This is a genomic window from Hymenobacter amundsenii (assembly GCF_002204745.1).
Classification (GTDB): domain Bacteria; phylum Bacteroidota; class Bacteroidia; order Cytophagales; family Hymenobacteraceae; genus Hymenobacter; species Hymenobacter amundsenii.
In genome coordinates this window covers 1-48,181 of the sequence record NZ_NIRR01000031.1, presented here as the reverse complement: position 1 = coordinate 48,181, position 48,181 = coordinate 1, and the positions used below count along the sequence as shown (strand labels likewise).

Annotated in this window: 48 protein-coding genes; 7 read left to right on the top strand and 41 right to left on the bottom strand. The window is 60.0% G+C overall.

The genetic code is table 11. The annotated features are described in order from the left end of the window. Nucleotides 1–167: 167 nt before the first annotated feature. From CDA63_RS15740 to CDA63_RS15715, 6 genes are all read right to left on the bottom strand, one after another. Nucleotides 168–665, bottom strand: a complete 498-nt coding sequence (locus CDA63_RS15740; protein ID WP_088465416.1) for an FKBP-type peptidyl-prolyl cis-trans isomerase — start codon at nucleotides 663–665, stop codon at nucleotides 168–170. A gap of 5 nt (nucleotides 666–670) precedes the next feature. Next, nucleotides 671–1,018: an FKBP-type peptidyl-prolyl cis-trans isomerase gene (locus CDA63_RS15735; protein ID WP_088465415.1), complete on the bottom strand. Its 348-nt coding sequence runs from the start codon at nucleotides 1,016–1,018 to the stop codon at nucleotides 671–673. Between the two features lie 229 nt (nucleotides 1,019–1,247). Further along, entirely contained in the window at nucleotides 1,248–1,730 is a 483-nt protein-coding gene (locus CDA63_RS15730; protein ID WP_088465414.1) for an FKBP-type peptidyl-prolyl cis-trans isomerase, read from the bottom strand. A gap of 23 nt (nucleotides 1,731–1,753) precedes the next feature. Beyond that, nucleotides 1,754–2,263 carry an FKBP-type peptidyl-prolyl cis-trans isomerase gene (locus CDA63_RS15725; RefSeq protein WP_165768333.1) on the bottom strand — a complete coding sequence of 170 codons (510 nt, stop codon included), beginning with the start codon at nucleotides 2,261–2,263 and terminating at the stop codon, nucleotides 1,754–1,756. Between the two features lie 112 nt (nucleotides 2,264–2,375). Beyond that, nucleotides 2,376–3,434, bottom strand: coding sequence for an FKBP-type peptidyl-prolyl cis-trans isomerase (locus CDA63_RS15720; RefSeq protein ID WP_088465413.1), 1,059 nt, complete (start codon nucleotides 3,432–3,434; stop codon nucleotides 2,376–2,378). A 146-nt stretch (nucleotides 3,435–3,580) separates the two neighbouring features. Then, nucleotides 3,581–4,624 carry a DHH family phosphoesterase gene (locus CDA63_RS15715; protein WP_088465412.1) on the bottom strand — a complete coding sequence of 348 codons (1,044 nt, stop codon included), beginning with the start codon at nucleotides 4,622–4,624 and terminating at the stop codon, nucleotides 3,581–3,583. A 373-nt stretch (nucleotides 4,625–4,997) separates the two neighbouring features. Between CDA63_RS15715 and CDA63_RS15710 the strand changes: the two genes are divergently transcribed. Next, a complete protein-coding gene (locus CDA63_RS15710; RefSeq protein ID WP_088465411.1) occupies nucleotides 4,998–5,402 on the top strand; it encodes a nucleoside-diphosphate kinase in 405 nt (134 codons plus the stop codon). 154 nt (nucleotides 5,403–5,556) lie between these two features. Here the strand turns inward: CDA63_RS15710 and CDA63_RS15705 are convergent, their stop codons facing one another. The 16 genes from CDA63_RS15705 to CDA63_RS15635 all read right to left on the bottom strand — a co-directional run bounded on the left by CDA63_RS15705 (nucleotide 5,557) and on the right by CDA63_RS15635 (nucleotide 22,691). Beyond that, nucleotides 5,557–6,852 carry a nucleoside permease gene (locus CDA63_RS15705; RefSeq protein WP_088465410.1) on the bottom strand — a complete coding sequence of 432 codons (1,296 nt, stop codon included), beginning with the start codon at nucleotides 6,850–6,852 and terminating at the stop codon, nucleotides 5,557–5,559. Nucleotides 6,853–7,109: 257 nt separating this feature from the next. Beyond that, entirely contained in the window at nucleotides 7,110–8,219 is a 1,110-nt protein-coding gene (locus CDA63_RS15700; protein ID WP_088465409.1) for an alkene reductase, read from the bottom strand. A 171-nt stretch (nucleotides 8,220–8,390) separates the two neighbouring features. After that, entirely contained in the window at nucleotides 8,391–8,996 is a 606-nt protein-coding gene (locus tag CDA63_RS15695) for a superoxide dismutase (RefSeq protein ID WP_088465408.1), read from the bottom strand. 119 nt (nucleotides 8,997–9,115) lie between these two features. Continuing rightward, nucleotides 9,116–9,562, bottom strand: a complete 447-nt coding sequence (locus tag CDA63_RS15690; RefSeq protein WP_199797544.1) for a nucleoside deaminase — start codon at nucleotides 9,560–9,562, stop codon at nucleotides 9,116–9,118. A gap of 53 nt (nucleotides 9,563–9,615) precedes the next feature. Then, entirely contained in the window at nucleotides 9,616–10,182 is a 567-nt protein-coding gene (locus tag CDA63_RS15685; protein WP_088465407.1) for a hypothetical protein, read from the bottom strand. Between the two features lie 140 nt (nucleotides 10,183–10,322). After that, a complete protein-coding gene (locus tag CDA63_RS15680; protein ID WP_088465406.1) occupies nucleotides 10,323–10,781 on the bottom strand; it encodes a T9SS type A sorting domain-containing protein in 459 nt (152 codons plus the stop codon). Between the two features lie 221 nt (nucleotides 10,782–11,002). Beyond that, nucleotides 11,003–12,079: a hypothetical protein gene (locus CDA63_RS15675; protein ID WP_088465405.1), complete on the bottom strand. Its 1,077-nt coding sequence runs from the start codon at nucleotides 12,077–12,079 to the stop codon at nucleotides 11,003–11,005. 38 nt (nucleotides 12,080–12,117) lie between these two features. After that, nucleotides 12,118–13,773 carry an NAD(P)-binding protein gene (locus CDA63_RS15670; RefSeq protein ID WP_088465404.1) on the bottom strand — a complete coding sequence of 552 codons (1,656 nt, stop codon included), beginning with the start codon at nucleotides 13,771–13,773 and terminating at the stop codon, nucleotides 12,118–12,120. Between the two features lie 117 nt (nucleotides 13,774–13,890). Further along, the gene (locus CDA63_RS15665; protein ID WP_088465403.1) at nucleotides 13,891–15,468 is read right to left on the bottom strand and encodes a polyamine aminopropyltransferase; all 1,578 of its coding nucleotides are present in this window, start codon (nucleotides 15,466–15,468) and stop codon (nucleotides 13,891–13,893) included. After that, a complete protein-coding gene (locus CDA63_RS15660; RefSeq protein ID WP_088465402.1) occupies nucleotides 15,461–15,676 on the bottom strand; it encodes a DUF350 domain-containing protein in 216 nt (71 codons plus the stop codon). Before CDA63_RS15660 ends, CDA63_RS15665 begins: the two co-directional genes overlap by 8 nt. 142 nt (nucleotides 15,677–15,818) lie before the next feature. After that, the gene (locus CDA63_RS15655; RefSeq protein ID WP_088465401.1) at nucleotides 15,819–16,010 is read right to left on the bottom strand and encodes a hypothetical protein; all 192 of its coding nucleotides are present in this window, start codon (nucleotides 16,008–16,010) and stop codon (nucleotides 15,819–15,821) included. Between the two features lie 16 nt (nucleotides 16,011–16,026). After that, on the bottom strand, nucleotides 16,027–17,355 hold the full coding sequence (locus CDA63_RS15650; protein WP_088465400.1) for a DUF4178 domain-containing protein: 1,329 nt from the start codon (nucleotides 17,353–17,355) through the stop codon (nucleotides 16,027–16,029). Further along, the gene (locus tag CDA63_RS15645; RefSeq protein ID WP_088465399.1) at nucleotides 17,352–17,705 is read right to left on the bottom strand and encodes an S-adenosylmethionine decarboxylase family protein; all 354 of its coding nucleotides are present in this window, start codon (nucleotides 17,703–17,705) and stop codon (nucleotides 17,352–17,354) included. The genes CDA63_RS15650 and CDA63_RS15645 overlap by 4 nt, the downstream gene beginning before the upstream one ends. A gap of 273 nt (nucleotides 17,706–17,978) precedes the next feature. Next, on the bottom strand, nucleotides 17,979–18,443 hold the full coding sequence (locus CDA63_RS21430; protein WP_242434704.1) for a hypothetical protein: 465 nt from the start codon (nucleotides 18,441–18,443) through the stop codon (nucleotides 17,979–17,981). A 5-nt stretch (nucleotides 18,444–18,448) separates the two neighbouring features. Beyond that, complete coding sequence (locus CDA63_RS15640; RefSeq protein WP_242434703.1) at nucleotides 18,449–21,598, bottom strand: ABC transporter permease/M1 family aminopeptidase; 3,150 nt, start codon at nucleotides 21,596–21,598, stop codon at nucleotides 18,449–18,451. Nucleotides 21,599–21,791: 193 nt separating this feature from the next. Beyond that, nucleotides 21,792–22,691, bottom strand: coding sequence for an ABC transporter ATP-binding protein (locus tag CDA63_RS15635; RefSeq protein WP_088465398.1), 900 nt, complete (start codon nucleotides 22,689–22,691; stop codon nucleotides 21,792–21,794). Nucleotides 22,692–23,024: 333 nt separating this feature from the next. Here CDA63_RS15635 and aspS point away from each other — a divergent pair, with 333 nt between their 5' ends. Further along, complete coding sequence (gene aspS / locus CDA63_RS15630; protein ID WP_088465397.1) at nucleotides 23,025–24,788, top strand: aspartate--tRNA ligase; 1,764 nt, start codon at nucleotides 23,025–23,027, stop codon at nucleotides 24,786–24,788. 63 nt (nucleotides 24,789–24,851) lie between these two features. On the opposite strand, the gene CDA63_RS15625 is transcribed toward aspS, so the two are convergent. Further along, a complete protein-coding gene (locus tag CDA63_RS15625; RefSeq protein WP_088465396.1) occupies nucleotides 24,852–25,373 on the bottom strand; it encodes a YegJ family protein in 522 nt (173 codons plus the stop codon). A 248-nt stretch (nucleotides 25,374–25,621) separates the two neighbouring features. On the opposite strand from CDA63_RS15625, the gene CDA63_RS15620 reads away from it, so the two are divergent. Together CDA63_RS15620 and CDA63_RS15615 are read left to right on the top strand one after the other, a co-directional pair. Further along, entirely contained in the window at nucleotides 25,622–26,413 is a 792-nt protein-coding gene (locus tag CDA63_RS15620) for a 3'-5' exonuclease (protein ID WP_088465417.1), read from the top strand. 152 nt (nucleotides 26,414–26,565) lie between these two features. Beyond that, the gene (locus tag CDA63_RS15615) at nucleotides 26,566–27,906 is read left to right on the top strand and encodes an OmpA family protein (protein WP_088465395.1); all 1,341 of its coding nucleotides are present in this window, start codon (nucleotides 26,566–26,568) and stop codon (nucleotides 27,904–27,906) included. Between the two features lie 48 nt (nucleotides 27,907–27,954). Here CDA63_RS15615 and CDA63_RS15610 read toward each other — a convergent pair whose 3' ends face one another. From CDA63_RS15610 to nuoK, 6 genes are all read right to left on the bottom strand, one after another. Continuing rightward, nucleotides 27,955–28,455, bottom strand: a complete 501-nt coding sequence (locus CDA63_RS15610; protein ID WP_165768332.1) for a S41 family peptidase — start codon at nucleotides 28,453–28,455, stop codon at nucleotides 27,955–27,957. Between the two features lie 178 nt (nucleotides 28,456–28,633). Beyond that, on the bottom strand, nucleotides 28,634–30,046 hold the full coding sequence (locus CDA63_RS15605; RefSeq protein ID WP_088465393.1) for an NADH-quinone oxidoreductase subunit N: 1,413 nt from the start codon (nucleotides 30,044–30,046) through the stop codon (nucleotides 28,634–28,636). A gap of 162 nt (nucleotides 30,047–30,208) precedes the next feature. After that, nucleotides 30,209–31,678, bottom strand: coding sequence for a complex I subunit 4 family protein (locus CDA63_RS15600; RefSeq protein ID WP_088465392.1), 1,470 nt, complete (start codon nucleotides 31,676–31,678; stop codon nucleotides 30,209–30,211). A gap of 34 nt (nucleotides 31,679–31,712) precedes the next feature. Continuing rightward, entirely contained in the window at nucleotides 31,713–31,877 is a 165-nt protein-coding gene (locus CDA63_RS21905) for a superinfection immunity protein (protein WP_394335390.1), read from the bottom strand. Nucleotides 31,878–31,955: 78 nt separating this feature from the next. Then, entirely contained in the window at nucleotides 31,956–33,953 is a 1,998-nt protein-coding gene (gene nuoL, locus CDA63_RS15590; protein ID WP_088465390.1) for an NADH-quinone oxidoreductase subunit L, read from the bottom strand. 77 nt (nucleotides 33,954–34,030) lie between these two features. Further along, entirely contained in the window at nucleotides 34,031–34,363 is a 333-nt protein-coding gene (nuoK, locus tag CDA63_RS15585) for an NADH-quinone oxidoreductase subunit NuoK (protein WP_088465389.1), read from the bottom strand. A 365-nt stretch (nucleotides 34,364–34,728) separates the two neighbouring features. On the opposite strand from nuoK, the gene CDA63_RS15580 reads away from it, so the two are divergent. The 3 genes from CDA63_RS15580 (at nucleotide 34,729) to CDA63_RS15570 (ending at nucleotide 36,429) form a co-directional block, all read left to right on the top strand. Beyond that, nucleotides 34,729–35,190, top strand: a complete 462-nt coding sequence (locus CDA63_RS15580; protein WP_088465388.1) for a MaoC family dehydratase — start codon at nucleotides 34,729–34,731, stop codon at nucleotides 35,188–35,190. Nucleotides 35,191–35,355: 165 nt separating this feature from the next. Beyond that, nucleotides 35,356–35,964, top strand: coding sequence for an RNA polymerase sigma factor (locus CDA63_RS15575; RefSeq protein ID WP_242434702.1), 609 nt, complete (start codon nucleotides 35,356–35,358; stop codon nucleotides 35,962–35,964). 81 nt (nucleotides 35,965–36,045) lie between these two features. Next, on the top strand, nucleotides 36,046–36,429 hold the full coding sequence (locus CDA63_RS15570) for a hypothetical protein (protein ID WP_126546899.1): 384 nt from the start codon (nucleotides 36,046–36,048) through the stop codon (nucleotides 36,427–36,429). Between the two features lie 47 nt (nucleotides 36,430–36,476). On the opposite strand, the gene CDA63_RS15565 is transcribed toward CDA63_RS15570, so the two are convergent. The 12 genes from CDA63_RS15565 to pruA form a co-directional block, all read right to left on the bottom strand. Continuing rightward, nucleotides 36,477–37,040, bottom strand: a complete 564-nt coding sequence (locus CDA63_RS15565) for a suppressor of fused domain protein (RefSeq protein ID WP_088465385.1) — start codon at nucleotides 37,038–37,040, stop codon at nucleotides 36,477–36,479. Nucleotides 37,041–37,118: 78 nt separating this feature from the next. Further along, entirely contained in the window at nucleotides 37,119–37,631 is a 513-nt protein-coding gene (locus CDA63_RS15560; RefSeq protein WP_088465384.1) for an NADH-quinone oxidoreductase subunit J family protein, read from the bottom strand. A 92-nt stretch (nucleotides 37,632–37,723) separates the two neighbouring features. Beyond that, entirely contained in the window at nucleotides 37,724–38,287 is a 564-nt protein-coding gene (locus tag CDA63_RS15555; RefSeq protein ID WP_088465383.1) for a NuoI/complex I 23 kDa subunit family protein, read from the bottom strand. A gap of 131 nt (nucleotides 38,288–38,418) precedes the next feature. Continuing rightward, entirely contained in the window at nucleotides 38,419–39,498 is a 1,080-nt protein-coding gene (nuoH, locus tag CDA63_RS15550; RefSeq protein WP_088465382.1) for an NADH-quinone oxidoreductase subunit NuoH, read from the bottom strand. 98 nt (nucleotides 39,499–39,596) lie between these two features. Further along, the gene (locus CDA63_RS15545; RefSeq protein WP_088465381.1) at nucleotides 39,597–40,601 is read right to left on the bottom strand and encodes a 2Fe-2S iron-sulfur cluster-binding protein; all 1,005 of its coding nucleotides are present in this window, start codon (nucleotides 40,599–40,601) and stop codon (nucleotides 39,597–39,599) included. A gap of 154 nt (nucleotides 40,602–40,755) precedes the next feature. After that, nucleotides 40,756–42,096, bottom strand: a complete 1,341-nt coding sequence (gene nuoF, locus CDA63_RS15540; protein WP_088465380.1) for an NADH-quinone oxidoreductase subunit NuoF — start codon at nucleotides 42,094–42,096, stop codon at nucleotides 40,756–40,758. A 124-nt stretch (nucleotides 42,097–42,220) separates the two neighbouring features. Next, nucleotides 42,221–42,796, bottom strand: coding sequence for an NADH-quinone oxidoreductase subunit NuoE family protein (locus CDA63_RS15535; protein WP_088465379.1), 576 nt, complete (start codon nucleotides 42,794–42,796; stop codon nucleotides 42,221–42,223). Between the two features lie 22 nt (nucleotides 42,797–42,818). Then, nucleotides 42,819–44,087 (bottom strand): NADH dehydrogenase (quinone) subunit D, encoded by a 1,269-nt coding sequence (locus CDA63_RS15530; RefSeq protein WP_088465378.1) that lies wholly within the window; start codon nucleotides 44,085–44,087, stop codon nucleotides 42,819–42,821. A 115-nt stretch (nucleotides 44,088–44,202) separates the two neighbouring features. Continuing rightward, nucleotides 44,203–44,766 carry an NADH-quinone oxidoreductase subunit C gene (locus tag CDA63_RS15525; protein WP_088465377.1) on the bottom strand — a complete coding sequence of 188 codons (564 nt, stop codon included), beginning with the start codon at nucleotides 44,764–44,766 and terminating at the stop codon, nucleotides 44,203–44,205. A 92-nt stretch (nucleotides 44,767–44,858) separates the two neighbouring features. Then, nucleotides 44,859–45,413 carry an NADH-quinone oxidoreductase subunit B gene (locus CDA63_RS15520; RefSeq protein ID WP_088465376.1) on the bottom strand — a complete coding sequence of 185 codons (555 nt, stop codon included), beginning with the start codon at nucleotides 45,411–45,413 and terminating at the stop codon, nucleotides 44,859–44,861. Nucleotides 45,414–45,490: 77 nt separating this feature from the next. Beyond that, nucleotides 45,491–45,883 (bottom strand): NADH-quinone oxidoreductase subunit A, encoded by a 393-nt coding sequence (locus tag CDA63_RS15515; protein ID WP_088465375.1) that lies wholly within the window; start codon nucleotides 45,881–45,883, stop codon nucleotides 45,491–45,493. A 225-nt stretch (nucleotides 45,884–46,108) separates the two neighbouring features. Then, on the bottom strand, nucleotides 46,109–47,773 hold the full coding sequence (gene pruA, locus CDA63_RS15510) for an L-glutamate gamma-semialdehyde dehydrogenase (RefSeq protein ID WP_088465374.1): 1,665 nt from the start codon (nucleotides 47,771–47,773) through the stop codon (nucleotides 46,109–46,111). Nucleotides 47,774–48,181: the final 408 nt, after the last annotated feature.

Here is a 48,181-nt window from a genome sequence, read left to right as displayed (position 1 = left end):
CTCTACCTCGCCGTTGGACGAATGCAACGGCGCGGTAGAGATGCTTCGGCAAGCTCAGCATGACGTTCATTTTGGCTTTCTGAATAGCTTTAATACAAAGAAGAAATAAAAAACGGTCATCCTCCTGAAGAAGAATAACCGTCGTTCTATTTCTCATTGTACATGGCTCACCGCACCTTCACTATCTCCAACTCGAAAATCAAATCGGAGTTGGGTGGGATGAGGTAACGCCGGCCGGTTTCGTCGTCGGGGTCGGGTTGGCCTTTGGCTCCGTAGGCCAGGGCGGCCGGAATCCAGACCCTGGCCCGGCTGCCCTCGGGTAGTAGCAACAGGGCCTCATCGAAGCCGGCAATGACTTGCTGGCGGCCGGCGCGCACTTTCAGCGGCCCGCCTTGCTGCACCGAAGTGTCGAAAAGACGCCCGTCGGTGGCCAGGAAGCCGGTGTAGTGTACCACTACCCGGCTGCCGGGCACTGCCGGCCGGCCCGGCCCGGGCTGGCGTATCACGTAGCGCAGCCCCGAGGCCGTGGTGGTGGCGCGGTTCAGCAGGCTATCGGCGGTGGCAATGGGGGGAACCGTGCTGAGCGTGCGCTGGGCTCGGGCAGCAAGCGGCGCCAGGCTGCTCAGCACGATAAACGTTCCTCCAAATAGTACCCGCCACTTCATAAGGCTTATTCTACGTTGAGAATTTCGATGTCGAAGAGTAGCGGCGTATTGGCCGGAATGGACCCCGAAGTGCCCATGCCGTAGGCTAGGTACGAAGGGATGATGATCAGCTTTCGGTCGCCCTTACGCATCTCTACTGTCGCCTGGCTCCAGCCCGGTATCACCCCCGTGCTGCCATTGATGAAGCTAAAACAGCCGCAGTCGGTGCGGTTGGTGTTCGAAGCATCGAACACTTGGCTTTCGTTGGTGGCTCCAATAAAGCGACCCACGTAGTTAACGGTGACCTTCTGGCCGGCTTGATGAACGGGTTGGTTGCCGGGCCATCCGTAATGGGAACCAGATAAATGCCCGATTCGAGCCGCTGGAAGTTGGTTTTGGCGTTGCGGGTGAGATAGGCCTGAATGGCCTCGTCGTCTACCTTCTTCTGGGCATCAACGGCTTCCCGGCTCACGGTGATGAAGTCGGGTTCTTTGCTGCAACCGGTGAGCACGGGCGTGGAGGCTACCAACAGGCCCAACAACGACAGGAGTAAAGGGAATTTTTTCATCATGACTTAAAAAGCAGGACGGGTTGCCCGCAAAATTACTGGATATCTACTACCTCCACATCGAAGCGCAGCACCGCGTGGGCGGGAATTGAAGCACTGGGGCTGGTGCCTTTATAAGCCAGTTCCGACGGAATCAGCAGGATGGCCTTGCTGCCCTTGTTGAGCAGGGCAAAGGCAACGTCCCAACCCTCAATAACATTGCCGGCACCCAGTACAAACGGAAAACCGATGGAAGCCGGGTTGCTCTGGTCGAACATATTACCGTCGAGGGTGGTGCCTTTGTACTTCACTTTCACCGTTTTGCCCGCGGTGGCTACCGGGCCGGTGCCGGGCTGGGTAACGGCCAGGTACAAGCCTTTTTCTTTGCGCTCAAAACCCGTCAGGTTATTGGCCTGGATATAGGCCGTAATCAGGGCCTCGTCGCGGGCGGCATAGTCGGTGGTGTCTTTTTCTTCCTTTTTGCAGGCGCTCAGCAACGCAAGCAGCAACAGCAAAAAGAGGGGCAATTGACGTTTCATCACAGAAAAGCAAAAGAGAAAAACTATTTAATGTTGGTCACTTCCACATCGAAGCGCAGCACGGCGTGGGCGGGAATGGAGCTGCTGGGGCTGGCGCCTTTGTACGCCAGTTCCGACGGAATCAGCAGGATGGCTTTGCTGCCCTTATTGAGCAGGGCGAACCCCTGGTCCCAGCCCGCAATTACCTGGCCCTGGCCCAGCACGAAGGAAATAGGCGTGTTGTTGTTGTTGCTGCTCGAGTCGAACACTTTGCCGTCGAAGGTCTGACCCGTGTACAGGGCCGATACCGCTTGCCCGGTTTGAGCATTGGCACCGGTACCGGGCTGCGTGATGGCCACGTACAGGCCCGAGGGCTGGCGCTGGAAGCCCGTCAGGTTGTTGTCTTTGATGTAAGCCGTAATCAGGGCTTCATCACGCTCAGTATAATCGGTGGTGTCTTCCTTCTGGCAGGCCGAAAGCAGGGCCGTAACCATCAGGAAGCAGAGCGTGGCCAGCCACGTAGGCTGCCGGAAACGAGAAAGGAAAGAACGCATACAGGAAAAAAAAGCCAACAATAAAACGTGGAATACCCCGAAGATACAAAAGCCCCCGGCTAGGTTGCACCAGACCGGGGGCTTTGCTTGTTGCGCGAGGCCGCCGCAGGGGTTACTTGCCCTGCTGCTGCTGCATAGCTTCAATCTGACGACGCATTTCAGCTTCGTCCATCTGGCCACCAGCGGCGGGCTGGGCGGCCGGGGCATTCTTCACGTCTACCAGCTCCACGTCGAAACGCAGGATGGCATCGGCCGGAATGTCGGCGCCGGCGCCGCGCTGCCCGTAGGCCAGCGACGATGGCACCAGCAGAATGCCTTTCGAGCCCTTCGTGAAGTGGGAAATACCCGCATCCCAACCCGGAATTACCTGGCCTTGGCCCAAAGCGAAATCAAACGGCTTATTGCCCATCTTCTCCGACGAGTCGAACACCTTGCCGTTTTCCAGCAACGAGCCTTTGTAAAGCACCGATACAATCTGGCCCGCCTTGGGTTTGAGGCTCGAACCGGCGCTGGTGATGGCGTAGTACACGCCCGAGGTGTCTTTCTGCACCTTCAGGTTGTTTTTCTGCACGTAGGCCTGCAGGGCAGCATCATCTTTCTGCAGCTGATCTTTGGCGTGAGCCGCCATTTTGCTCTGCTGCTCCACCTGCATCTTCTGCACATCGGCCATGGCCTCCTCGCGGGTCTGGATCTTGTCCACCTTCACGAACATGGTCATGGTTTTGCCGGCCTTGCTCATGAATGGCGGCACCGGCTGGCGGAACGACTTGGCGAAAATGGTATCCACGTTAAAGCGGAACACGGCCGAGTCGCCGGGCTGAAGCAGGCTGATGGCTTCTTCGAGGCCACCGCGCTGGGCTTTACGCACCGTATCGAGCGGTACGCGCACCGGGAAGCCCATCTGCTGCTTGCGCGAGTTGAAAAGCACCGAGTCCTTGCCGGTCCGGTACTCCACGTGCAGGGCCATGATTTTGCCGAGGCGGTCCTTGTAAGTTGCGTCGCCGTCGGCACTTACGTCGCGGGCGTCGTACTTACCAGCGCCAGTGCTCTTGAATACCTTATACTCAATCCCCGATGGCGTCTTGCTGAATTCGCCGCTTTTGTTGCAGGAGGCCAGGCTCAGGATGCCGGCCACCAGGGCCAGGCTCAGAAAGTTGCGTTTGAGAAACATGAAGGGGTTGAATGGTTTTGGAAATGGAAAATGTGGAGCAATGCGGGAGTGTGGGTCATGCGAGCAGCTTAGGTTATAAACTCAACACATTTTCACATCAGGCACGTGTCTCACATTGGTTGAAAACGGGGCAAGTTACACTCAAATCAGGCTGCCGGGTGCGCGGCCGCCAGCGGGGCCGCCACGAGCTGCGACTGGTACTCGGGCAGGAGCTCCAAAAACCGCGTAACCGTCTTGTCCAGCGGCTCGTGGCTGATGCCACCGGCGGCATTGTGGTGGCCGCCGCCGCTGAAATGACGGCGCGAGAACTCGCTCACCGAAAAGCCGCCCACCGAGCGGAAGGAGATTTTAATAGCCTGTTTGCGGTCGATGAGAATAGCGGCAAACACGATACCCTCGATGCTGAGCGCAAAATTTACCAAGCCTTCGGTATCGCCCGTTTTAGAGTGGTACTGGCGCAGCTCATCGGCCGTAATGGCAATGTAAGCCGTGTTGTATTCGCGCAGCACCGTGAGCTTATCCTTCAGCACGAAGCCCAGGAAGCGCAGGCGTTCCTCCGAATGCGAGTCGTAGATGCGGCGGTGCACATCGGAGAGGTTGATGCCGGCGCTGAGCAGCTCGGCTATAATAAGATGGACGTTGCGTGAGGTGCTGGGGTGGCGGAACGAGCCCGTATCGGTCATGATGCCCGCGTAGAGGCACTCGCCGATACCGGTGTCGATCAGGTCCTGGTCGCCCAAATCGCGGATGATTTCGAAAATCAGCTCGGCAGTAGCAGCGGCCTTGGGGTTCGAGAAATCGAGCTGGGCAAAGTCCTCGGGCTCCTGGTGGTGGTCGACCAGCACTTTGGTGCCGGCCGCGGCCCGCACGTACTCGCCCAGCTCGCTGATGCGGTTAAGGCAGGAGAAATCGAGGCAGAAAAGTACCTCGGCCTCGTTGATGATGGCGCGGACCTGGGCGTCGTTGCGGCGCGGGTCGTACACCACGACCCCCTCGTTGCCCGGCATCCAGGCCAGAAAATCGGGGTAGTCGGACGGCGTAACCACCGTGACGTGGTGGCCCTTCTTGCGCAGGTAGCCCGCCAGGCCCAGCGACGAGCCCAGTGCGTCGGCGTCGGGCTTGTGATGGGTGGTAATAAAAATCTGCCGGGGCTGCGCCAGCAGCTCCTTTAGCTCAGCTATTGTGGACATTGCCTACGGGGTAGGTGACTGAAAGTGGGCCGGTTGAACCGGGTACAAGGGCGGCAAAATTCGGAAATATTCCGCTCTCCAACAAAACGCCTTCTGGAAAGGTGCGCAAGTACGGCAATGTAGCGTTATGAGTTGCCAGTTGCCAATAGGAACGTCATGCAGAGCGGAGCGAAGCATCTCGCGTGCTGACGTTGTTAAGGTTGTGCAACGATAACACGCGAGATGCTTCGCTCCGCTCTGCATGACGTTCCTACTAGCAACTGGCAACTCATAACTGGCACCGACAGTCAGCCACCAACACCTACTTCCCGCAATTACCCGTACTTTTGCGCCCGCAAACCCGCATTTCATTTCAACCAAAACATATTGCCTTATGGCCACGAACCGCACGTTTACGATGATTAAGCCCGACGCCGTTCAGGAAAACCACATTGGTGGTATTCTGAGCATGATTGAAGAGGCTGGCTTCCGCATTGTAGAGATGAAGAAAGTGCTGCTGACCCCCGAGCGGGCTGGCCAGTTCTACGAAGTACACAAGGAGCGTCCCTTCTACCAGGATCTGGTGAAGTACATGTCGTCGGGCCCGATCGTAGCCGCTATCCTGGAGAAAGACAACGCCGTGGCCGACTTCCGCACCCTGATTGGCGCTACCAACCCGGCCCAGGCCGCCGAAGGTACCATCCGGAAGAAATACGCCAAGAGCATTGAAGCCAATGCCGTTCATGGCTCCGACTCCAACGAAAACGCCCAGCTCGAAGGTGAGTTCTACTTCGCCTAAGCACTGATTTCAGCGGATTAAACGGCTGTTGAAAACGGAGCAGGTATACTGCCACTCCGCCTTCCCAACCGCTGAAACCCTGGTACCTCAAGCACAAAAAAACGCCCGGCGCAATGCCGGGCGTTTTTTTTGTGCCCTGAGGTACCAGGGCGCGCTAGACTTCGCCAGCGGCTACCAGGGGAGCAGGGTGGCCATGGCCGTGGGCGTCACCGATAACCTCGGGGTTGTGCTTGTGCTTGAAAAGTACCATGAACAGCAGCGCGATAACCAGGGCATAGAGGGCAAAGGTTAGCCAGATGTTGTGCCAGTCTTTGGTACCGTTGGCGTTGGTGAAGAACTCCTGGATGATGATGCCGCTGAGCGAGCTGCCGAGCACAGCCCCAAAGCCGTTGGTCATCATCATAAACAGGCCCTGGGCACTGGCCCGGATGGCGGGCGCGGTCTGGGTTTCGACGAACAGCGAGCCCGAGATGTTGAAGAAGTCGAAGGCCATGCCATACACGATGCACGAGAGTACAATCATCCAGAGCCCCGCCCCTGGGTCGCCGTAGGCAAACAGGCCGAAGCGCAGCACCCAGGCAATCATGCTGATAACCATCACCTGCTTGATGCCGAAGCGACGCAGGAAGAACGGAATGGCCAAAATAAAGAGGGTTTCCGAAATCTGGGAAATCGACATGATGATGGCCGGGTACTTCACGGCAATCGAGTCTTTGAACACTTCCACAGTAGCAAAATCGTGCAGGAAGGTGTCGCCGTAGGCGTTGGTGAGCTGCAAGGCGGCCCCGAGCAACATGGCGAATACGAAGAAGATGGCCATTTTACGATCTTTCAGCAGGGCGAAAGACTGCAGGCCCAGCGCGTCGGAGAGGCTCTTTTCTTTGGCCCGGCCGAGCTGGGGCGGGCAGGGAGGGAGCGTGAACGAGTAGAAACCCAGCACGAAGGCCGCGGAGGCCGCCACGTAGAACTGGCTGGCCGACGTTTCGATGTGCAGCAAACTCACTACCCACAGCGCCACGATAAAGCCAATGGTACCCCATACCCGGATGGGCGGGTAGTCCTTCACCACGTCGCCGCCGCCGTTTTTGAGGGCCGAATACGATACGGCAATCGAGAGGGCCAGCGTGGGCATATAGAACACCATATTCAGCAGAATCACCCAGAAGAAGGTGCTCGGGTCGTTGACCAGCGGGATGGTGCAGAGTACGATGCCGCCCAGCAGGTGCAGGACGCCGTAGAGCTTTTCGGCGTTGATGTACTTATCGGCCACGATGCCCATGAGGGAGGGCATGAAGATGGAGGCAATGCCCATCGTGGAGAAAATGGCCCCAAACTCGGCCCCCGACCATTGTTTAGTTTGAAACCAGTAGGCGCCAATCGTTATCAGCCAGGAGCCCCAGATAAAAAACTGAAGGAAACTCATCAGGATGAGACGCAGCTTGATACTCATGGGACCGGGAGTTGAAAGGGGGTGGGAAAAGGCCGAAAGAAGAAGCAGAAACTACCGGAACGGGGCGTTGGGGAGCCCGGAGCCGGGTTGGGCCTTCAAAGATAACTAAAATCGGGTACGGCCAACCGCCACTGTATCTCGCCGGGCGAAGGCGGAAAAAGGGGATGTATAAAGTCGGAAAGCGGCTTGCCCCAAACATCGAAGCCCCCCGACCGGTAGGCCAGGGGGCTTCAAAAGTAGATGAGCGCGTACTCGGGTTAAGCCTGCGTCGTGGCTTCGGCTAGGGCTGGGTAGTCGGTGTAGCCCTGGTGGAAACCCTCGGGACCGGGCGCGTAGAACGTGCTTTCGTCGCCTTTGGCCAGCGGGGCCTGCTGCTCGAAACGAGCCGCTAAGTCGGGGTTGCTGATGTAGTCGCGGCCGAACGCTACGAGGTCGGCGCGGCCGCTCTGCAACTCGGCCTGGGCCTGCTCGGCGTCGTATTCGCCGCACAGTATAAGCGTGTTGGTGAACTTGGTGCGCAGGCGGTCGATAGTAGCGACGCACTTGGCGGCTACTTCCGGGCTTTGCTGATTGATGAGGTGCAGGTACACCAGATCGAGCTTTTGTAGTTCAGTGGCCAAGTGCTCGTACAGCGCGTCGATATCGCCATAGAGGGCCATGTCGTTGAACGTGCTCCAGGGCGAGAGGCGGATACCGGTGCGCTCGGCCCCGATGGCAGCGGCCGTGGCTTCGGCTACTTCCAGCACGAAGCGGGCGCGGTTTTCGAGGCTGCCCCCGTACTCGTCGGTGCGTTGGTTGGTGTGAGGATTCAGGAACTGCTCCAGCAGGTAGCCATTGGCAGCGTGCAACTCCACGCCATCAAAGCCAGCCTCGATGGCCAGCTTGGCAGCCTGCACGAAATCCTGGACCAGCGCCTTTACTTCAGCGGTGGTCAGGGCCCGGGGCGTGGGCTGGGGCTGCATTTGCTGCTGGTCGGTCCACATGTCGCCGGCGGCGGCAATGGCCGAGGGGGCCACCATTTCGGTGCCTTCGGGCATATTCAGGGGGTGCGATACCCGGCCGGTGTGCATAAACTGCACGAAAATCCGGCCTTCCTGGGCGTGCACGGCGTCGGTTACCAGCTTCCAACCAGCCACCTGTTCCTCATTAAACAGGCCAGGAATGCGGGCGTAGCCCAGGCCGTTGGCCGAGGGCGAAGTGCCTTCGGTGATAATGAGACCAGCCGTGGCCCGCTGAGCATAGTACTCGGCCACCAAGGGGCCGGGCACGTTGGCCAGCGAGCGGGCGCGCGTCATGGGCGCCATGGCGAGGTGGTTGCGGAGGGTAAGGGAGCCCAGTTGGGCGGGCGAAAGCAGCTTATCAGCCATGAGTCGGATTTAGTTTAATTCAGTGTAGATACACGAATGGGGTTAAACTCTCCATCCCGGCGAAAGGTTTTAATTCGTGTATCCACACACAGCTACTGGGTAAAGGCCGAAAAGTAAAAAAGCCTCCACCTGATTCAGGTGGAGGCTTTTTGGCGCTGGCTGGGCGGCGGGTTAGGCGGCCTGGAAGCGCTTATTTACTTCATCCCAGTTGATGAGGTTATAGAAGGCCGCGATGTAGTCGGGGCGCTTGTTCTGGTACTTAAGGTAGTAGGCGTGCTCCCACACGTCGAGGCCCAGTACGGGGGTGCCTTTGCAGCCAGAATCGGGCATTAGTGGGTTGTCCTGGTTGGGCGTGGAGCAAATCTGCACCGAGCCATCGGCGTGCTTGCACAGCCAAGCCCAGCCCGAACCAAAGCGGGTGCTGGCGGCCTTCGTGAATTCTTCCTTGAACTTCTCGTAGCTGCCGAAAGCCTTGGTAATAGCTTCGCCCACGGCCCCGGTGGGCTCCCCGCCGCCCTTGGGGCCGAGTACCGTCCAGAACAGGGAGTGGTTGAAGTGGCCGCCGCCGTTGTTGCGCACTGCGGCCGGAGCCGCGGCAATGTTCTGCATCAGGTCTTCGAGGCTCTTGCCTTCCAGCTCGGTGCCGGCTACGGCATTATTGAGGTTGGTAACGTAGGCCTGATGGTGTTTGCTATGGTGAATCTCCATGGTCTGGGCATCGATGTGCGGTTCCAGGGCGGAGTAGTCGTAGGGTAGTTTGGGCAGTTCGAAAGCCATAGTAGCAGGGGTTAGTGGTGGATGAGGGAGAGAGAAAGGGCGTCGGTAAGCCTCAGGCCTCCCGACTATATACAACCGCCGCAACCGGTGCAGGGTTACGGTAGCTGGCCAAAAGTAGCCTATTTCCGCTTCTGGGCGAAGAATTCCCGCATCAGCTCCTCACTCTCGGGGGCCAGAATCCCGCTCACTACCTCGGCCTTGGGGTGGAGCAGCCGGCCGTGGCGGCGATAGCCGAATTTCGGCTCGGCGGCCCCATACACCACCCGTCGCACCTGGGCCCAGGCGCTGGCTCCGGCGCACATCACGCAGGGCTCCACGGTTACATAAAGGGTGCAGTCGTGCAGGTATTTGTTGCCGAGGTGGTTGGCGGCAGCCGTGAGGGCCAGCATCTCGGCGTGGGCCGTCACGTCCTGGAGCTTCTCGGTCTGGTTGTAGGCCCGGGCGATAATGCGCTTGTCCAGCACGACTACGGCCCCAATCGGAATTTCGTCTTCCTCAAACGCGTACCGTGCCTGCTTAAGCGCCTCCTGCATATACTGCTCGTCGGAATACAGGGAAAGAGTCATTGGTAGTGTGATTATAGGTAGGGGCGGAGGCAAGCCCCGCCCCTACAAGTTTGTTACTTCATCACTACACTGCTCATGATATCCCGCGCAACGGGTTGCCACTGAGCCTGCTCCTGGGCGGGGGCGTCGAAGGTGAACACGTAAAGCTGGTCGCCCTCGATGGCGTATTGCACTAGCTGGTACTTGCGGATAGGCGCCAGCGTGCCGGTACGGCGGGTATCGGCCACCGTCGAAACAAATTCCAGCAGCACGAAGTCGCGCTTGTTCACCGTGCGGATGTCTTCCTGCAGAAACTGCACCTTGCCGTACATGTTCTGGATGCTGGCCTTGTAAATCTTTAGCAGCAGGGCATAGTCGCGGTTGCTGAACGTGGTCGGGTTCTGGGCCACGCTCATGCCCACCCGGCCGTTGGGGCTGCTGAAGACGGCCAGCGGCCGGCGCTGGGCGGGGTACTTGGCCGCAATTCCGTCGTCGGGCAGGGCCGCGAAGTCGGTTGGCACGCCAATCGTCAGGTTTTTGGTGATGGTAGTTTTTTTGAGTTTAGGGCCGGCGAAGGCAACCAACCCGGCCAGCAACAGCAGGAGCGGGGCGAAGCGGAACAGGCGAAAAGTAGCGGACATGGCAGGGAAAACAGGAAACGACGCCGGCCCGAAAAGCAGCCGGCGGAAAACACAAAGCTCCGAAGTCAGGACGACTTCGGAGCCGAAAGCCGGACCACCGGCCCGAAAAGCCGCGCCGAAGCGCCGGGTGAGTGGCTGGGTTAGCGCCGTCTTTTGCGGGTGGTGGTAGCTACCGGAGGGTATTTGATCATCACTTTCTTCCAGTACACGTAGTTGCCGGTTTTGGCCTCTACCAAGTAGGTGCCGGCCGGAATGCGGCCAAGGTCTACCGGCTCACCGGTGTTGCTCTGTGGGTCCAGCTCGGTGCTGTACACCGCCTGCTTTTTATAGTTGGTAACGGTGAGCGTGCCGGGCTTGGTGAACTGCTGGGTGAAGCTGAGCAGGATGCTCTTGCCCCCCGAAGCCGGAAATACATCAATGCCTGATAGCGTTTCCACGCGCTTGATGGGGCCGTTGAGTACGATAGGCTCCACGTCGGCTTTGGTTTTTACCGCGGTGCCATCGGCGGCTTTGGTCTTGGTCTTGATTTTGGTCTGGGCCTGGGCGGCCGAGAAAGTAAGCAGCGTGGCGGAAAGGGCGAGTAGAATGGAGCGTTTCATATCGAAAAGAGAAGGCAGAAAGTCAGGGAAAAGGCAGTGCTGACCTTCCCTTTACAGAAGTCAGGCCAAATATGTTGACCGGCCCGAAAAAGGCGAGTCCGGCGCAATGTGGCTGGTAAATATGAAGAAACAGGTCACTCAGTGCGAAGTCGGCCCCCATCTCGTGCGAGTAGATCAATGATTTGAGTGCCAGGAATTTATTATTACTCTTATGTGACTACTCAGGCCCCACGCCGCCAGATGAAGCCGTCGAGGACATAGTGGGTGGCCTGAGGCAGGGCCAGTAGGGGCACGAGCAGCGTCAGTAGGGCCGAATCGGATACGGCGGGCAGTTGCTGGAACCAGCCGAATACGGCCGAGTGCTCCCGCCACACCAGCCCGTCCCAGAGGCCTTCTTCCAGCAGCGCCAGCCCAAACAGCACCCCCAGAAACAGCAGTACCCCGTAGCGCCCTTGCCACCAAGCCCGGGCCGTTGGGGCAGAAGTTGCCGACGCCGGCTGGCTGGTAGTCCAGATCAGGGCCAGGTAAGGGATGCCGTGGGCCACCACGTTGAGCAGGGTGAAGGTTAGGTCGCCGTTAAGCAGCACGATGCCCACGTACCAAGAGGCGGCCGTGCCCAGCAGCAGTAGGTTGCGCGGCCAGTTTAGCCGGCCCGTGCGCCGGACCTGCCGGATTTCTTTCACCAGGTAGCCCAGCAGCAGCCCGCCGTATAGCACTGTGAGCCCAAGCCGGCCCGCCGGCCAGTCGCGCTGCACAAAGTCGCCCTCGATGAACCAGTTGAAGTGCCGGGGCGGGGAGAGGTGCCACCAGAGCAGGGGATAGAGGGTGGCGGCGTAAATCAGGACCATATCGAGGCGGCGGCTGAATGGAGGGGCCATTTCTTGGCGGCTGTAGAGGCGCAGGAAACCGTATTGCTGGCGGATAAAGTGGAATACGGCCGCGTAGGCTAGTACCCGCCAGAACCAGAGCCCGCCGCCCAGTCCGTGCAGGGCAACCCCGGCCGCGTAGCAGGCTAGGGGCACGGCCCAGAGCAGGGTCCGGAACCGCCGCCGCCGGGCGCGGTCGAAGTAGGTGCGGAACAGGGTACTGTAGACATGGGCCACGTCGATGAGGACTATCAGGCATACCCAGGCCCACAGAGGCATTTGGGGGCCGGTGCGCATGGCTGGGGGCAGGGCCGCTACGGCCAGTAGGGCCAGAAACGGCGGGGCCAGAATCCAGAGCCCATCGAAGCCGGCCGAACGAATCCAGGGCTGGCGGTCTGGGGCTAGATGGGGCGGCGGGGCAGGAGGGAGCATAGTGGCTGAAGTTACTGCTGAATCCAAAAGCTAACCGGTTATGAAGCAGCAGGCTTCCGGGCTGCCAGTACCTGCTGGGCGGCCCGCAGGCCCTGGTAGAAGCCTTCCTCGAAGATGGAGATGCCGCTCAGGTCAGTGTGAGCCAGGAATAGCTTCTGCTGCCAGGGCCGGGCGGCGGCGGCCCGGGCCGCGCCCCACACGAAGCCGGGAGTGGGAGCCACCATGCCGTGCCCCCAGACCCACACGTCGGCGCGCTGGACCAGGGGGGTGAGCCCGGGGTGGGCGGTTTCCAGCTCGGCCAGGGCCTGGCGCACCCACTCGTCGTAGCTGGTTTGGTAGGCCTGGCGGCGGGCGGCGATGGGGTCGGGGGCGGCTAGGGGGCGGTACCAGGTGATAACCCGGGAGCCGATATCGGAGAGGCTCAGACGCTGGTGCCCGGCATCCACGTAGCCCACCGACTCGGCCCCGTAGAGCACGTTGTCCCAGCTCAGGGGCTGGCCGGGGCCCTGGGGCAGGCCCTGTACGGTGAGGTTGACCACCACCCAGGGGGCGCGGCGGCAGGGCAGGGCACGGTGGGCGTCGGGGGGCAGGGTGGCCAGAAGCCGCTCGGTAATGAAGAGAGGCGTGGCCATAATCACCCGGCGGGCCTCAACGCGGGTGGTCAGCCGGGTGCGCACGTCGTAGCAGTCCACGGCCAGGCCGGTGGGCGTGTCGTGGAGGGCGAAGGCCACCGTGTCGGGGCGGAGGGCGGAGCGGGCTTGGTGGCGCAGGGCTTCGGCCAGGAAGCCGTTGCCCTGGGGCCAGGTGAGCACGTCGGAGCTGTCGGCGTTGTGGGCGTGGCCCTTGCGGCTGGCGAAGTAATGCAGCCCCGCCCAGGCCGACACTTGGGCGGCGGACGCACCGTAATCGTCGCGGCAGCTATAGTCGAGGTACCAGCGTAGGTAGGGGCTGGTGAAGCCCTGCTCATCAAGGTAGGCCGCGAAAGTCACGTCATCGAGGCGGCGGAACTGCGCGTCGCGGGATGATTCCCGGACCGGGATGCGGAAGGCGTCGCGGCCGTCCTGGCCCACGGCTTGGCGCAGCTCGTCAATCAGGCGGAAGAAGCGGGCAATCTGGGCCTTTTCTTCGGGGGGCACGCCCAGCTCCGGTACCAGCCCGGTCTGCCAGTAACCCTGGATGAAAAGTCGTTCCTCGGGGTCGTGGCAGAGGTGGTACTCGTTGTAGACGGGCAGACCCGAGGCGGCGTCGAAGCCGGTAATGACGCCCGCTTCGCGCAGAAAATCCAGCAGGGCGCGGTTGCGCACGTCGGGCACGGGCAGGTAGTGGGCACCCCAGGGGTAGGCCGAAACGCCGTTGCGGCCGGCCCGGGAGTTTCCGCCGGGCTGCTCATCGAGCTCCACCAGCAGAATCTGGGCCGGGTCCAGTCCCTGCCGCTCCAGCTCCCGCCGGGCCGCGAGGCCGGCCACGCCCCCGCCCACAATCAGCACCTCCACCTGCTCGGTGCGAGTGGGCGCGGGCATCCGGGCCGGGGCGCGCAGCAGGTGGCCAGTGGCATGGTTGGCCCCGTGCAGACTCCCGCGAATGTGGCCGCGCCCGGTGCCTGGCGCACAAGAATGCAGCCCCGCCAGCGGCGCCAGCAGTAGCCCCGCGCCCCCCAGGGCAGTTCGTTGCAAAAAATGACGGCGGGAGGGCATGGTGGGTGGACTGTTGAATGGGTGAACTGCTGGATTGTTGAATGGGTGCATGGGTGAACGGCTGAAAAGAACTGTCATCCTGAGTACTCAATAATCCAACCATCCACCCATTCAACCCTAATGCACATATGGCCCCCAGTCTTCTTCGAAGTAGCGCACGAGGGCCTGGTTGTTGAGTTGGTTGATGTCGGTGGGGATTTCGCTCATGTCGGGGGGGAAGAAGCGCATATCGCGGATGGTGGCGGGCGTGACATAGCGCAGGCCGGCGGGTAGGGGGCCGGCATCGGGGCGCCAGTGGCGGTTGCGGCCGGCCAGCACGAAACCCCACTCCCCGAACGAGGGCACGTAGCAGTGGTAGGGTAGGGTGGTGAAACCGGCCGCCTCTAGGGTGTGGGCCACGCACCAGAACGTGCGGCGGGCCACGTAGGGCGAGGTGCTCTGGACTACCACCCAGCCGCCGGGCGCCAGCCGCCGCTCCAGCTCCCGGTAAAATGCGGCCGAGTAGAGCTTACCGATGGAGTAGTTGCCGGGGTCGGGAAAATCGACGATGATGCAGTCGTAGCGGGTGGTATCCTGGCGCACCCATTGGTAGGCGTCGCCGTTGATGACCTGGACTTTGGGGTGGAGCAGGGCGCGGTGGTTGAGTTCCAGTAGCATCTGGTTGTGCTGAAACAGGTGGGTCATGCCCGCGTCGAGGTCCACGAGGCGAATGCTTTCCAGCTGCGGATACTTGAGCAGCTCGCGCACCGCCAGCCCGTCGCCGCCGCCCAGCACCAGCACCCGGCGGGCCCGGGGCAGCGCCTGCATGGCGGGGTGCACTAGGGCCTCGTGGTAGCGGTACTCATCGGCGGAGCTGAACTGCAGGTTGCCGTTGAGGAACAGGCGCAATTCCCGCTGGTTCTTGGTGAGCACCAGCCGCTGGTAGGGGGTGGTTTTGGAGTAGATAACCTGGTCCTGAAATGCCAGGCCCTCGGTGTAGGTCTGCAACCGCTCGGCGTAGCCGAAACCCACGGCCAGGGCCAGCAGGGACGCCACCAGCGCCCCGGTGAGGGAGCGGCGGAAGGGGCGGGTTTCGGGGAAGCGGTAGAGGGCCACCCCGGCCACCACCACGTTCAGGGCCCCGCACAGCAGCGACGTGCGAATCAGCCCCAGCTGGGGCACCAGCACCAGCGGAAACACCAGCGAAGCCAGCAGCGCCCCGATGTAATCGAAGGTGAACACCCGCGAAACGAGGTCCTTGAACTCGAAGCGGTTTTCCAGAATCCGCATCAGCAGCGGAATTTCCAGGCCCACCAGCACGCCCGTGAGGCCTACCAGGGCGTAGAGCATCAGCCGGAACGAGCTCACGTACTCAAACAGCACGAACAGCAAGGGCGCCGAGAAGCCGCCCACCAGCCCCACCAGAATTTCGAGGCGGATAAACCAGCGTAGCAACGAGCCGCCCAGGTAGCGCGAGAGCCAGGAACCGATGCCCATCGAGAATAGGTAGGCCCCGATGATGGTGGAAAACTGCATCACCGAGTCGCCGAGCAGGTAGCTGGCCAGGGTGCCCGCAATCAGCTCGTAAATCAGTCCGCAGGTGGCAATAACAAACACGGAGCCCAGCAGGAGGGCCGGGCGGTAATCGGGCCTGGCGGCGGCCAGGGCGTCCTCGGAGGCCACCCGCCGCGCCCGGCGCACGGGCACTTTATCCATGAATGGCAGAGCTGATAATCAGGGCCACGGCAATCATGAAAGCGGCCCCCATGATGGCCAGGGCCGTATTGTGCTCCTCAATAATTTCCTTCCAGAGCATGCGCGGCGTGAGCTTTTCAATCACGATAAAGCTGCCCACCAGTATCACGATGCCCAGCACCGAGTACACCACCGACGAAATAATAAGCTTGAAGTTGAGGTATTCCATGAGGAGGAGTTAGGAGCTAGAAGAAAGGAGTTAGGAGCTAGGAGACAGAAGGTTGTGTTGAAGGGGATAAGAAAGCGAAAACGCTAATCAGCAACGAGCAGAATAAACGAATTCTGTCTCCTAGCTCCTCATTCCTAGCTCCTCATTTATGAAAATACAAAGCGCGGCCGCCGGAGCCGTGGGCGCGGCCGGTGCCGTTGAGGTTGGGTTCGGCCTCGTTATCGTCGCCGAGCAGGCGCAGGCCCGAGAGGCCGGCCCACACGAAGCCGCCATACACCAGCACGGCAAACAGGGCGTAAAAGCGGATTTTCCAGAGGGAGCGGAGCCAGTCCATAGCGGGGGGCAGAAGGTCAGGAATAGGGGCTGAAGTCACTGTTTTCCCAGCGCGAGGATTCGTGGGAGGCCCGCAGTGCGTACAGGATGCCCGGGTAGAGCAGCAGCAGCACCAGGGCCAGCACGGCGTTGGAGCCGGCCGTGGCCCGGGCCTGCACGGTGGCCCGAAACTGAATAGCTTCCGGCTTGCCGAGGTCGGCTACGGGGTAGAAGTTAAGGTGATAGGGCCCGGCTGGTACCTGGCTGAGCAGGGCTTCCGCGTCTTGGTTGCCCTCGTGCCAACTCTCGCCGTCTTCCACGCCCGAATACGACTCCAGATTGCCGGTAGCCGCGAACTGCTGGCCGGTTTGCTCGTTCACCAGCGCGTAGGGCAGCTCCACCCAGTTGTTGTTGAGGCTGGCCCATAGCTTCACCGTAAGGGCCCCGGTGCCGGGCACCGTGAACGACGGCGACACCAAAACCTGCCGCTCGGAGCCGTTAGGCGTTACCAACTGGCCCAGCGAATCTGTGATGGGCTGCGGGGGCAGAGGGACGGTCACAAACTCGCGGTTAAACACGGTTTCGTTGCCCCAAAGCATCAGAAAAACGTGCGTCAAAACCACGGCCAGGACCATGAGCAGGGAAAACGTGAACAGCTGGGGCCAATTGGCGTGGCCCGGGGCGGGCTGGGCCGCCCCGGTGCCGCTGCGGTAGGGCAACCGGCTCATGGTCACCCCAAAAGCTGCGGCTACTTCCCGGGGCTCCAAGTAGCGGGCCAGAAACCAGTGGTCATTGTTTTTGTTCTGCCGTTCACGCACCAGCATTTGGGGCGGACTGATGAACTCCGAAACGGTCAGGCTCTCATCACTTAGCACGTTCCAATCGAACTCGCCCTCGGCGTACAGCACCCGGGGCGAGTAGCGGTTGTAGAGCTGAAAATCAGCGTCATCCGTTACTACGGTGCCGCCCGTGGAGGAGCGGTATTGCTCGTTGGTGGGCTCAATCAGCAGCCAGTGGCCCTGGAATACGGCCAACTGGCGGTTGGCCCCGGTGGTTTCGTGGCGGAGCTGGAACTCCTCCCAGCGGTAGTTCGGCCCCTTGGCCTCGCAACGCCACTGGTAGCCTGTGATGCGGTAGGTTTCGCCGTCCAGCTGGCCCGTGGTGCCCAGCGCCAGCGGCCGGGCGTGGGGCGGTTGCTCCTTGAAGCGGCGTAGCTGCTTAGGCTTGCCCACCTCGGGGTACTCAAAAAACGTCCCGCATTCGGGGCACCCGAAAAAGGCGCTTTGGAGGGCATCGTAGTAACAGACCTCGTGGGCGCAGTGCGGGCAATGGATGGCGGCCGGGGCAAACGAAACGGACGGATTCATCGGCGCACTTCGGTTTTGCTCTGCTCAACGGCCCCGAAGAAGTCCAGGGTGGCCGCGTACAGGCTGCGGGCCCGGTCGGCATTGTCGCGGCGGAAGTTGCTCAGAAACACGTCGAACGTGGCCAGGCCGTGCTCGGGCCAGGTATGAATGCTCAGGTGCGACTCGGTGAGGGCCACCACGGCCGTAAAGCCGCCGTCCTCGAAGGCATGGTAGGCACTGCCTACGGCCGTCAGGCCCTGCCCGGCAATCTGGCCCTCAAAGAAAGCCCGGCAGGCAGCCATATCCCGCAGGGCCGGCGTCGGTGCCGTAAACGTGGCCAGAATATGCAGGCCGGGAGCGTAAGAATCCATTCAGTTATCCTAATCACCCGCCCCGAACTATTGGGCCAGACCCCGGCAAGATAGTGAAATGGGCGGATGAGTGAAACCGGTTGTTTCGAGTTGGGAAGCTGGAGAATCCGTCTACTACATACCCTGAAGTCTGACCCAATGCCGCCCCTGATACTTGTATATCAAGGGAGCAAGGGTAAACTCATGCCATGAACATGCAGGTAAATATTCGTTTTTCACGATGCTCTGCATGAAGGTCTTTTTACCGCTTACAGATTCCTGTTCGCCTCCCCGCTACTTCTCCATCGTTACCGTTTTCAGGTTATCGTCCGGGGTGCGGTCGATGAGCAGGTTGTAGGGGTCGATGCCTGCTTTTTCGGGCTTTTCGGGCACGATGACGCTCAGGCGGGTAACACCAGGTCGGAAGCGGCGCTTCTGGCGATACAACGGCACATCCTGCCACTGGCCGTTGATTTTCCGGCGGGCCAGTACGGCCACGTCAATCAGGTCGTTCATTCGCCGGGCCGGGGTTTCGTTGCCCAGGCTGTCGGCGTATACCTTTTTAGCGTTGAGCACCATGTCCACGCGGTAGCGGCCGTCGGGCAGCTTGCGGGCCGTTACGGAATCGGCCTTGTTCTCATACAGCGCGATGCGCTCGAACATATCCGTGAGCAGGTATTGCAACGAGTCGGGCGTTACCTGGCGGAACTCGCGCAGCAGGTCCAGCGAGGTCGTGTAGGGCGGCTGCTGGAACTTCACCTTGTTCAGGTAAGCCGAAAGCGCTGGTTCACCTTGTCTTCGCCGAGGTAGTCGGCCAGGGCGTACATCACCACCGAGCCCTTGCGGTAATGGATGTACTGTTGGTTTTCGACGCGGTAGAGGGGCTGTTCGGCCACGCGCTCGGTGCTGCGGCCGCGCAGGTAAGTGTCGAGCTCGTACTTGAGGAACTTGCGCATGCGCTCGGGTCCGTACTTCTGCTTCATCACCATCAGGGCCGAGTACTGCGAGAGGGTTTCCGACAACAGCGTACCGCCCTGGGCCGCCGCCCCGATAACCTGGTGGGCCCACCACTGGTGCGCCACCTCATGGGCCGTCACGTAGTAGGGGTAGTCCACGTCCTTGGGGTTGGCGGTGTCCACTTTGGCAATGAAGCCGATGTTCTCCGAAAACGGAATGGTGTTCGGGAACGACTGGGCGAAGGCCGAGTAGCCCGGAAACTCCACGATGCGTACCTGCCGGTGCTGGTAGGGGCCGAAGTTTTTGGTGTAGTAGGCAAGGGCGTCCTGCACGCCGCGCACCATGCGGTCCAGGTTGTACTCGTGGCCGGGCTGGTAGTAAATCGTGATGTCCACGTCGCGCCATTTGGCGTGGCGTTCGGCGTAGCGGGCCGACTGGAACGAGTAGAAATCCAAGATGGGCGCGTCCATGGTGTAGCGGAAGTAGCGGCGGCCGTTGGCGGTCCACTCCTTTTGCAGGTAGCCGGGAGCCAGGGCCAGCTGGTCGGGCACGGTGCTCACGGTGGCGGCAAAGCGCACCCAGTCGGCGTCGGAGGCAATGTAGGTGTTGGCGCGGGCGGCGGTGTCTTCGAGGCGGGCCATGCGCAGCTTGGGCTTGAGGCCGAACTTCTTGCGGGCGCTTTCCTCGCCTATTTCCGCATCAGCGTTGTAGCCGATGTGGGGCAGGGTGCCGTTGTTGACGAACGTGCCGTTGGCCACAATGCCCGTGCGCTGGGTTTGCTGCTCGAAGCCGGGGGAATCGTAGTACAAATCGAAGGTGAGGGCCAGCGAGTCGCCGGGAGCCAGGGGCCGGGGCAGGCGTTGCACGTAGAAGCCTAGCACGGAATCGGCCACCACGGCGGTGGCCCCGCCCGCCCCAAGCTGCATCTTGCGGATGCGCACGTCTTCGGGCAGGTTCAGAATCACGGTGTCGAGGGCGGCGGCGGTTTTGTTGCGCAGCCAGTACTGGCCCTGCACCCGGGCTTCCTGCCGCTCCGGAAACAGGTCTACCTGCACATCCACGGCCACAATGCGGGGCTGGGGCGTGCGGCGGTAGCGGCCGTACTGCTGCTCGTACTTCACGGTGAGCTGCTGGCGGGCCTTGCTGCCGCGGTAGGTATTGAGCACGTTGGTGTTGTAGAAAATCCAGCTGCCCACGGCCACGAAGCCCAGCAGCGCCAAGGCCAGCGCCGCCCGGGCCGGGCCGGTAAAACGGCGGGCGGCCAGCTCGCGGCGGGTATCCCAGTCGGTTTCGGAGCCGCGCACCCATAGCAGGTTGGCCACGATGGCCAGGGCCACGGCCAGCAGGCCCCAATAGAGTTTGAACCACAGGTAGGGTCCCACGAAGTGGCCGAACCCGTTCATGTCGGAGTAGCGGATACCCGAGTCGGCGCCAAAGAGCAGCAGGTTGTGCTCCAGCCCCATTTGCCCGGCAAAAATCGTGAACACGTAGTAGAGCACCATCACGAAGTGGCCCAGGTACTTGTTGTTCACCACCACGTGCACCACCACGGCCAGCACCACCACCAGCCAGTAATCCACCAGCTTCAGCCCGAACAGCCAGCGCAGGTACAGCCCGATTTCGAGGTGGGTGTAGCCCGACACTAGCTGAGTGCCGATGCCGAACACCATGACAATGAGCAGCAGCACTACCGGCACCAGCAGCAGGGCCGTGAGCTTGCTGGCAAACGGCACCCAGTTGGGAATGGGCAGCGCGTCGTGCATCTGGTTGAGGCGGGCGTCGCGCTCCTTCCACACCAGCTCGCCGGCGTAAAACGTGACGATGGCCAGCACGAACAGCGAGAACGAGCCCGACAAAATCTCAATCACCTGGGCCGTAACGGGGTAGGTAGTGGTGTCGAAAATCTTCCCGATTTGCAACGCCGCCGCCAGCAAAAACGCCAGGCCGGCCGCCACAATGGCAATAAAGTAAGGGCTGCGTAACACGTCGCGCAGGCCCAGCCAGGTCAGGCGCAGGTACTGGCGGAAGTACTGGGCGAAGCCGAAATGCTGCTCCACGGGCGGCAGCAGCACCGGGGCGGTCGGGGCCACCACCACGCCGGGCGCGGTCTGGGGCCGGCTGCGCTTAGCGCTGCCGGTAGCGCCCTGCTCGAAGCGGAAGCGCAGGTAGCAGAAGGCGAACAATAACAGCCCCACAAGCAGCCACAGCAACCGGTTGAGGCCCAGTAGCCCGGTGGGTAGAATCAGGCGGGCGTTTTTCTCAACGGGCGTCCAGTACTTGGTCAGCAAAGCCATGGCCCCGCTGCCCATGGGGTCGAGCAGGGAAGCTACGGTCTGGTTATCGAGGTCGGAGAGCTGGGCCTGGGCCACGAAGTAGAGCACCAGAAACACGATGCTGCCCACGTAGGTGCTCAAAGCCTGACGCGTGAGGGTGGCCAGGGCAAAGAAAATGGCCCCCGTCAGCAGTACGTTTGGCAGCACGAAGGTCAAGTAAGGAACCAGGTAGTAGCTGAGGTGGAACTCCCCCAGTCGGTCGGCCGGAATGCCCGGAAACAGCGCCCCGATTAGCAGCCCCAGCCCGATACCGCCCATCATGAGCACGGTAATCACGAGGGTGCCAAAAAACCGCCCGCCCAGGTAGCCCCACTTGCTGATGGGCGTGGTGAAGAGCAGCGGGTGCATCTGGGAGTCGAAGTCGCGCAATACCGCCGGCCCGAACATGGCCGACACCAGCAGAATCCCCGGCACCAGTGTCAGGGCGCTGGTCAGGCCGTTGATGGTAAAGGGCGAGTTCAAGTGCACCTTACCGCTGCCCACCACCGCCGTCAGGCTCTCAAAGAAGCCCCCCGTCACGAGGGCCATCAGCAAGGAGAGCACCAGCAGAATGCCGAAATAAATGTACGTAGCCGGCCGCCGCAGCCGGTACCAAAGCTCAAATTTGAATATCTGTAGAAACATGGGAGCAGGAGTGAGGAGCTGAGGGAGTTAGGAGGGGGAGGAAAGAAGAGCATAGCTCCCCTCCTTGGAAAGGAGGGGTTGAGGGTGGTTGATGACGCTTGAACTTCGGCTAAAAACTAGCTTTAGAGCGAAGAATCGTTCTGAGGAAATCAACCACCCCCAGCCCCTCCTTTCCAAGGAGGGGAGCTAGTTTCTAGCTTTCTACCGCTACTGCATTCACCATTTCCGCCTGCTTGATGCGGGCGAAGTACACGTCTTCCAGCGTTGGCTCCACGCCGTCGTACTCCGGGCCGGGCTGGCTGCCGGCTACCACGTGCACGATGGTGCGGCCGGCAAACAGGCGGGTGGAAATTACCTGCTGCTCCTGCTGGAGCGCGGGTAGCTGCTCCTTGTCAATTTCGCGCCGCCACACCTGGCCCCGCAGCTCCTGCATCACCACCAGCGGGTCGCCGGTGAGCAGCACCTGGCCCTTATTTATGATGGCCATGTTGCGGCACAAGTCACTCACGTCGCCCACGATGTGGGTGCTCAGAATCACGATGATGTTCTCCCCGATTTCGGCCAGCAGGTTGTGGAAACGGTTGCGCTCGGCCGGGTCGAGGCCGGCGGTGGGCTCATCCACGATAATCAGGCGGGGGTTGCCCAGCAGGGCCTGGGCGATGCCGAAGCGCTGCTTCATGCCGCCCGAGTAGCCGCCCAAATTCTTCTTGCGCACTTCGTAGAGATTGGTTCGGTGCAGCAGCCCCGATACAATGTCGCGGCGCTGCTTGCTGTCGCTGATGCCCTTGAGCACGGCGAAATGGTCGAGCAGCTCCTCGGCCGAAATTTTGGGGTACACCCCAAACTCCTGGGGCAGGTAGCCCAGCACCCGGCGCACGGCGTCCTTGTTTTGCAGCACGTCCAGGTCGCCCAACTGAATGCTGCCGCTGTCGGCCTCCTGCAAGGTGGCAATGGTGCGCATCAAGCTCGATTTACCAGCCCCGTTGGGTCCCAGCAGCCCGAACATGCCAGTCGGGATAGTAAGCGTAACGTCGCGCAGGGCCTGGGTGCCGTTGGCGTAGGTTTTCGAGAGGTGCTCAATGCGAAGTTCCATACAAGAAGGATGAGAGGCAGATGATTGGTGCGAGTAGAAAGGGTGCCAACAAACATAGGAAAACCTGCATAGGCCGCCGACGCTTTTCAACCAACCGGCCCTGGCTGGGGGCCAACGCGCCGACGAAGGGTGTATCGTTGGTTGGGCATTCGTATTACACGAGGAGGAAAGTTTTTCCGCAAAGAAATGCGCGACGGTAGGAGAGAGGGGTTCTTTTCAACCTGCACTCACTTCTTCGCGAACCTCCGCGAGAAAACCCATCAGAAAATATCTCGCCTCTTCCTTCTCCCTACTCATATCTCAATAAAGTATCTTCGCTCAAAATATAGACCTATGCTCCGAACCCACACCTGCGGCGAACTGCGCCCCGAACATATTGGCCAAACCGTTACGCTCTGCGGCTGGGTGCAGCGCACCCGCGACAAGGGCGGCATTCTGTGGGTGGATCTGCGCGACCGGTACGGCCTGACGCAGCTGGCCCTGGAAGAAGGCGTGGAAACCGCCGAAGTGCGCGAACAGGCCCGCCAGCTGGGCCGCGAGTTCGTGCTCTGCGTGACCGGCACCGTGGCCGAGCGCCACTCCAAAAACGACAAAATGCCCACCGGCGGCATAGAAATCCGGGTGGAGAAACTCGACGTGCTCAACCCCGCCAAGCTGCCGCCCTTTCTGATTGAGGACGACACCGACGGCGGCGACGACCTGCGGATGAAGTACCGCTACCTCGATTTGCGCCGCAACCCGGTGCGCCAGAACCTGATGCTGCGCCACCGCGTGGCCCAGGCCACCCGCCGGTTCCTCGACGGCCAGGAGTTCATCGAAGTCGAAACGCCGGTGCTCATCAAGAGCACGCCCGAAGGGGCCCGCGACTTCGTGGTGCCCTCCCGCATGAACCCCGGTGAGTTCTACGCCCTGCCCCAGAGCCCCCAAACCTTCAAGCAGCTGCTGATGGTGTCGGGCTTCGACCGCTACTTCCAGATCGTGAAGTGCTTTCGCGACGAAGACCTGCGCGCCGACCGCCAGCCCGAATTCACCCAGATCGACTGCGAAATGTCGTTTGTGGAGCAGGAGGACATCCTTAACACCTTCGAGGGGCTGGTGCAGTACCTATTCCGGGAGGTGAAGAACCTGGAAATCGGGACGCTGCCCCGCATGACCTACCAGGATGCCATGCGCTTCTACGGCAACGACAAGCCCGATACGCGCTTCGAAATGAAGTTCACCGAACTGAATGATGTGGCAAAAGGCCACAACTTCCCGGTATTCGAAGCTGCCGAGCTGGTGGTGGGCATCTGTGCTACGGGCGCGGCCAGCTACACCCGCAAGCAGCTCGACGAGCTGACCGACTACGTGAAGCGCCCTCAGATCGGGGCCACCGGCCTCGTGTACGCCCGCGTGGAGGCCGACGGCTCGGTGAAGTCGTCGGTCGATAAGTTCTACGACCAGAAGGCCCTGCAACAGTGGAAAGCCGCCTTCAACGCCCAGCCCGGCGACTTGCTGCTGGTGCTGGCCGGTCCGGCCGACAAAACCCGCAAGGCCCTCTCGGAACTGCGCCTGGAAATGGGCCAGCTCCTCGGCCTGCGCGACAAGGACACCTTCTCGGCGCTGTGGGTGGTCGATTTTCCGCTGCTCGAATACCTGGAAGAGGAAGGTCGCTACTTTGCCATGCACCACCCTTTCACCTCGCCCAAACCCGAGGACATGGCCCTGCTCGACAACCCCGACACCATCGGCCAGGCTCGCGCTAACGCCTACGATATGGTGATTAACGGCGTGGAAGTGGGCGGCGGGTCCATCCGTATCCACGACCGCACGGTGCAGGCCCGCATGTTCAGTCTGCTCGGCTTTAGTGATGAAGAAGCCAAAGCCCAGTTCGGCTTCCTGCTCGATGCCTTCGAGTACGGCGCGCCTCCCCACGGCGGCATTGCCTTCGGTTTCGACCGCCTCTGCAGCCTCTTCGGCGGCGCCGACTCCATCCGCGACTTCATCGCCTTCCCCAAAAACAACTCTGGCCGCGACGTGATGATTGACTCGCCCTCGCAGATTTCGGGTGCGCAGCTGAAGGAACTGAGTATTAAAACGGATGTAGTGACGAAATAAGTAGCACTTCCTTTCTTGAAATACAACGGCGGCCTCTGAAGAATCAGGGGCCGCCGTTGCGGTTTATTGGCCAAAGTCCCAGCCGGTGCTTTCGTCAAAGTCTGCCCGCTCCTCGGCCGACATGCGGTTGCGTAGCAGCTTCACCGTGTAGCCACCAATGAGCCGATTGTGCTGGACATAGTTCCAGTCGGCCATCAGGGTCGTATCGATGACTACTTTGTCGCCTTCCTTGACTTGATTCGTGTATTCCGGCTTGTTGCCTATAATGCCGTAGAGGGTACCATGCTCGATGGTCGGGTCGGTGAGCCACAAAAACTCAGTTTGCCCGTCCTGCTCGTATGGAACTTTGATGGCGGGATTGGTAATGGTGGAATCAGGTTGGGCAATGGCGGCCATGAACTGCGGGAAGGTCGCCTTGCCCTGCTTCATGGCCATTTGCATTTCGGGGTCTTCCGCTTCCACGTTGTAGATGGTCGGCTCACCGGCCCGCTCTACCTTATCATCGGGAGCAGAAGAACAGTTGCTCAGCAACAGTGAACCGGCCAACAAGACGCGCGGCAGGAGCGAAGTAGTTTTCAGAAACATGTGATACAGGCTGCTTAAGGAAGCTGGAATAGAGGATTAACGGCGCAAATAAACGGATTCCGGCAGATGCTTCACCAGTGAAGTAGGCTGCCTTCTTTGCCGGAACCACCGGGAGAAGGCCTTTCCGGTAGCCTGGCAGCAACTGGCCTGCTAACCCTGTTGAGCGGATACTTACAGAAGTAATGCTTCGCCTATCGCCCGTAAAACCCCTATATTCCACTATCCGCCCCATTTTAATGCTGCCCGTTATGCGCCTGCTCCGCGACCTGAAACTCGACGAGATATTCGTGCTCGACATCGAAACCGTGCCCTGCGTGGGCTGCCACGACGACCTGCACGAGATGCTCAAGGAGCTTTGGGAGCATAAGTGCCACGCGCTGCGCCGCGAGAAAGGCTGGATTTCGCACCACGGTCACATCGCGCCCCTGCCCGATACCCTGCACGCCTCGGCCCTGTTCGAGCAGGCCGGCATCTACGCCGAGTTCGGGCGGGTGGTGTGTATTTCGGTGGGGCGGTTCCGGTACGCCGCCGACGGGGCGCTACGCTTCAGCGTGAAGTCGTTTTTCGGGCACGACGAACGGGAACTGCTGCGCGAATTCAGCGCCGTCATCAGCCACCGGCCGCAGTTTCGGCTCTGCGGGCACAACGGCAAGGAGTTCGACTTTCCCTACCTCTCGCGCCGCCTGCTCATCAACGGCCTGCCCCTGCCGCCTCACCTCGATACGGCTGGCAAAAAGCCCTGGGAAGTGCCCCACCTCGATACGATGGAACTCTGGAAGTTCGGCGACCGGAAGTCGTTCACGTCCCTGAGTCTGCTGGCGGCCATGTTCGGCATCCCCACGCCCAAAGACGACATTCAGGGTAAGGATGTGGCCCGGGTGTACTACGAGGAAAACGATTTGCCCCGCATTGCCCGTTACTGCCAAAAAGACATCATCACCACCGCCCGCCTGCTCCAGAAATTCCGGGGCGACGAACCCTTTCCCGACGAGGCCGTGGTGTATGCCAACGAAGAAACCGTGGTGCTCCGCCGCACTTGAGCCAGTTTTCGAAGTGGTCCGCTGCGGCAAACACCCGAATACGTTCTGCCGGCTTCTCTACTGAGGGACAGGCTTCTTATTAGGGTTTTTATATTAATTATTCAAATAAAAAATGTAGTTTTATTTATGTTGGATATAAGCGGGAAGAAATCATGGAATACACCTTAGCAAACAGCATTCAGGTCGCTTTTCGCGATGAAACGCTGGAGCAGCTGGCGCAGGAAACCCACGAAGACATAATGGCGTTGCGACTCACGTTTCAGCGGGCCATTCCGGTGGTAGTGCAGGCCCTCAGCGGCAGGGCCAGCGGCCCCGAAGGACCGGAAGCCGTCTGGAAGCTGAGCCGGGAGGCGTACGGAGCCAGCGTACTGGAGCCCACCACCCCCGAAAACAAGCAGGCCTGGGCCCGGCGCGGCGAGTCGTTGATGCAGGGGCTGCTGGGCGATTCCTACCACTTCACGGCGCTCCGGTTGGCTACGGCCGGCGGCGTGGCGGTGTCGGCGGCCGAGCGGGTGTTGAGCGCGGCGGCCGTGGCTACGCTGGGCGTTATTGGGGAGCATAGCCAGGAGCAGAACTTCGGCGCGGCGGCACTGGCTACCTGGCTGATCCGGGAAGGTGGGGAGCTGCCTGAGTTGCCGTCCGAGACTGCCCGTCCGGTGGCTGCGCCGGCTATTCTGCAGGGTAAGCCCGCGCCGGTGGCGGTGCCCGCGCTACCCTTGCCGAATGCGGCGGCCGGCACTTGGGCCCCGGTGGGTGGCGGCCATACGTACACACCGAAGAATCCCGAAACGGGCAGCGGTTCAGCGCGGTGGCCCTGGGGACTGCTACTGCTGCTGGCAGTAGCACTGGGCTATATCTTCGGTAACCAGCGCGAAACGCCGCCCGCCTCCGCGCTAAGCTTAGCGGCTACGTCAGCCTCGGTGGCCGAGCCCCTGACGGCTCGGGCCACAGCAGCTACTACCAGCCCTGCCGGCTCCACCGGCCGCTACGACGATGCCAGTGGCAACTACATCTACGATACGGGCCAGCCCCTGATTCTGCGATTAGCCGACGGCACTACCCAGAAAGTCGGGGCCAACTCCACGGAAAACCGCCTCTACATCTTCCTGGCCGACCCTGCCCGACAGGTTGATTCGGTGAACCGCACCAAGGGCTGGATCAACTTCGACCGGGTGTACTTCGAACCCGGTGCCACCACGCTCACCGACGAATCGTTTATGCAGCTGCGCAACGTGGCCAGCATCCTCAACACCTTCCCCGGCTCGGTGGTGAAAATTGGGGGATACACCGACAGCACGGGCGCGGCGCTGAAGAACTTCCAGCTCAGCGAGGAGCGCGCCAAAACGGCCATGCTGGCCATTGCGGGCATGGGTGTGGACATCAATCGGGTGCAGGCCAAGGGCTATGGCGGCAAGTACTTTATCACATCCAACACTACTGACGAAGGCCGCGCCCTCAACCGCCGCATCAGTATCCGGGTGCTGAAAAAGTAGCGGTTTTGCGGAGTTCCCCAGAGTTGAAGTTCTGGAAAATCCGGACGATCAGGGACGAACCTTCTGCCGGGCCACTTCCAGCGCCTTTTGCAGCACCGGATCCTGGCCCTGTTGCAGGGTGGTGGGCGTGTTCTCGATGGGCACATCCGGGGCCACACCTACGTCTTCCAGCACCTGGCCGGTGGGGGTGGTGTAGCGCTGGTTGGAAAGCGTGACGTTGAGGCCGTTGGGCAAGTGCACGCTGTACATATCGGAGAACATGCCCTTAGTTGCCGTGCCCACAAGCGTCACTTCGGGGCGTTGAGCCAGGGAAATCGTTAGGTCTTCGGCGGCGCTGGCAGTCTGGTCGGAAGTGAGTAGCACGAGCGGGCCAAGGAAGCGCGGGCTGGCGGCGGGCGTTATGTAGAGGGCTTGGGGTGGGCCAAACCGGCCGTAGCCGCCGGGCTGGCGCAGGGCCTTGTAGTTGGCCAGGTGGACTTGCGCCCGTAAGAGGTAGCGCGAAGCGCCAGCTTCGCGCGTTGTTGCTGACTGCCAATCGACGTCGTTCAACGAAACGCGAAGCTGGGGCTTCACGCTACATTCGTCCTATTTGACCCCAGAAATGATAAAACCCGGCAGCAGCAGTCTGCTTTTTAGCCGATAAGATACAAGTGGCCCGAACGCAAAACGCCCCCACCAGGCGGCGGGGGCGTTGTCGGTTTGCGCGGTGGCAAAGGGGCTCCTCAGCTTATAGCACCCCGGCCACCAAACCGGGAAGCACGCCCAACAATACCGTCAGCAGGGCCAGCAGCAGCAGGGCACCCGACTGGAAAGTGCTGACGGGCACGGCCGCGGCCGTATCGTCGTCGGCGTCGCGCATGTACATGGCGATAATGGGGCGCAGGTAGTAGTAGATGCTTACCATCGACATTAGTAGGGCGAAGATGACAAGGCCGATGTAGCCGTTTTCGACGGCGGCCGCGAACACGAAGAACTTGCCGAAGAAACCGCCAGTGAGCGGAATACCGGCTAGGCTCAACATGGATACCGTGAGGCAGAAGGCCAGCAGCGGGTTGGTTTTGGCCAAGCCGTTGAGGCCGTTATAGTCCTCACGCTGGCGGGCGTCGGCTACCAGTTTCAGCACCCCGAAGGCGGCCACCGTAGCCACCGAGTAAGCCAGCGAATAGAACAGCACGGCGTTGGCCGACGGGCCTTCGAGGGCGCCATTGTAGGCCACCAGCGCAATGAGCAGGTAGCCGGCGTGGGAGATGCTGGAATAGGCCAGCATCCGCTTGAGGCTGGTCTGGACGACGGCCCCCACATTGCCGATGAGCAGCGTGAGCACGCAGATGGCCGTGAGCGTGGGCAACCACACGCCCTGGGCCGAAGCGGCCGGAAACACCTGTACCAGCAGTTTCAGCAGCGCGGCAATGCCCGCTACTTTTACTACCGTGCTCATGAAGGCTGTGAAGAAGGTGGGCGTGCCCTCATACACGTCGGGCGTCCAGAAGTGGAAGGGCGCGGCACCTACCTTAAACGACATGCCGATCAGCATCAGCAGCATGCCAATGTAGAGCATCGGCCGCAGCGAGGCGTTAACCGGGTTCTGGACTGCGAAGCTGATTTGGTTGAGCTCGAACGTACCCGTAGCCCCGTACACCAGCGCCATTCCGAAGAGCAGGATGCCGGTGAAGAACGCGCCCATCAGGAAGTACTTGAGGGCCGCTTCGTTGGAGCGCAGGTTGCGCTTGTCGGAGCCCGCCAGCACGTACATGGCGATGCTCAGCGTCTCGATGCCCAGAAACAGCATCAGCAGGTGGTTGTAGCTGACCAGCATAATGGCCCCCACCAGCGAGAACAGCAGCAGCGAGTAATACTCGGCTAGGTTGGCCTCCTCGTCGAGCACGTAGCGCTGCGAGAACGGCACGAGCAGTAGGGCCGTGAGCACGATAATGCCCGTGAAGGCCACCGAGAAGTTGTCGGTGGTCAGCATCGGGAATCGGATGAGCTGCACCGCGCCGGTGTTCCAGTCCAGGAAGTTCACCGTCAGCACGAGGCCCAGAATGAGCATCATGATGGGCAGCAGCAGCCGGTTGGAACGGCGGAACCCCAGAAACAGGTTGCCCAGGCCCAGTACGGAAAGCAGAATGATTGAATTCATATCGTCGGGACCCCTCCCCCCGGCCCCCGGCCCAAAAGGGAGGGGAACCAGACGAATAGATAGGGGCTCTTTTTTGGACTACAGACTAGAAGCTAGAATGCTAAAAATTAGCGCCTTCCCCGCTCGATACGCGGCATCTTTTGGGGAGGGGTTGGGGTGGGATTACCGTTTCACTACTTCGCCCAGAATTCCCAGCACGCTGCCTTCCGACAGGTGCAGGAAGAAATTGGGGAAGATGCCAATCCAGAACACCAGCACGATGAGCGGCACCAGCACGGCTATTTCGCCGCTAGTGAGGTCGGTGAAGGTGGCCGAGTAGGCGGAATCGGGACCGAGCATAACGCGCTGGAACATACGCAGCAGGTACACGGCGCTCAGGATGATGGTGATGCCGGCCACCGCGCCTAGCCAGGCGTTGTGCTCGTATACGCCGGCCAGCAGTAGGAACTCGCCCACGAAACCGTTGGTGAGCGGCAGCGCCACCGTACCCAGCAGCAGCACCAGGAAGCACACCGTGAGGGCCGGCGCCTTTCGGGTAAGGCCGCCCAGATCGGCGATGTTGCGGGTTCCGGTGCGGCGCTCAATAGCATCAGCAATGAAGAACAGGCCCACTACGTTGATGCCGTGGGCCAGCATCTGAATGCTGGCGCCCTGCATACCAAGCTGGGTGAGCGAGAACACGCCGGCAATCATCAGGCCCACGTGCGAGAGCGAGGAGTAGGCGATGAGCCGCTTCACATCGTGCTGGCGGATGGCGATGATGGCCCCGTAAATAATGCCGATGACGGCCAGAATGAGCACCAGGTTCTGCCAGTAGTCAACGCCCAGGGGCACAACGGGCAGCAGCCAGCGCATGCAGCCATAGATGCCCATTTTCAGCATGATGCCGGCCAGCAGCATACTCGCCGGGGCGGGCGACTCGGTGTAGGTGTCGGGCTGCCAGGTGTGGAAGGGGAAGATGGGCATCTTCACGGCGAAGGCCGCGAAAATCAGCCAGAACACCCACAGTTGGGTTTCGACGGGCAGGTTGATGTTGTAGAACGAGGTCAGGGCCGAATTGTGGGCCGAGAGGCCGTCGGGCGAGGGGCCGGTCTGGAAGTAGAGGTACACGAAGCCGGCCAGCATGAACAGCGAACCGATGATGGTGTAGAGGAAGAACTTGAACGTGACCCGCGCCCGCTCAGTGCCGCCCCAGACGCCGGCCAGGAAGTAAATTGGAATCAGGGCCACCTCCCACATGAAGTAGAACAGGAAGGCATCCTGGGCCGTGAATACGCCAATCAGGCCGGTTTGCATGAACAGCACCAGCGCGTAGAACACCGACTCGTTCTCGAAGTTGCGGCGGAAGGCGCTGAGCAGAATAATAGGCACCAGCAGCGTCGTCAGCAGCACCAGCGACAAACTGAGCCCGTCCATGCCGAGGTGGAAGTTGATGCCGGCCGAGGCTACCCAGGCGTAGTTGAAGCTGAATTGGCCGGAGTTATTGGCGTTGAAAAGCAGGGCCGCGTAGGCAGCCAGCAGGAACTCAACGAGGGCCGCGCCAAATGCCGCTACCCGCGCCGCCTTCCCCTTGAAGAAGTGCAGCAGCAGGGCGGCCACCACGGGCCAGAGTAGAAGAAGGACAGTCAGCATTAACTAAGCAGGTTGTTCTGGAGGTGCTCAGAAACTAGAGCCGTGAGTGTGAAGACGAATTTTGTAAAGCCAAGATCAGCGCATAAGCCCATCCAATGATTGTCCAACCCAACAGAAGGTTGATCAGAAATATGGATTGGCTTTGAGGTTTACTTCGCCCAACCAGAGTAGGAATGAAATAATAGAACAAGCCGAGCATCGGAAATATCCATGCGACAAACATGATAGGGTCATGTTCTCCACCAGATAGAAGAAGCGTGCTCAGCATAGTTGTTAACTAAAACTTCCCGAAGTTCAGCGCCATAATCAGCACGATGCTGACGACCATGAGGATGAGGTAGGTTTCGACGGAGCCGGTTTGCACGGCGCGGAGTAGCTGGCCGCCGCCGAGCGTTACGCGGCCGAAACCGTTGACGATGGGGTCGATGATGCCGTTTTCGACGAAGCGGTAGAGGCCGCGCGACAGCCACATGATGGGTCGCACCAGTAGGGCGTTGTACAGCTCGTCGATGTAGTACTTGTGGTACACCAGGTTGTCGAGGAAGCCGCGGGGCGCGCCTTCTTCGGCCGGGCGTACTCCACGACTCACGTACATCACGTAGGCGAAGATGATGCCCAGCACGCCCGCGCCCACCGAAAGTCCGATGAGCATGAGCTCGGTGCCGTGGTCAACCTCCGCGCCAAACGCGGCCGGGTTGAGCTTCTGCGAGTACGTGAAGATAGGGGCGAGGTAGTTGGACAGGTAGGCGTTTTCCTCACCTAAGAAGAAGGGTGCGTTCATAAAGCCACCCACGGCCGCCAGAATGGCCAGCACGATGAGCGGCAGGGTCATGGAAGCGGGCGACTCGTGCAGGTGGTGCTTCTGTTCCTCGGTGCCCCGGAACTCGCCGAAGAAGGTCAGGAACAGCAGGCGGAACATGTAGAAGGCCGTCAGGAAGGCCGTGAACAAACCCACCGCGTACAGCACTTTGCTGTGCTCGAAGGCGTGGAGCAGAATCTCATCCTTGGAGAAGAAGCCCGCGAAGGGCGGGATGCCGGCAATGGCTAAACAGCCGACCAGGAAGGTGATGAACGTAATGGGCAGGGCCTTACGCAAACCGCCCATACGGCGCATGTCCTGCTCGTTGCTCATGGCATGAATCACGGAGCCCGCGCCCAGGAACATCAGGGCCTTGAAGAAGGCGTGAGTAAGTACGTGGAACAGCGACGTGCTGTAGCCCATCACGCCCAGCGCCAGGAACATGTAGCCCAGTTGCGACACGGTGGAGTAGGCCAGCACCTTCTTGATATCGTTCTGGGCCAAGCCGATGGTGGCCGCGAACAGGGCCGTGGCCGCACCGATGATGGCAATAACCTCCAGCGTGTGGGGAGCCAGCGTGAAGAGTACGTTGGCCCGCAGAATCATGTAGATGCCCGCCGTGACCATCGTCGCGGCGTGGATGAGGGCCGAAACGGGGGTGGGGCCGGCCATGGCATCGGGCAGCCAAGTGTATAGTGGCAGCTGGGCCGATTTGCCGGTGGCGCCCACGAACAGCAGCAGCGTAATAAACGTGACCACGCCCACGCCGTAGGGGCCGAACTGGCCGAGCGAGGCCTTCTGGAATACCTCGCCGAACTGCACCGAATTAAAGGTGAGGTAAATCAGGAAGATGCCGAGCAGGAAGCCCAGGTCACCGACGCGGTTGATGATGAAGGCCTTTTTAGCGGCGTTGTTGTAGCTGGTGTTCGTGTTCCAGAAGCCGATGAGCAGGTAGGAGCACAGCCCCACGCCTTCCCAGCCGATAAACAGAATCAGGAAGTTGGAGCCCAGCACCAGCACCAGCATTGAGAACACGAATAGGTTCAGGAAGCTGAAAAACTTGCCCACGTTCTCGTCGTGGGCCATGTAGCCGATGCTGTAGATGTGAATCAGGAAGCCCACGCCCGTTACCAGCAGCAGCATAATCAGGCTGAGCTGGTCGATCTGGTAGGAGAAGGGAATCTGCATTGAGCCCACCGAAATCCAATCGAACAGCTGGACGGTGTAGGCTTGGTGGGCCGTGGCGCCGGGGGCAATCCACTGGGCCGAGGGGTGCAGGAATTCCCAGAACAGCATCACCGAAATCAGGAACGAGCCCAGCACCGCGAGGCTGCTGATGGCCCCAGCCACCGTAGCCGACAGCTTCCGGTTGAGCAGCCCGTTGAGTAGAAAACCCAAAAACGGCAGCAGCGGAATCAGCACGTACAGAAACGTTGAAAACGGTGCGCCGGCAGCAGGGATGACAGAGTCTTGCATGTCGTGGGGTCGGGTGACCCCTCCCCAACCCCTCCCTTTTGGATTCCGCTAAGCTAGCGGCGGGGGTTGGGGAGGGGTTAAAATTTCAAACGATTCAACAGGTTAACGTCGGTGCTTTGCAGGTTACGGTAGATCATCACAATGATGGCCAGCCCCACCGCTACTTCGGCCGCGGCTACGGCCATGATGAAGAACACGAACACCTGCCCGTTGGGGTCGGCGCGGAAGGCCGAGAAGGCGGTCAGCAGCACGTTCACGGCATTGAGCATCAGCTCGACGCACATGAAGATAATGATGGCATTGCGCCGGGTGAGTACGCCAAGCACGCCGATGCTGAAGAGCGTAGCGGCGAAGAAAACGTAGTATTCAAGGGGAACCGTTTGGATAACCTGCGGTATGTTCTGGTCCATGCGGGAGGGCTAACGGCTAAGCAAATCCTCTGGCGGCTGGGCCGGCAGGGGCAATGGAGGGCAAAGGTATCCTGAAAATCGGAAAACGCCATTGTTTAACTGGGTTCGTTTGCTGGTTTGCCTCGCTTCCGATTCACCTGGCTGGGCGCGCGTCTGCCTTCGCCAAAGGGAGGCGGATGGTAAACCGGCCTGTTTGGACCCGGCGCTATTACCCCGCCGTGGCCTGCCTGCCCTTGCTAATGCCTGCGAGCAAGGCGCAGCTGCTGGCCTAAACCAAGAGCCGGCAAGCGCCATCCGAAAATCACGAAATACCTTCCGGCGCTAAGCTGTATCTTCGGGCCTCTCTTCTTCTTTTCCTTTTTTTCATGAGTATTACCATTGGCAGCTTGGCCGAGCTGCAACAGTACGACGGCCAGGAGTTGGGCATCACGGCCTGGCACACCATCACGCAGGAGCAAATCAACCAGTTTGCCGCTGCCACCCTCGACTTTCAGTGGATCCATACCGACCCGGCGCGGGCCGTAGCGGAGTCGCCCTTCGGTGGTACCATTGCTCACGGCTACCTCACGCTCTCGTTGTTGCCTTACTTCTGGAACCAGCTGGTGCAGGTCGAGAACCTGAAAATGCAGGTGAACTACGAAATCACGGATTTTCGCTTCAACCAGGCTGTGCTCGTCGATACGCCCGTTAGGCTACATGCCAAATTGCTGGAGGTGAAAGATTTGCGCGGTATTGCCAAAGCCAATATCGGCGTAAAAATGGAAATTGAAGGCAGTAAAAAGCCCGCATATACCGGCGTCATCACGTTTCTGTACCACTTTCTTTAGCAGCGAATTACTCGGCGGTAAGTAGGGTGCGGGGCTTGCCCGCGCCCGCCGTTGAACACAATCCGCTGATCCGTGCAACGGCGGGTGCCGGGTTGCCTTGCCAGCCCTAACAAATTTTGCTGGCCGGTAAAGTATTTGGCCCTCGTTTTCGTCTGCCTGCTCAGAATGGAAACTTTTGCTCTCTCACTCGACGACGCTGCGCGGATGACGGCCGGCCACCAGGACCTTCAGATACAGGAAGCCGTCCGCACCCAGCGCAAGCGTCTGCTGGCCTTTATCCGTCGCCGCATCCCCAACGAGGAGGAAGCCGAAGACGTGCTCCAAGACGTGTTTGCCGAGCTGGTAGAAAGCTACCGGATGCTGCGGCCCGTGGAGCAGGCCGCCGCGTGGCTCTTCCGCGTGGCCCGCAACAAAATAACTGACCTCTACCGCCGCAAAAAGCCCGTTTCGCTTGAACGCGAACTGGCCACCTACGCCCCCGACGGCGAGGAAAGCTCGCTGCTGCTGGCCGACCTGCTGCCCGCCCCCGACGACGCCCCCGAAAACCGGCTGCTGCGCGAAACCCTCATGGAAGCCCTCACCGAGGCGTTGGCCGAGCTGCCCGCCGCCCAGCGCCAGGTATTCATCTGGCACGAGTTGGAAGACAAGACCTTCCGCGAAATGGCCGAAGAAACCGGTGTCCCGCTCAAAACCCTGATTTCGCGCAAGCACTACGCCGTGCAGCACCTGCGCAAGCGCCTGCGTACGCTTTACACAGAGCTGTTTACTGACTAGTTGATGGGAGCTGGTTCCTGGTTTTTGGCTTCAGGTGCCATCAACCAAGAACCAAAAACCAAAAACCAAAAACCACCCCAAATGAACCGCTCCTTATGGCTGCTGCGCGGCCTTAAAATCCTCCTCTTCGGCTTGCTATTCGTGGTGTTGGCCAGCTACGTAACCATGCGCCTCTGGAACTGGCTGCTACCCGAGTTGTTCCGGCTGCCGCTTATCAGTATCTGGCAGGCGCTGGGGCTGCTGGTGCTCTCGCGCATCCTGTTCGGGGGGTGGGGCGGCCGGGGCGGCCGCGCCAAGTGGGCCCGCCACCGTCGCCAGTGGAAGCAGCAGGTGGAATCCCGCTTGGACTGCCTCTCGCCCGAAGAAAAGGAGAAATTCCGCCAGAAAATGGAAGGTATCTGTACCGGTCCGCCCGCCTGGATGCGCCGCCGCCCTTCGGAATCGGATCAGTCGGCTTCGGTATAACCCCAAAGTACCAGCGGCACTTGAGGAATCAGGTGCCGCTGCTGCTTTTACATGACTAAGCTGTTGCGCATCGGGTTGAGGTAATCAAGCCCTTCATCCTCGAATAGTTGTTCTAATGCCTCAGTGCCGTGGTTGATCTTGAAGTCTCGTTCAGCTTCAGTTATTGGAATCAGCCAGTAGTAGTGGGTAAGGTCATCCCCCAAATACAGCAACTCAAGCGCTTCGCCATGTAAGTAAGGCAGCGAGACAAAAGCATGGTCGCAGATAGAATCAGACAGCCACGGCCGCCCAATATTCACGGTGTGGTTCAGGTCTAGAATAGCATCGTTACGATGGAACGATGCGCATGCCACCAGTAACTCAGCAATAGATTCATCCTGATATGGCGAAAGCACGAAGAGCTCAATGGCAGCGTATTTAGGCTGGTCCAGTGACATTCCTACCGTACAGTACCGCCACGTTTCATGAGCCTCGGATGGTGCAAATTCTATCACATAGAAGTAAGGATGCAGTTTTCCAACTGGTCCTTTGCTCCAAATGATTTTTCGGCCCAGCTGGCCAAAGTATTCTTCGTAATGCTGCCGACAAGTCTCCGTATATTCGAAAGACATAGGTATAAATATAAAAAAACGCGGCGACTGAGGAATCAGCCGCCGCGTTTGGTTTCTGCCGGAACCAGCAGCTTAACACTAGAAGTTCCGCTCCCCGGCTTCGCGCTTGCCGAGCATTACGGCGCCCACCATCGCCACCAAGAACAGCACGGAGGCCAGCTCGAAGGGCAGCAGGAAATCAGTGTAAAGCTTGAGGCCGAGCTGGTCGACCATGCCGATTTGAGAGTTGAATTCGGAGTTGATAACTGCGCCGGTAGGCACTACGTCTTTGAGGGCAGCCACCAGAATGAGCAGGAGGGAGCCCCCGGCCACGGCGGCGGCCACTTTAGCCATTGCCGGCTTGTGGGGCTCGGTGTCGACGTTCAGGTTCAGAAACATAATCACGAACAGGAACAGTACCATAATGGCGCCCGCGTACACGATGATGTTCACGGCCGCCAGAAACTGTGCGTTCAGCAGCAGGTAGTGGCCCGAGAGCGAGAAGAACGTCAGAATCAGGAACAGCACGCTGTGCACCGGATTCTTGGCGAACACCACACCCAGCGCGCTTAGCAGCGCCACGAATGAGAGGAAGAGGAATAATGGATGCATGAGAAGGAGTTGTCAGTTGTTGGTTGTAAGTTGTTGGTGAAGCGGTAGCAGCCAGGCGTAGCCCAAATGAGCTGACAACTAAAAACGAACAACTATACAATACGCTCCCGCAATGTAGCGGCCTGATCGGGCGTGAGCTGGATACCGCGCACACTCCGCTCGTCGGGCGACACGGGCTCCACGAGGCGGTCTTTGCCATAGATGAACTCGTCGCGCTCATAGCGCGGTGGGGCCATTTTGTCGGCCTGCAAGTAGATTGCCGCTTTGGGGCAGGCTTCTTCGCAGAGGCCGCAGAAAATGCACCGCAGCATGTTGATTTCGTAGCTGATGGCGTACTTCTCCTCGCGGTAGAGGCCTTCCTCGCCCTTTTTCCGCTCTCCGGCCACCATCGTAATGGCTTCGGCTGGGCACGACACGGCACACAGGCCGCAGGCAGTGCACCGCTCCCGGCCCTGCTCGTCGCGCTTGAGCACATGCAGGCCCCGGAAGAAGGCCGAGAACGGTCGCACCTCCTCGGGGTAGCGCACGGTGGCCTTCTTCATGAAGAAGTGGCGCATCGTGATGCTTAAGCCCTGGAATATGGCCGGCAGGTAGGCCCGCTCAGCCAGCGTCATGGGCTTCTTTTCTAATACCTTGGCTCGGTTGGTGAGTTGCATAATATCAGTTACGAAAACTGTCGGCCGTCATGCTGAGCTTGCCGAAGCATCTCTGCCACAATAGTATATGATTACCCTGGCGGTAGAGATGCTTCGGCAAGCTTAGCATGACGGTTAGTTGTTGAAGTTACTTAAATCACCCCAAACAGGATGAGGGCGCCGGTGAGCACGATATTGAACACGGCCAGCGGGATGAGAATGGTCCAGCCCAGACGCATGAGTTGGTCGTAGCGGAAGCGTGGCAGGGTCCAGCGAATCCACATGAAGAAGAAGATGAAGGCGAAAATCTTCAGGAACAGGCCTACGGTGCCCAGCAGCGTAATCAGGTTCTGGGCCGAATTCAGCTCCCAACCCTGGCTGTTGATAAACCAGTCGCGCAGCTCGTACTGGAAGGGAAAGTTGAAGCCGCCGAAATACAGCACGCTCATCACGGCCGACACTACGAAGATGTTCACGTACTCCGAGAACAGGTACAGGCCCAGCTTCATTGATGAATACTCGGTGTGGTAGCCGCCTACCAGCTCGGTTTCGCACTCGGGCAAATCGAAGGGTGTGCGGTTGGTCTCAGCAAAGGCACAGACCAAAAAGATGATAAAGCCCAACGGTTGCTTCACGATATTCCAGGCGTGCCACTCGCCGGCCACCGACTGTTGCAGCGTAATTTCGCGCAAACTCAGCGTACCCGAAATCATGAGCACCGCAATCAGCGACATGCCCATGGCTAGCTCGTAACTGATGTTCTGGGAAGCAGCCCGGATGGCCCCGAGCAGCGAGAACTTATTGTTGGAGGCCCAGCCGCCAATCATCACCCCATAAACGCCCAACGACACCACGCCGAAAATCCACAGCATCCCGATGTTCACCTCAATTCCCTGCAGGAAAAAGGCGTTGTTGCCGAAGCTCATCGTGTTGCCAAACGGAATCACGGCCGACGACATCAGTGCCGTAATCATGGCCAGGCATGGGCCGACTACGAACAGCACCTTGTTGGCCCCGCCGGGGAAGAATTCTTCCTTCGTGAACATCTTCACGGCGTCGGCCAGCGGCTGGAGCAGGCCGTAAGGTCCGGCCCGGTCGGGCCCCACCCGGTCTTGCAAAAAGGCGGCAATCACGCGCTCGGCGTAGGTGCAGTAAGTCGCAATCAGCAGCGAAAGCGCGAAAACGACGAAGATGACGATGGATTGCCAGCCGAGGGCGGGTAGTTCTAGCATTTTTTTAGCTGATAGCTATTAGCTGTTAGCCGTTAGCTGATGTTCAGTAAGAAAGCACGGAAAGCTAACAGCTAATAGCTATTAACTAACAGCTCAAATCAACTGCCTAGTTTGAGCGGCGGATTCTGTTCCAGTTCGCGCTGGGTGCTGGCGGGCAGGTCGTCGATGACGGACTGATTCAGCACAGGCAGCTCGTAGTGGTTGGCCGAAATTACGGAAGAACGGTCGATGTGGGCTGGTCCTTCGATGGTCCAGTCGCTGGTTTCCTTTTTTTCGAAGCGGCACTCGTTGCAAATCCACTCTTTTACCTCGCCGTACTGGTCTTTGCGGGCCGTGGTGCGCAATACCTCGTTGCCCTTGTACCAGAGCACCACGTTGCCCGCACACTTGGGGCAGTCGCGGTGGGCGTTCACGGGCTTCGTGAACCACACCCGCGACTTGAAACGCCAGGTTTTGTCGGTCAGCGCGCCTACCGGGCACACGTCGATGACGTTGCCCGAGAAGTCGTTGTCGATAATATTCTCGATGTAGGTGCCGATTTCGGCGGCATCGCCACGACCCAGTACGCCGTGCACCCGGTCGCCCTTGGCAATCTGGTCGGCGGTGTACACGCAGCGGTAGCACAGAATGCAGCGCGTCATGTGCAGCTGAATCAGCGGCCCGATGTCGATTTTCTCGAAGGTGCGGCGCTCTTCCTGGTAGCGGGTCGTGCTTACGCCGTGCTCGAAGGCGAAGTTCTGCAGGTCGCACTCGCCGGCCTGGTCGCAGACCGGGCAATCGAGTGGGTGGTTGATGAGCAGCATCTCCACGATGCCCTTACGGACGTCGAGCACGCTGTCGTTGATTGTGTTTTCCACCACCATGCCGTCCTGCACCGTCGTGATGCACGAGGCTACCAGCTTGGGCATGGGGCGCGGGTCTTTGGTCGAGCCAGCCGCCACTTTTACGAGGCAGGCGCGGCACTTGCCACCCGAGCCTTTCAGGGGGGTGTAGTAGCACATGGCCGGGGGCACGATGGAGCCACCAATCTGGCGGGCCGCGTTCAGAATGGTCGTGCCATCCGGAACTTCTATCTCGATGCCGTCGAAGGTTATTTTAGCCATTGAAGTTGAAGCATTGAATTCCGACTGTTCCGCACAACAAGAACGTCATGCTGAGCTTGCCGAAGCATCTCTACCGGGGGTATTAATTTGCAGTGCAACGAAGCGGTAGAGATGCTTCGGCTACGCGGACGCCAGATGAGGTATGACGTTCTTATTAAACTGTTACCAACGCGCCGGGGTACACCGCGCCGGGCTGGGCGGCCTGCTGGGAGTGGGTTACATGCCATTCGAACTCGTCGCGGAAGTGGCGCACGGCGGCGGCCACGGGCCAGGCTGCGGCTTCACCGAGGGGGCAAATGGTGTTACCCTCGATTTGCTTGGCTACGCTTACCAGCAGGTCGATGTCCTCCATACGGCCGTGGCCGTGTTCGAGGCGGTGCAGCACCTTTTCCATCCAGCCCGTACCCTCGCGGCAGGGCGAGCACTGCCCGCAGCTTTCGTGGTGGTAGAAGCGCGAGAAGTTCCAGGTGTTGCGCACGATGCAGGTCGTTTCGTCCATGGCAATGAAGCCACCCGAGCCGAGCATGGTGCCCGTCACGAAGCCGCCGTCGCTCAGCGACTCGTAAGTCATCAGGCGGTTTTCGCCGGCCGCAGTTTTCAGAATGAGCTCCTTAGGTAGAATGGGCACCGACGAGCCGCCAGCCACCACGGCCTTCAGCTCGCGGCCCTTCCAAATGCCACCGCAGTACTCATCGGAGTAAATGAATTCCTCGACGGGCAGACCCAACTCGATTTCGTAGATACCAGGCTGCTTGAGGTGGCCGCAGGCCGAAATTAGCTTGGTGCCGGTACTTTTGCCGACCCCGATTTTGGCGTACTCGTCGCCGCCCTCATTCACAATCACCGGCACTGCGGCAATGGATTCCACGTTGTTGACCACCGTAGGGCGGGCCCACAGGCCCTGCACGGCCGGGAAGGGCGGCTTGTTACGCGGGTTGCCGCGCTTGCCCTCCAGGCTTTCCAGCAAAGCGGTTTCCTCGCCGCAGATGTAAGCGCCGCCGCCCGGATGCACATACAGGTCGAGGTCGTAGCCCGAACCCAGGATGTTCTTGCCCAGGAAACCAGCCGCGTAAGCTTCGGCAATGGCCTTTTCGAGGATGCGCAGCACGTAGAGCAACTCGCCGCGAATGTAGATGTACGAGGTGTTTGCGCCCAGCGCGTACGAGCCCGTAATCATGCCCTCAATCAGCAGGTGGGGCAATTTCGACATCAGCTGCCGGTCCTTGAAGGTGCCCGGCTCCGATTCGTCGGCGTTGCAGACCAAGTGGCGCGGCACACCCTCGGGCTTGGCCAGGAAGCTCCACTTGAGGCCCGTCGGGAAGCCCGCGCCGCCGCGCCCACGCAGGCCCGACTTCTTGACTTCCTCCACTACTTCCTCGGGCGTCATGGTCTTGAGGGCCTTTTCCACCGAGCGGTAGCCGCCGTGTTTGCGGTACACGTCCAGCGTCTCTATGCCTTCAACGTTGATATGTTCGGTGAGCAGTTTGCGTCCCATCTTGTTCTAAGCTGTTAGCTGTTAGCCGGTAGCTGTTAGCTAAGTAATTAGGCAACCAGGAATATCCTGATGAACCATGTTCTCTTCCGGGGCGGCTATCAGCGAGCAGCTAATAGCCAATAGCTTAATTGTTGGCTACGGCGTTCGGGAGGCCGGTTTCTTCCCAGGGCAAGGCGGGGCGATGCACCTGGTTGCGTAGCTCGGTGAGCATAGCATCCACGGCTTCCGGGGTATCGAGCTGCTCGTAGTACTGCTCGCGTACCTGCACGATGGGGGCGAAGCCGCAGGCAGCCAGGCACTCCACTTCTTTTAAGGTAAACAGACCATCTTCAGAAGCCGGGCCGCCTACTTTGGCGCCCGTGATGCGCTCCAGGTGGGCGGTCAGCTCGTCGGAGCCGCGCAGCATGCAGGGGCCCGTGCGGCAGATTTCCAGCACGTGCTTGCCTACCGGCTTGAGGTTGAACATAGTGTAGAACGACGACACCTCGTACACTTCAATCGGCTTCACGCCCAGCACTTCGGCCACCAAGTCCTGCACTTCGGGGCTCACCCAGCCACCGAACTCGGCCTGGGCAATGTGCAGCACCGGCAGCATGGCCGACTTGCGGCGGTCGTCGGGGTATTGCTTGCAGATGCGCTCAATCTCGGCCTGGGCGGCTTCTGAAAATTGCGGTTTAGCAGCGGTGGCAGTCGATTCCATATCAGTTGTATTCAGCAAAAAACTACGCGTCGAGTTCCCCGGCAATTACGTTCATCGAACTCAGCGTCACGATGGCGTCGGAGAGGGTCTGGCCCACCACCATTTCGGTGTAAGCCTGGTAGTAGATAAAGCAGGGTCGGCGGAAGTGCAGGCGGTAAGGCGTGCGGCCGCCGTCGGACACGAGGTAAAAGCCCAACTCGCCGTTGCCGCCTTCCACCGAGTGGTAGACTTCGCCCACGGGCGCGTCAATCTCGCCCATCACGATTTTGAAGTGATAAATGAGGGCCTCCATATTCTGGTACACGGCCTGCTTGGGGGGCAGGTAGAAGTGGGGCGCATCGGCGTGGTAGGGGCCGGCGGGCAGGTTTTCCAGCGCCTGCTCGATGATGCGCAGGCTCTGCCAGATTTCCTCGTTGCGCACCATGAACCGGTCATAGGTGTCGCCCTTAGTGCCCACCGGAATTTCGAAATCGAAGTCCTGGTAGCTGGAGTAGGGGTTCATTACCCGTACGTCGTAATCGACGCCGGCGGCCCGCAGGTTGGGGCCGGTGAAGCCGTAGTTGAGGGCGCGCTCGGCCGAAATGGCCCCCACGTCTACAATCCGGTCCATGAAGATGCGGTTGCGGTTGAACATCAGTTCGAACTCGCGCATTACGCCCGGGAAAGTTTTCAGCCAGGCGCGGAGCTTGGCAATGGCAATGTCGGAGAAGTCGCGCTCCATGCCACCCACCCGGCCCATATTGGTGGTCAGGCGGGCGCCGCTTACTTCCTCGTAAATCTCGTACACCTTCTCCCGCTCATCCATCAGGTAGAGGAAGCCGGTAAACGCACCCGTGTCCACGCCCAGGATGCCGTTACAGATGAGGTGGTCGGTAATGCGGGCCAGTTCCATCAGGATAACCCGGATGTACTGGGCGCGCTTAGGCACTTCCACGCCCAGCAGCTTCTCCACCGTCATGTGCCAGCCCATGTTGTTGATGGGCGATGAACAGTAGTTCATCCGGTCCGTGAGGGTGGTAATCTGGTAAAAAGGCCGGCGCTCGGCAATCTTCTCGAAGGCGCGATGGATGTAGCCAATGGTAGGCACGCCGGATATTATCCGCTCGCCATCCATTTGCAGAATGTTCTGGAAAATACCGTGCGTCGCCGGGTGCGTCGGACCCAGGTTAAGGGTCGTCAGTTCCTGGTTGAAGTCGTTGACGGTGGGCGCCAGCGGGTTCAGGTTGGGCTGCTGCTCCCGCGCCGACTCGATGATTTTATGGGTGCCTTCCAGCGTGTCGTTTACTGCCATTATACTGTCATCCTGAGCGCAGCGAAGGAACTTATCACGTCCGTCCTGCTGGGGTTACTAACTCTGGCGAAGGCATCCGTGATAAGATGCTTCCTTCGTCAGCATGACAACCAGATTACCGGCCGAAGAACAGGTCGGTTTTGTCTTCGCGGGTACCGTCTTCAAGGGCGTACTCTTTGCGCATCGGGTGGTAGTCCATGTCCTCCACGTTGAGGATGCGCATGAGGTTGGGGTGGCCGGGGAAGATGATGCCGTAGAAATCGAAGGCCTCGCGCTCCATCCAGTTGGCGGCCGAATAAAGGTCGGTCAGGGTCGGCGCCACCGGGTCGGCGATGGGGAAGAAAATCTTCAGGCGTAGCCGGATGTTGCGCGTGAGGCTGTGCAGATGATAGACAATGCCCAACTCGCGGCCTTCCTGCTCGGGCCAGTGGATACCGCACATGGTAGTCAGGAAGTTGAGTTGCAACTCCTGATCCTGCTGCAGGCCCGCAATAATGCCGTGAATCTGCTCCCGGGTCGTGGTAGCCGTCAGTATGCCATACGACTCCTCCACATCGGTGAAGGCGGCCTCGCCGAACAAGCGGTGCAGCAGGACCAGCAGTTGCGCGTTCTGCTGCGCGGCCGGGTCCTGGGCGGCGGCTTGTTCCTGCGCCGGGATGGATTTGTTCTGGTCAGCCATGTTTTAAGCTATTAGCTGTTGGCTGTTAGCTGTTAGCTTTTGTGCTGAGCCTCCCAACGGAAGCTAACAGCTAATAGCTGACAGCTAACAGCTTATTTAATGTTGTACGATGCCAGCAAGGCCTGATACTCGGGCGAGTTGCGGCGGCGGATGGATTCGTTGCGGGCCAGGTCCTGGATACGCATCAGGCCGTCGATTACCTGCTCGGGGCGGGGCGGGCAGCCGGGCACGTACACATCAACGGGAATGATGCGGTCGATGCCCTGGAGTACCGAGTAGGTATCGAAAATGCCGCCCGAGGAGGCGCAGGCACCCATGGCCAATACCCAGCGGGGCTCGGCCATCTGCTCGTACACCTGCTTCACAATGGGGGCCATTTTCTTGGCGATGGTGCCCATCACCATCAGCAGGTCGGCCTGCCGGGGCGAGAAGGAGGGGCGCTCGGAGCCGAAGCGCGAGATGTCGTAGCGCGAGCCCATGGTCGCCATGAACTCGATGCCGCAGCAGGAGGTGGCAAAGGGCAAAGGCCAGAGCGAGTTGGCGCGGGCCATGCCCACGACCTTTTCCATCGAAGTAGCGAAGAAACCCGCGCCTTCGAGGCCGTCGGGGGCATCTACCGTTTTAATTTCAGGAACCCGGGTATCCATAGCAACAGAAAATCAGAGGAGAAAAAGTGGACTGAATCCACTTATAGCCAACAGGGGCTGGCCGGCAAAAGTTTGGCCTAAGCGCTTTCGTTCCAGCGCAGAACGCCCTTCTTGATGACGTAAGCGAAGCCTGCCATCAGCAGGGTCAGGAACACGAGCATCTGGTAAAAGCCGGTGGTGCCCAAGGCGCGGAAGTTCACGGCCCAGGGGTACATGAAGATGACTTCGACGTCGAAGAGCACGAACAGGATGGCTGTGAGGAAGTATTTCACCGAAATCGGGGTGCGGGCATTGCCCACCGACTCGATACCGCACTCGAAGGCCTCGTCTTTCACCACGCTCTTGCGGCGCGGGCCTACGAGGTGGGAAACAATCATGGCAAAAGCCACAAAAGCAATGGCCAGCACGAATTGCACGATGATGGGCAGAAAATCCTGGGGCTGGTATTGAACGGGAACGGCGAGCAGCATGGCAGCAACGGGTAAAAGGCCGTTTTTCGACGGCATGGGAGGCAAAGGTAGGCCCTTCGCAGTTGGGAACAAAGATGAAAGCGGACCGGGGCGCGACTGGTTGGTAATTAACATTGGTTGGTCGTCTGAGTGGCAACAAATACGTTGCTGAATAGACAAACAAAACGGCCGCCCCAACTGGGGCGCGTTTTGTTTGTCTATTCAGACTGAGAAGCAACGCTTCGTTTAGATGCCCTTATCCCGGTTCAGATCCTCGGCCGGGGCAGCTCCCAAAAACGGGTAGCGGTAGTCTACCACGGGCACGAAGGTTTCCTTGATGGTGCGCGGCGACACCCAACGGAGCAGGTTCAAAATGGAGCCGGCCTTGTCGTTGGTGCCGGAAGCGCGGGCGCCGCCGAAGGGCTGCTGGCCCACCACGGCACCGGTAGGCTTGTCGTTGATGTAGAAGTTGCCGGCGGCCTGCACCAGCTTGCGCGTGGCCAGGTCGATGGCGTAGCGGTCTTGCGAGAATACGGCGCCGGTAAGGGCGTAGGGCGAGGTCTGGTCGACTACCTCCAGGGTTTCCTCGTACTTGTCGGCATCGTACACATACACCGTTACCACCGGCCCGAACAGTTCCTCGCACATGGTTACGTACTTGGGGTCCTTTGTTACGATGACGGTGGGTTCGATGAAGTAGCCCTTGCTCTTGCTGTAACCGCCGCCGGCAATAATTTCCACGCTGCTGTCGGCCTTGGCGGCATCGAGGTACTTGGCCAGCTTATCGAACGACTTCTCATCAATCACGGCATTAATGAAGTTGGAGAGGTCCTCCACGTCGCCCATCTTGAAGGTGGCGAGGTCTTCCTTCACGTAGCCCAGAATCTCGTCGGCCAGGTTCGAGGGCAGATACACCCGCGAAGCCGCCGAGCACTTCTGGCCCTGGTACTCGAAGGCACCGCGCGAAATACCCACGGCCACGGCCTTCGCATTAGCCGACTTATGGGCCACGATGAAGTCCTTGCCGCCAGTTTCGCCCACAATGCGCGGGTAGGTTTTGTACTTGCTGATGTTCTCGCCAATCGTTTTCCAGATGTGCTGGAATACACCGGTCGAGCCCGTGAAGTGGATGCCCGCAAAGTCGGGGTGCTGGAAAATGACGTTGCCGGCCGTCGGGCCATCCACGTACACTAGGTTGATCACGCCATCGGGTACGCCGGCCTCCTTAAACAACTCCATTAGTACCTGGGCCGAGTAGATCTGGGTGTCGGCGGGCTTCCAGACGGTAACGTTGCCGAGCATGGCCGCCGAAGTAGGCAGGTTGCCGGCAATGGCCGTAAAGTTGAAAGGCGTGAGGGCGAAGATGAAGCCCTCCAAGGGGCGGTGCTCCAGTCGGTTCCACATGCCGGGCGATGAGGCGGGCTGCTGCTTGTACAACTCGCTCATATAGTGAACATTGAAGCGCAGGAAGTCGATGAATTCGCAGGCAGCGTCAATTTCAGCCTGGAAAGCGTTTTTGCTCTGGCCCAGCATAGTGGCCGCGTTGAGGCGGGCGCGGTAGGGGCCGGCCAGCAAATCGGCGGCTTTCAGGAAGATGGCGGCGCGCTGCTCCCAGGGCAGCTCAGCCCATTCGGTGCGGGCGGCCAGCGCGGCGTCGATGGCCTTCTGCACGTGCGAGGCGTCGCCGCGGTGGAAATGGCCCAGCGTGTGCTTATGGTCGTGGGGCGGGCTCATGCGGACCGTGTTGCCCGTGCGCACTTCCTGGCCACCAATATGCATGGGAATATCGCGCTCCTGCTGCTTGAATTCCTTGAGGGTCTTGAGCAACTCAATCCGCTCGGGCGAATCGGGGGCATAACCCTTCACGGGCTCATTAATCGGCAGCGGAACGTTGAAAAAGGCGTTGGCCATAGAACGGGTGGTTTTTAGGTGGTTGGGTGGAAGGCTATGCTACAAAGGTAGGGCTAAGGGATTAGTGCCTTTATAGAAGGGGGTGCGCGACGTGCCAAGGCGCATCAAAAGCAGTTGATACTACTTTAAGTTGCTGTAATACCTCATATAGCTGAGCCTCGTCGGTAGCGTAATATTCGGCTCTGTTTACTATCGCAAAATCCTCATCTCCGGCTTCTTCATACTTTGCCAGAAGCGTAACATCAAATGCTACATCAGTAATGTAGTAGAGGTGTTGTGGGTACCTGATAATGCCGCTGGCATTGAGATTATTAGGACTTACGCAAAACGAAGCGTGGGCTGGGCTAGTTCGCGGCGCAAATAGTCGTCGAGTAAGCCTTGCTTGAGTTGATATACTGTTTGGCCTGT

Coding starts and splice junctions, on each gene's coding strand:
- CDA63_RS15705 (WP_088465410.1), bottom strand. CDS start 6,852: ATGAGTATCAAGCTGCGTCTCATCCTGATGAGTTTCCTTCAGTTTTTT.
- CDA63_RS15665 (WP_088465403.1), bottom strand. CDS start 15,468: ATGGATAAAGTGCCCGTGCGCCGGGCGCGGCGGGTGGCCTCCGAGGAC.
- CDA63_RS15690 (WP_199797544.1), bottom strand. CDS start 9,562: ATGACTCTTTCCCTGTATTCCGACGAGCAGTATATGCAGGAGGCGCTT.
- aspS (WP_088465397.1), top strand. CDS start 23,025: ATGCTCCGAACCCACACCTGCGGCGAACTGCGCCCCGAACATATTGGC.
- CDA63_RS15725 (WP_165768333.1), bottom strand. CDS start 2,263: ATGCGTTCTTTCCTTTCTCGTTTCCGGCAGCCTACGTGGCTGGCCACG.
- CDA63_RS15515 (WP_088465375.1), bottom strand. CDS start 45,883: ATGCTGCTCGCCGTTCCCGTTCAATACCAGCCCCAGGATTTTCTGCCC.
- CDA63_RS15635 (WP_088465398.1), bottom strand. CDS start 22,691: ATGGAACTTCGCATTGAGCACCTCTCGAAAACCTACGCCAACGGCACC.
- CDA63_RS15655 (WP_088465401.1), bottom strand. CDS start 16,010: ATGGACTGGCTCCGCTCCCTCTGGAAAATCCGCTTTTACGCCCTGTTT.
- CDA63_RS15570 (WP_126546899.1), top strand. CDS start 36,046: ATGAACCGCTCCTTATGGCTGCTGCGCGGCCTTAAAATCCTCCTCTTC.
- CDA63_RS15680 (WP_088465406.1), bottom strand. CDS start 10,781: ATGAAACGCTCCATTCTACTCGCCCTTTCCGCCACGCTGCTTACTTTC.
- CDA63_RS15720 (WP_088465413.1), bottom strand. CDS start 3,434: ATGTTTCTCAAACGCAACTTTCTGAGCCTGGCCCTGGTGGCCGGCATC.
- CDA63_RS15660 (WP_088465402.1), bottom strand. CDS start 15,676: ATGGAATACCTCAACTTCAAGCTTATTATTTCGTCGGTGGTGTACTCG.
- CDA63_RS21905 (WP_394335390.1), bottom strand. CDS start 31,877: ATGCTCGGCTTGTTCTATTATTTCATTCCTACTCTGGTTGGGCGAAGT.
- CDA63_RS15740 (WP_088465416.1), bottom strand. CDS start 665: ATGAAGTGGCGGGTACTATTTGGAGGAACGTTTATCGTGCTGAGCAGC.
- CDA63_RS15530 (WP_088465378.1), bottom strand. CDS start 44,087: ATGGCAGTAAACGACACGCTGGAAGGCACCCATAAAATCATCGAGTCG.
- CDA63_RS15555 (WP_088465383.1), bottom strand. CDS start 38,287: ATGCAACTCACCAACCGAGCCAAGGTATTAGAAAAGAAGCCCATGACG.
- CDA63_RS15565 (WP_088465385.1), bottom strand. CDS start 37,040: ATGTCTTTCGAATATACGGAGACTTGTCGGCAGCATTACGAAGAATAC.
- CDA63_RS15675 (WP_088465405.1), bottom strand. CDS start 12,079: ATGCTCCCTCCTGCCCCGCCGCCCCATCTAGCCCCAGACCGCCAGCCC.
- CDA63_RS15700 (WP_088465409.1), bottom strand. CDS start 8,219: ATGGCTGATAAGCTGCTTTCGCCCGCCCAACTGGGCTCCCTTACCCTC.
- CDA63_RS15670 (WP_088465404.1), bottom strand. CDS start 13,773: ATGCCCTCCCGCCGTCATTTTTTGCAACGAACTGCCCTGGGGGGCGCG.
- CDA63_RS15640 (WP_242434703.1), bottom strand. CDS start 21,598: ATGTTTCTACAGATATTCAAATTTGAGCTTTGGTACCGGCTGCGGCGG.
- nuoF (WP_088465380.1), bottom strand. CDS start 42,096: ATGGGACGCAAACTGCTCACCGAACATATCAACGTTGAAGGCATAGAG.
- nuoK (WP_088465389.1), bottom strand. CDS start 34,363: ATGGACCAGAACATACCGCAGGTTATCCAAACGGTTCCCCTTGAATAC.
- CDA63_RS15645 (WP_088465399.1), bottom strand. CDS start 17,705: ATGGATTCTTACGCTCCCGGCCTGCATATTCTGGCCACGTTTACGGCA.
- CDA63_RS15625 (WP_088465396.1), bottom strand. CDS start 25,373: ATGTTTCTGAAAACTACTTCGCTCCTGCCGCGCGTCTTGTTGGCCGGT.
- CDA63_RS15650 (WP_088465400.1), bottom strand. CDS start 17,355: ATGAATCCGTCCGTTTCGTTTGCCCCGGCCGCCATCCATTGCCCGCAC.
- CDA63_RS15730 (WP_088465414.1), bottom strand. CDS start 1,730: ATGAAACGTCAATTGCCCCTCTTTTTGCTGTTGCTGCTTGCGTTGCTG.
- CDA63_RS15620 (WP_088465417.1), top strand. CDS start 25,622: ATGCGCCTGCTCCGCGACCTGAAACTCGACGAGATATTCGTGCTCGAC.
- CDA63_RS15580 (WP_088465388.1), top strand. CDS start 34,729: ATGAGTATTACCATTGGCAGCTTGGCCGAGCTGCAACAGTACGACGGC.
- CDA63_RS15600 (WP_088465392.1), bottom strand. CDS start 31,678: ATGCTGACTGTCCTTCTTCTACTCTGGCCCGTGGTGGCCGCCCTGCTG.
- CDA63_RS15710 (WP_088465411.1), top strand. CDS start 4,998: ATGGCCACGAACCGCACGTTTACGATGATTAAGCCCGACGCCGTTCAG.
- CDA63_RS15615 (WP_088465395.1), top strand. CDS start 26,566: ATGGAATACACCTTAGCAAACAGCATTCAGGTCGCTTTTCGCGATGAA.
- nuoH (WP_088465382.1), bottom strand. CDS start 39,498: ATGCTAGAACTACCCGCCCTCGGCTGGCAATCCATCGTCATCTTCGTC.
- nuoL (WP_088465390.1), bottom strand. CDS start 33,953: ATGCAAGACTCTGTCATCCCTGCTGCCGGCGCACCGTTTTCAACGTTT.
- CDA63_RS15535 (WP_088465379.1), bottom strand. CDS start 42,796: ATGGAATCGACTGCCACCGCTGCTAAACCGCAATTTTCAGAAGCCGCC.
- CDA63_RS15685 (WP_088465407.1), bottom strand. CDS start 10,182: ATGTCCGCTACTTTTCGCCTGTTCCGCTTCGCCCCGCTCCTGCTGTTG.
- CDA63_RS15560 (WP_088465384.1), bottom strand. CDS start 37,631: ATGCATCCATTATTCCTCTTCCTCTCATTCGTGGCGCTGCTAAGCGCG.
- pruA (WP_088465374.1), bottom strand. CDS start 47,773: ATGGCCAACGCCTTTTTCAACGTTCCGCTGCCGATTAATGAGCCCGTG.
- CDA63_RS15715 (WP_088465412.1), bottom strand. CDS start 4,624: ATGTCCACAATAGCTGAGCTAAAGGAGCTGCTGGCGCAGCCCCGGCAG.
- CDA63_RS15545 (WP_088465381.1), bottom strand. CDS start 40,601: ATGGCTAAAATAACCTTCGACGGCATCGAGATAGAAGTTCCGGATGGC.
- CDA63_RS15520 (WP_088465376.1), bottom strand. CDS start 45,413: ATGGATACCCGGGTTCCTGAAATTAAAACGGTAGATGCCCCCGACGGC.
- CDA63_RS15695 (WP_088465408.1), bottom strand. CDS start 8,996: ATGGCTTTCGAACTGCCCAAACTACCCTACGACTACTCCGCCCTGGAA.
- CDA63_RS15525 (WP_088465377.1), bottom strand. CDS start 44,766: ATGGCTGACCAGAACAAATCCATCCCGGCGCAGGAACAAGCCGCCGCC.
- CDA63_RS15575 (WP_242434702.1), top strand. CDS start 35,356: ATGGAAACTTTTGCTCTCTCACTCGACGACGCTGCGCGGATGACGGCC.
- CDA63_RS15605 (WP_088465393.1), bottom strand. CDS start 30,046: ATGAATTCAATCATTCTGCTTTCCGTACTGGGCCTGGGCAACCTGTTT.